The 57,671-nt window shown below is 61.3% G+C and carries 46 protein-coding genes (2 of these 46 only partly in view); 15 read left to right on the top strand and 31 right to left on the bottom strand.

Annotated features, from left to right (window positions below; all coding sequences use genetic code 11):
- The 6 genes from NF676_RS14350 to NF676_RS14325 all read right to left on the bottom strand — a co-directional run.
- On the bottom strand, positions 1-348 hold the start of the coding sequence (locus NF676_RS14350; protein WP_252886250.1) for an amidase. 1,356 nt of this gene lie to the left of the window's left edge; 348 of the gene's 1,704 nt are visible here — the first part of the coding sequence; its start codon is at positions 346-348; its stop codon lies off the left edge, out of view.
- A gap of 165 nt (positions 349-513) precedes the next feature.
- Positions 514-2,019, bottom strand: a complete 1,506-nt coding sequence (gene proP, locus NF676_RS14345) for a glycine betaine/L-proline transporter ProP (protein WP_252886249.1) — start codon at positions 2,017-2,019, stop codon at positions 514-516.
- 300 nt (positions 2,020-2,319) lie between these two features.
- Positions 2,320-3,618 carry a carbohydrate porin gene (locus tag NF676_RS14340; RefSeq protein WP_252886248.1) on the bottom strand — a complete coding sequence of 433 codons (1,299 nt, stop codon included), beginning with the start codon at positions 3,616-3,618 and terminating at the stop codon, positions 2,320-2,322.
- 97 nt (positions 3,619-3,715) lie between these two features.
- On the bottom strand, positions 3,716-6,121 hold the full coding sequence (locus NF676_RS14335) for a glucose/quinate/shikimate family membrane-bound PQQ-dependent dehydrogenase (protein ID WP_252886247.1): 2,406 nt from the start codon (positions 6,119-6,121) through the stop codon (positions 3,716-3,718).
- 659 nt (positions 6,122-6,780) lie between these two features.
- A complete protein-coding gene (locus NF676_RS14330) occupies positions 6,781-7,797 on the bottom strand; it encodes an NADP-dependent oxidoreductase (RefSeq protein WP_252886246.1) in 1,017 nt (338 codons plus the stop codon).
- A gap of 55 nt (positions 7,798-7,852) precedes the next feature.
- Positions 7,853-8,641, bottom strand: a complete 789-nt coding sequence (locus NF676_RS14325) for an SDR family NAD(P)-dependent oxidoreductase (protein ID WP_252886245.1) — start codon at positions 8,639-8,641, stop codon at positions 7,853-7,855.
- Between the two features lie 139 nt (positions 8,642-8,780).
- On the opposite strand from NF676_RS14325, the gene NF676_RS14320 reads away from it, so the two are divergent.
- Entirely contained in the window at positions 8,781-9,383 is a 603-nt protein-coding gene (locus NF676_RS14320) for a TetR/AcrR family transcriptional regulator (RefSeq protein WP_122706395.1), read from the top strand.
- Between the two features lie 5 nt (positions 9,384-9,388).
- Here NF676_RS14320 and NF676_RS14315 read toward each other — a convergent pair whose 3' ends face one another.
- Both NF676_RS14315 and NF676_RS14310 read right to left on the bottom strand, forming a co-directional pair.
- Positions 9,389-9,790 carry a response regulator transcription factor gene (locus NF676_RS14315; RefSeq protein WP_225914370.1) on the bottom strand — a complete coding sequence of 134 codons (402 nt, stop codon included), beginning with the start codon at positions 9,788-9,790 and terminating at the stop codon, positions 9,389-9,391.
- Positions 9,787-10,776: a response regulator gene (locus NF676_RS14310; RefSeq protein WP_039760593.1), complete on the bottom strand. Its 990-nt coding sequence runs from the start codon at positions 10,774-10,776 to the stop codon at positions 9,787-9,789. Before NF676_RS14310 ends, NF676_RS14315 begins: the two co-directional genes overlap by 4 nt.
- Before the next feature lie 352 nt (positions 10,777-11,128).
- On the opposite strand from NF676_RS14310, the gene NF676_RS14305 reads away from it, so the two are divergent.
- Positions 11,129-16,288 (top strand): trifunctional serine/threonine-protein kinase/ATP-binding protein/sensor histidine kinase, encoded by a 5,160-nt coding sequence (locus tag NF676_RS14305; protein WP_435406605.1) that lies wholly within the window; start codon positions 11,129-11,131, stop codon positions 16,286-16,288.
- 244 nt (positions 16,289-16,532) lie between these two features.
- Here NF676_RS14305 and NF676_RS14300 read toward each other — a convergent pair whose 3' ends face one another.
- From NF676_RS14300 to NF676_RS14280, 5 genes are all read right to left on the bottom strand, one after another.
- Positions 16,533-17,009 carry a helix-turn-helix domain-containing protein gene (locus tag NF676_RS14300; protein ID WP_016774798.1) on the bottom strand — a complete coding sequence of 159 codons (477 nt, stop codon included), beginning with the start codon at positions 17,007-17,009 and terminating at the stop codon, positions 16,533-16,535.
- 88 nt (positions 17,010-17,097) lie between these two features.
- Complete coding sequence (locus NF676_RS14295; protein WP_252886243.1) at positions 17,098-18,210, bottom strand: alkene reductase; 1,113 nt, start codon at positions 18,208-18,210, stop codon at positions 17,098-17,100.
- Between the two features lie 171 nt (positions 18,211-18,381).
- Complete coding sequence (locus NF676_RS14290; RefSeq protein ID WP_252886242.1) at positions 18,382-20,616, bottom strand: xanthine dehydrogenase family protein molybdopterin-binding subunit; 2,235 nt, start codon at positions 20,614-20,616, stop codon at positions 18,382-18,384.
- On the bottom strand, positions 20,613-21,086 hold the full coding sequence (locus tag NF676_RS14285; protein ID WP_252886241.1) for a (2Fe-2S)-binding protein: 474 nt from the start codon (positions 21,084-21,086) through the stop codon (positions 20,613-20,615). Before NF676_RS14285 ends, NF676_RS14290 begins: the two co-directional genes overlap by 4 nt.
- Positions 21,083-22,363, bottom strand: coding sequence for a c-type cytochrome (locus tag NF676_RS14280; protein WP_252886240.1), 1,281 nt, complete (start codon positions 22,361-22,363; stop codon positions 21,083-21,085). The genes NF676_RS14285 and NF676_RS14280 overlap by 4 nt, the downstream gene beginning before the upstream one ends.
- A 286-nt stretch (positions 22,364-22,649) precedes the next feature.
- Between NF676_RS14280 and NF676_RS14275 the strand changes: the two genes are divergently transcribed.
- From NF676_RS14275 to NF676_RS14265, 3 genes are all read left to right on the top strand, one after another.
- Positions 22,650-23,849 carry an MFS transporter gene (locus tag NF676_RS14275; protein WP_076562840.1) on the top strand — a complete coding sequence of 400 codons (1,200 nt, stop codon included), beginning with the start codon at positions 22,650-22,652 and terminating at the stop codon, positions 23,847-23,849.
- A 94-nt stretch (positions 23,850-23,943) separates the two neighbouring features.
- On the top strand, positions 23,944-24,858 hold the full coding sequence (locus NF676_RS14270; RefSeq protein WP_041480316.1) for a LysR family transcriptional regulator: 915 nt from the start codon (positions 23,944-23,946) through the stop codon (positions 24,856-24,858).
- Positions 24,859-24,988: 130 nt separating this feature from the next.
- Positions 24,989-26,491, top strand: a complete 1,503-nt coding sequence (locus NF676_RS14265; protein WP_252886239.1) for a sensor domain-containing diguanylate cyclase — start codon at positions 24,989-24,991, stop codon at positions 26,489-26,491.
- Between the two features lie 6 nt (positions 26,492-26,497).
- On the opposite strand, the gene NF676_RS14260 is transcribed toward NF676_RS14265, so the two are convergent.
- From NF676_RS14260 to NF676_RS14250, 3 genes are all read right to left on the bottom strand, one after another.
- Positions 26,498-28,036, bottom strand: coding sequence for a cryptochrome/photolyase family protein (locus tag NF676_RS14260; RefSeq protein WP_252886238.1), 1,539 nt, complete (start codon positions 28,034-28,036; stop codon positions 26,498-26,500).
- A 195-nt stretch (positions 28,037-28,231) separates the two neighbouring features.
- Complete coding sequence (locus NF676_RS14255) at positions 28,232-29,353, bottom strand: alkene reductase (RefSeq protein WP_252886237.1); 1,122 nt, start codon at positions 29,351-29,353, stop codon at positions 28,232-28,234.
- Between the two features lie 102 nt (positions 29,354-29,455).
- The gene (locus tag NF676_RS14250; RefSeq protein ID WP_252882057.1) at positions 29,456-30,133 is read right to left on the bottom strand and encodes a type 1 glutamine amidotransferase domain-containing protein; all 678 of its coding nucleotides are present in this window, start codon (positions 30,131-30,133) and stop codon (positions 29,456-29,458) included.
- Between the two features lie 212 nt (positions 30,134-30,345).
- Between NF676_RS14250 and curR the strand changes: the two genes are divergently transcribed.
- Positions 30,346-30,930 carry a TetR family transcriptional repressor CurR gene (gene curR, locus NF676_RS14245; protein WP_056786121.1) on the top strand — a complete coding sequence of 195 codons (585 nt, stop codon included), beginning with the start codon at positions 30,346-30,348 and terminating at the stop codon, positions 30,928-30,930.
- 291 nt (positions 30,931-31,221) lie between these two features.
- Here the strand turns inward: curR and NF676_RS14240 are convergent, their stop codons facing one another.
- Positions 31,222-31,554 carry a hypothetical protein gene (locus NF676_RS14240; protein ID WP_252886236.1) on the bottom strand — a complete coding sequence of 111 codons (333 nt, stop codon included), beginning with the start codon at positions 31,552-31,554 and terminating at the stop codon, positions 31,222-31,224.
- Positions 31,555-31,579: 25 nt separating this feature from the next.
- Positions 31,580-33,790 carry an aldehyde oxidoreductase molybdenum-binding subunit PaoC gene (paoC, locus tag NF676_RS14235; RefSeq protein ID WP_252886235.1) on the bottom strand — a complete coding sequence of 737 codons (2,211 nt, stop codon included), beginning with the start codon at positions 33,788-33,790 and terminating at the stop codon, positions 31,580-31,582.
- Between the two features lie 266 nt (positions 33,791-34,056).
- Here paoC and NF676_RS14230 point away from each other — a divergent pair, with 266 nt between their 5' ends.
- Positions 34,057-36,183 carry a TonB-dependent siderophore receptor gene (locus tag NF676_RS14230; protein WP_252886234.1) on the top strand — a complete coding sequence of 709 codons (2,127 nt, stop codon included), beginning with the start codon at positions 34,057-34,059 and terminating at the stop codon, positions 36,181-36,183.
- 235 nt (positions 36,184-36,418) lie between these two features.
- Positions 36,419-37,825, top strand: coding sequence for a GABA permease (gene gabP, locus NF676_RS14225; protein WP_252886233.1), 1,407 nt, complete (start codon positions 36,419-36,421; stop codon positions 37,823-37,825).
- Here gabP and NF676_RS14220 read toward each other — a convergent pair.
- Both NF676_RS14220 and NF676_RS14215 read right to left on the bottom strand, forming a co-directional pair.
- Positions 37,822-38,034: a hypothetical protein gene (locus NF676_RS14220; RefSeq protein ID WP_252886232.1), complete on the bottom strand. Its 213-nt coding sequence runs from the start codon at positions 38,032-38,034 to the stop codon at positions 37,822-37,824. The genes gabP and NF676_RS14220 overlap by 4 nt on opposite strands.
- Before the next feature lie 18 nt (positions 38,035-38,052).
- Positions 38,053-40,104 carry a 2Fe-2S iron-sulfur cluster-binding protein gene (locus NF676_RS14215; protein WP_252886231.1) on the bottom strand — a complete coding sequence of 684 codons (2,052 nt, stop codon included), beginning with the start codon at positions 40,102-40,104 and terminating at the stop codon, positions 38,053-38,055.
- A 284-nt stretch (positions 40,105-40,388) separates the two neighbouring features.
- On the opposite strand from NF676_RS14215, the gene NF676_RS14210 reads away from it, so the two are divergent.
- Positions 40,389-41,018 carry a glutathione S-transferase family protein gene (locus tag NF676_RS14210; RefSeq protein WP_252886230.1) on the top strand — a complete coding sequence of 210 codons (630 nt, stop codon included), beginning with the start codon at positions 40,389-40,391 and terminating at the stop codon, positions 41,016-41,018.
- A 370-nt stretch (positions 41,019-41,388) separates the two neighbouring features.
- Positions 41,389-42,309, top strand: a complete 921-nt coding sequence (locus NF676_RS14200) for a LysR family transcriptional regulator (protein WP_041480329.1) — start codon at positions 41,389-41,391, stop codon at positions 42,307-42,309.
- A gap of 27 nt (positions 42,310-42,336) precedes the next feature.
- Here the strand turns inward: NF676_RS14200 and NF676_RS14195 are convergent, their stop codons facing one another.
- Positions 42,337-43,113 (bottom strand): alpha/beta fold hydrolase, encoded by a 777-nt coding sequence (locus NF676_RS14195; RefSeq protein ID WP_252886229.1) that lies wholly within the window; start codon positions 43,111-43,113, stop codon positions 42,337-42,339.
- A gap of 155 nt (positions 43,114-43,268) precedes the next feature.
- The gene (locus NF676_RS14190; protein ID WP_056786101.1) at positions 43,269-44,174 is read right to left on the bottom strand and encodes an AraC family transcriptional regulator; all 906 of its coding nucleotides are present in this window, start codon (positions 44,172-44,174) and stop codon (positions 43,269-43,271) included.
- Positions 44,175-44,299: 125 nt separating this feature from the next.
- Here NF676_RS14190 and rclC point away from each other — a divergent pair, with 125 nt between their 5' ends.
- Positions 44,300-44,875: a reactive chlorine resistance membrane protein RclC gene (rclC, locus tag NF676_RS14185; RefSeq protein ID WP_252886228.1), complete on the top strand. Its 576-nt coding sequence runs from the start codon at positions 44,300-44,302 to the stop codon at positions 44,873-44,875.
- Between the two features lie 30 nt (positions 44,876-44,905).
- Complete coding sequence (locus tag NF676_RS14180) at positions 44,906-45,133, top strand: DUF2790 domain-containing protein (protein WP_056786095.1); 228 nt, start codon at positions 44,906-44,908, stop codon at positions 45,131-45,133.
- A gap of 1 nt (position 45,134) precedes the next feature.
- On the opposite strand, the gene NF676_RS14175 is transcribed toward NF676_RS14180, so the two are convergent.
- Together NF676_RS14175 and NF676_RS14170 are read right to left on the bottom strand one after the other, a co-directional pair.
- Positions 45,135-46,376 carry an MFS transporter gene (locus tag NF676_RS14175; RefSeq protein ID WP_252886227.1) on the bottom strand — a complete coding sequence of 414 codons (1,242 nt, stop codon included), beginning with the start codon at positions 46,374-46,376 and terminating at the stop codon, positions 45,135-45,137.
- A 118-nt stretch (positions 46,377-46,494) separates the two neighbouring features.
- Positions 46,495-47,625: a lactonase family protein gene (locus NF676_RS14170; RefSeq protein WP_252886226.1), complete on the bottom strand. Its 1,131-nt coding sequence runs from the start codon at positions 47,623-47,625 to the stop codon at positions 46,495-46,497.
- A gap of 276 nt (positions 47,626-47,901) precedes the next feature.
- Here NF676_RS14170 and NF676_RS14165 point away from each other — a divergent pair, with 276 nt between their 5' ends.
- Positions 47,902-49,194, top strand: coding sequence for an Nramp family divalent metal transporter (locus NF676_RS14165; protein WP_370695140.1), 1,293 nt, complete (start codon positions 47,902-47,904; stop codon positions 49,192-49,194).
- Between the two features lie 42 nt (positions 49,195-49,236).
- On the opposite strand, the gene NF676_RS14160 is transcribed toward NF676_RS14165, so the two are convergent.
- From NF676_RS14160 to folE, 5 genes are all read right to left on the bottom strand, one after another.
- Positions 49,237-50,040, bottom strand: a complete 804-nt coding sequence (locus tag NF676_RS14160) for a DUF1206 domain-containing protein (protein WP_252886225.1) — start codon at positions 50,038-50,040, stop codon at positions 49,237-49,239.
- 126 nt (positions 50,041-50,166) lie between these two features.
- A complete protein-coding gene (locus NF676_RS14155) occupies positions 50,167-50,472 on the bottom strand; it encodes a DUF6482 family protein (protein ID WP_252886224.1) in 306 nt (101 codons plus the stop codon).
- Positions 50,473-50,486: 14 nt separating this feature from the next.
- Positions 50,487-51,197 (bottom strand): SDR family oxidoreductase, encoded by a 711-nt coding sequence (locus NF676_RS14150; protein ID WP_252886223.1) that lies wholly within the window; start codon positions 51,195-51,197, stop codon positions 50,487-50,489.
- Positions 51,194-51,736 (bottom strand): DUF3833 domain-containing protein, encoded by a 543-nt coding sequence (locus tag NF676_RS14145; protein WP_076562880.1) that lies wholly within the window; start codon positions 51,734-51,736, stop codon positions 51,194-51,196. Before NF676_RS14145 ends, NF676_RS14150 begins: the two co-directional genes overlap by 4 nt.
- Before the next feature lie 45 nt (positions 51,737-51,781).
- Entirely contained in the window at positions 51,782-52,339 is a 558-nt protein-coding gene (folE, locus tag NF676_RS14140) for a GTP cyclohydrolase I FolE (RefSeq protein WP_041480339.1), read from the bottom strand.
- 321 nt (positions 52,340-52,660) lie between these two features.
- Between folE and NF676_RS14135 the strand changes: the two genes are divergently transcribed.
- A complete protein-coding gene (locus NF676_RS14135; RefSeq protein WP_252886222.1) occupies positions 52,661-54,115 on the top strand; it encodes a TrkH family potassium uptake protein in 1,455 nt (484 codons plus the stop codon).
- Between the two features lie 58 nt (positions 54,116-54,173).
- Here NF676_RS14135 and NF676_RS14130 read toward each other — a convergent pair whose 3' ends face one another.
- On the bottom strand, positions 54,174-54,659 hold the full coding sequence (locus tag NF676_RS14130; RefSeq protein WP_252886221.1) for a DUF6130 family protein: 486 nt from the start codon (positions 54,657-54,659) through the stop codon (positions 54,174-54,176).
- Positions 54,660-55,068: 409 nt separating this feature from the next.
- On the opposite strand from NF676_RS14130, the gene NF676_RS14125 reads away from it, so the two are divergent.
- Positions 55,069-55,449, top strand: a complete 381-nt coding sequence (locus NF676_RS14125; RefSeq protein WP_095180041.1) for a hypothetical protein — start codon at positions 55,069-55,071, stop codon at positions 55,447-55,449.
- Positions 55,450-55,521: 72 nt separating this feature from the next.
- On the opposite strand, the gene NF676_RS14120 is transcribed toward NF676_RS14125, so the two are convergent.
- A protein-coding gene (locus NF676_RS14120; protein ID WP_252886220.1) for a TonB-dependent siderophore receptor crosses the window boundary here: on the bottom strand, positions 55,522-57,671 show its 3' portion. It continues 241 nt past the right edge of the window; only the last 2,150 of its 2,391 coding nucleotides appear in the window; its start codon lies beyond the right edge, outside the window; it ends in the stop codon at positions 55,522-55,524.

The following is a 57,671-nucleotide window of genomic DNA, read 5'->3' as shown; positions in this document are numbered from 1 at the left end:
CAGGCGTTCGATGGTGAAGGCGTCGCGATGGGCGACCAGATCGGCAAATGCCGGGCTGCCGGAAGCGGCGGTCAGGCCCTTGACCAGATAACTGTCTTTGGCGGTGTAGGGGATGCCATCGAGCGGGCCGAGGGTTTCACCGTTGGCGCGGCGGGCGTCGGAGGCGCGGGCTTCGTTCAGCGCTTCAGGGTTGCGCACGACGACGGCGTTGAGTGCCGTCGAAGTGTCGGCGCCATCGTAGGCATCAATGCGTGCCAGATAGGCCTGCACCAGCTCCACGGCAGTGGTCTGGCCGGATTCAAGGGCGGCGCGCAGTTGGGCGATGGAGACTTCGGTGACTTCGATCATTGGGTCACCTGTTGAGCGTGGTTGTTTGGGGCAGGGGTATTCATAGCGGTTCTCGTTGCACGGCTTTAAGCGACAAGGTCAAGACTGGCGCCTATTTAACACCAAGCCGCGCTTCGAGTAATCGGCGGGGTGACGGCCCCGCCGATTTTTTCTGCGTCCAGCGGATCATCCATTGATGCGCGGATGCTGCTGGACCAGCACTTTGCGCTTGGCCTCCAACTCGGCGATCTCGGCATCGATGTCTTCGATTTTCTGCTCGATGTTGTCGTGGTGTTCCTGCAACAGTTCCTTGGCCTCTTCGAGGTCGGAAGCCGCCGGGGCCGCGCCGCGCAGGGGTTTGTTGGCGGTTTCCTTCATGGTCACGCCAGTGACCAGACCGACCACGGCGATGACCATCAGGTAATACGCAGGCATGTACAGATCGTTGGTGCTTTCCACCAGCCAGGCCACGGCAGTCGGGGTCAGACCAGCGATCAGCACCGAGACGTTGAAGGCACTGGCCAGCGCGCTGTAGCGGATGTGCGTGGGGAACATCGCCGGCAGGGTCGAGGCCATCACGCCGATGAAGAAGTTGAGCAGCACCGCGAGGATCAGCAGGCCGGAGAAGATCAGGGCGATGCTGCCGCTGTTGATCAGCATGAACGCCGGAATGGCGAAGATGAACAGGCCAATGCTGCCGACGACGATGAAGGGTTTGCGGCCGATCTTGTCGCTGATGAAACCGATCAGCGGCTGCACAAAGAGCATGCCGACCATGATCGCGATGATGATCAGCACGCCGTGGTTTTCGCTGTAGTGAAGGTTGTGCGTTAGATAACTCGGCATGTAGGTGAGCAGCATGTAATAGGTGACGTTGGTCGCCGCCACCACACCGATGCAGGTCATCAGGCTGCGCCAGTGTTTGGTCGCGACCTCCTTGAACGACACTTTCGGGCCACCGGCTAGGCCTTCGCGGTCGCCTTGTTCGAGTTTTTCAACGTGTTGCTGGAACGCCGGGGTTTCTTCCAGGGCGTGGCGCAGATACAGGCCGATCATGCCCAGCGGCAGGGCGAGGAAGAACGGAATCCGCCAGCCCCATTCTTCGAAGCGCTGTTCACCGAGGATGGTTGAAATCAGCACCACCACGCCGGCACCGAAGACGAAACCGGCGATCGAGCCGAAGTCCAGCCAACTGCCGAGGAAGCCGCGTTTGCGGTCGGGCGCGTATTCAGCGACGAAGATCGAGGCGCCGGTGTATTCGCCACCGACCGAGAAGCCTTGGGCCATTTTCGCCAGCAACAGCAGGATCGGCGCCCAGATGCCGATCGAGGCATAGGACGGAATCAGGCCGATGGCGAAGGTACTCAGGGACATGATGACGATGGTCGCGGCGAGGACTTTCTGCCGTCCGTATTTGTCGCCCAGCGCACCGAAGAACAAACCGCCAAGCGGACGGATGAGGAAGGGCACGGAGAAGGTCGCCAGCGCGGCGATCATTTGCACGCCGGGATCGGCGCCGGGGAAGAAGACCTTGCCGAGCACATAGGCGACAAAGCCGTAGACGCCAAAGTCGAACCACTCCATGGCGTTGCCCAGTGCGGCGGCGGTGATCGCCTTGCGCATCTTGGCATCGTCGACAATGGTGATGTCTTTCAAACCGATCGGTTTGACGGTGTTCTTGCGTGATTTCATTGCGCTGTTCCCGCTCGCTGATCCAGATTACCGCTGCGATGCCATCTCCATGATGGCGCCGGCTCTTCTGGCTCAGATACATGCGGACACGAAATAATTCACCGATGGGCTGGAATTAATTTCGACAGGTGGGGGAGGTGCAACTCCGAGCCTTGTTGGAGCTGTATTGCCTGACCCACCGCTATCGCTGGCAAGCCAGCTCCCACAAGGGTTTTGGGTGTTGCCGGGATTTTGTGTCCGCCGTCAAACCCTGTGGGAGCTGGCTTGCCAGCGATGACGCCATGACATCCATTACAAGGCTTAAAGCGCAGCCTTCACCTGCAGACCCACCACCAACGCATTGTCGATGTCCTGCCCGGAAAACGCGCCCGGTTCGATGATGTATTGCAGGTTCGGGCGCAGGGTCAGCCACGGGGTGGCCTGGTAGCCGTAGCCCAACTCGATCAATTGTTCGGCGCTATCGAGATTCGGGAACGCAGCACCGCTGGCCAACGCGGCATCCTGCTGCACATCGCGGCTGCGCGGGTTTGGCACGGCGCGGCCATAGCCCAGCGCCAGGGTGTCACGCGGGCGGCCTTCGAACGGTTTGTACAAAACCACGCCGGTGCCGTACCACTTGCTGAACGGTGATGCCGCTTCACTGGCCGCCGAATACTGACCGAACGCATGCAGGCTGCGGCCCTCGGAGGTCGGCGAACGCCATACGGCCTGATCGATCAACAAATAATGTCCGCCACGCCCGGACACTTCGTCGTCGCTGCCAATGCGTTTGACGTCGGAGCTGTCGTAGTAATAGCCGAGCTTGTACTCACCCGGCAGCTCGCCGGCGTGCTTGTACACCAGCTCGATCGGCACGACGGTGCCGGTGGTGTGCTTCGGCCCCAGATGCCAGGCGCGGCTGGAATTGCCGTTGCTTTCTGGATCGACGTTGAACGCTGCCACACGCAGCTGCCAGGACGGCGACAGGTCGTATTTGACCCGCACGCCCAGACGCGCGTTGGGGTAGTTGGTCCAGCCGCTGCCGCCGGACATGTTCAGCGGGTGACCGCAGAAACCGGCGTTCATGAAGTTGCACAGAATGCCGCTATCCAGACCGCCGAGGTCGTTGCCCATGGCCATGTAGCCGAGCTTCACGTTCAGCGCCGGGGTGAACAGGCTGCGCTCGTAACTCAGTTCCGTCAGGCGCGTGTACAGGCCGCCGTAGTTTTCCTGAATCGGCAGGCGGTTGCCGACCAGATCTTCCGAAGCGCTGTTACCGCGCCGGTCGTTGATGGTCAGTTGCACTTTGCCGGCGTTGTCGACGCCGTAGAGTTTGCTCAGATCAAACTGCACGCCGAGTTTGATGTTCTGCGAGTAGCGCGCCGAACGGTGCAGGCCGCCGTCGGCGTTGTAGGCGGTTTCGCCGCTGTAATCGCCAGTGAACTTGATGCCGTCTTCATCGAGTTGATGACGCAAGCCGCCCCAGTCACCGGTCAGGGTGCTGCGGGTCAGCAGATCAGAGTCGCTGGCGGCCAGCGCGGGTAGGGCAGTGGTGCAGCTCAGACCCAGCAACAGGCCAGTGGAAAGCTTGGTACGAGAAAAGCGAACAGCCGATGACATGTGAATCCTTCCTGCTGAAATCTTTAACGCAATAAAACGGCGACGCGGTGCTTTGGGGCACCGCGCGCTTGGAGGAGGTTGGTTGTGCGGCAGCGAGTTACGGCAGGGCGTAAGCCATCACGTAATCGCCACGATCGGTCGACTGGCGTGCGCCGCCAGCAGTGACGACGATGTACTGCTTGCCGGTTTTCGGCGAAACGTACGTCATCGGGCCGCCCTGGCTGCCGACCGGCAGACGGGCTTTCCAGACTTCCTCGCCATTGCCGCTGTTGAAGGCGCGCAGGTAGAAGTCCTGGGTGCCGGCAATGAAGATCAGGCCGCCCTGGGTCGACAGGGTGCCGCCGAGGGTGGGGAGACCGATCTTGATCGGCAAGTGCATGCGAATGCCCAGAGGGCCAGTGTCTTCAACGGTGCCGACCGGAACTTGCCACGCGACTTTCTGGGTCTTCATGTCGATCGCGGTCAAAGTGCCGAACGGCGGCGCCTGGCACGGAATGCCGGCCACCGACAGGAAGCGGTTCTTGTTCACCGCGTACGGCGTGCCTTTGAGCGGAACAGCGCCCATGCCGGTGTTCAGCGCTTCACCACCGCCAGCGGCCTGGCCTTTGTTCTGCGACGGGATCATCTGGATCCACAGACCCAGGCGCATGTCGTTGACGAAGATGAAACCGTGCACCGGGTCAGTGGAGATGCTGCCCCAGTTCATGCCACCCAGCGAACCCGGGAAGCTCAGCGATTTGTCGGTACCCGGCGCTGTGTACAGGCCGTCGTAGCGCATGCTCTTGAAGTCGATACGGCAGAGCAACTGGTCGTACGGCGTGGCGCCCCACATGTCCGATTCGGTCAGGTGCTGCGCGCCGATCTGCGGCATGCCCACGGATTTCGGCTGGGTCGGCGAGTACGGCTCGTTAGGGATGTTCGCGGCTTTCACCGGTACTTCCTTGACCTCGGTCAGCGGCTTGCCAGTGGCGCGGTCGAGCACATAGATCTGCCCGGCCTTGGTGCCGATGACCAGCGCCGGAACGCTTTGGCCGTCCTTGTCGAAGTCGATCAGGCTCGGCTGCATCGGCAGGTCGAAGTCCCACAGATCGTTGTGGACAGTCTGGAACACCCAGCGTTCTTCACCGGTGCTGGCGTCCAGCGCGAGGATCGAGGCGCCGTACTTGTGGTCCAGTTCGCTGCGCTCGACACCATAGATGTCGGTGGACGAGCTGCCCATCGGCAGGAATACGGTGTTGGTCGCCGCGTCGTAGGACATCGGTGCCCAGCTGTTCGGCGTGCTGCGCACATAGGTGCTGCCGTCGGCCGGTGCGTTGCGGTCCTGCGGGTTGCCCGGGTCGAACGCCCAGCGCATGGCGCCGGTGATCACGTCAAAACCGCGAATCACACCGCCCGGCATGTCGCTCTGCACGTTGTCGGCAACACGACCGCCAACCACTACGGTGGTGCCAGCCATCAATGGCGCGGACGACAACTGATAGTAGCTGTCCGGAACATCACCCAGACCGGCCTTCAGATCGACCTGGCCGTTGTTGCCGAAACCCTGGCAGAACTCGCCAGTGTCAGCGTCGACCGCGATCAGGCGGGCATCGATGGTATTGGTCAGCAGACGACGCTGGCAGTTGGCAGCCGGCGCCGGTTTGGCTTCGATGATCGAAGAGTTGCTCGGCTGAGCGATGGTCGCGGTGGCGTCGAAATAGGCCATGCCACGGCAGCGCTGCCAGACTTTCGATTGCGCGTTGATCGCGTTCTTCCACAGCTCTTTGCCGGTGTCGGCATCGAGGGCGATCAGGTTGTTGTGCGGGGTGCAGATGAACACCTTGTTGCCGACCTGCAGCGGGGTGAGCTGGTCTTCGGCGCCGTTGCCATCGCTCTCGGCGACGTCCCCGGTGTGGTAGGTCCACGCGACTTTCAACTGGTCGACGTTGTTGCGGTTGATCTGGTCGAGCGCGGCGAAGCGGCTGCCACCTTCGGTGTTGCCGTAGTGCGCCCAGTCTTTCTGCGCCTTGGCCGGCTCGACCGGAGTCAGGGCCGGGCCAGTGCCAGTGGCGGCAACCGTAGGGTGAGCGACAAACATGTTGCCCGCCGCAATGGCCACGCCGACCGCCAGCACAGCGGCCACGGCATATGCACCACGACCGGCAGCCCGGCCATTGGCGCGCGCCAGCAGCGGGTAGACCAGAGCGACGACCATACCGATGGCGCTGAACATGAACAGCCGCGAGAACACCGGCCAGAACACCAGCCCGGCGTCAGCCACGGCCCAGATCGCGGTGGCCACGAGAAACGCGGCGAACAACCAGGCGCCTGCGGTTTTCTTCAGTGCGATCAGCACGCCGGAAACGGTCATCGCCAGACCGCCGACCAGGAAGTACCAGGAACCGCCCAGGCTGACCAGCTTCACACCGCCGGCCGCGAGCGCCAGACCGAGCAGGGCGATGATCACGCCAAGGCCGACCAGGATGAACGTTGAAACGCCTGAGACGCGTTGACTGTGGTTCACATTGAAAGTCCCGTTTGAATGAAGCGCGGGATTATAGCGGTAACTAACCATTCAGTTAACCGCAGTTTTGCCATGAAAACGTGCACTTCTGTGAATCAAGCGTGGTGCAGGATTAGCAAAACGCAAGTTGAGAGGGGTTTCTCGAGGTTTCAGCAGGAGGGGCGGATTGAGCGTGGTATTGCAATGCACATGCTTGGACACCGCGCTGGATTCACCCCTCACCCCAGCCCTCTCCCCGAGGAGAGGGAGCCGATTTGTGGGCTTTTTGAGACCTGTGTTCGCCTCGGTATCTCAGGTCGGTGTAACTCGCGCATTCAACTCGGTCAGTCCTCTCTCCCTCTGGGAGAGGGAGCCGATTTGTGGGCTTTTTGAGACCCGTGTTCGCCTCGGTATCTCAGGTCGGTGTAACTCGCGCATTCAACTCGGTCAGTCCTCTCTCCCTCTGGGAGAGGGAGCCGATTTGTGGGCTTTTTGAGACCTGTGTTCGCCTCGGTTTCTCAGGTCGGTGTAACTCGCGCATTCAACTCGGTCAGTCCTCTCTCCCTCTGGGAGAGGGAGCTGATTTGTGGGCTTTTTGAGACCTGTGATCGCCTCGGTATCTCAGGTCGGCGTTACTCGCGCATTCAGCTCGGTCAGTTCCCTCTCCCTCTGGGAGAGGGTTAGGGTGAGGGCGTTTCAGGATCGATCACGATGGCAACCTTGCCCTTGGCCCGGCCTTGTTCAACGTAGTGCAAGGCGTCAGCTATCTGATCGAACGGAAAAGTACGATCGATCACCGGTTTGATCACCCCGGCCTCAATCAACGCAGTGATTTTCTGCAACTGGATGCCGTCGGCACGCATGAACAGAAACGAATAACCCACCCCACGCTTGCGCGCCTTGCGCCGAATACCACTGCTGAGCAGACGCATGACCAGCCCGAGCAGCCACGACAAACCCTGCTGCTGAGCGAACTGCGCAGTCGGCGGCCCTGACAGGGAAATCAGTTGCCCGCCCGGTTTCAACACCCTCAACGATTTTTCCAGCACATCGCCGCCGAGGCTGTTGAGCACCACGTCGTAGTCGCGCAGCTCATTGGCGAAATCCTGCTGTTTGTAATCAATCACCACATCAGCGCCCAGCGCCTTGACCCACGCGACATTCGCCGTGCTGGTCGTAGTCGCAACAAAAGCACCGAGGTGTTTGGCCAGTTGAATGGCGACCGTGCCAACGCCACCGGAGCCGGCGTGAATCAGTACCTTCTGGCCTTTTTGCACGTTGGCGACTTCGACCAGTGCCTGCCACGCCGTCAACGCCACCTGCGGCATGCAAGCCGCCTCGGTCATGGCGAGATTGGCGGGTTTCAACGCGACCGCTGTTTCGTCGACAACGATGCGTTCGGCAAACGTGCCAATCCTGTTTTCAGGCGCCCGCGCATAAACCTCATCGCCCGGCTTGAAACGCTTGACCGCCGCACCGGTGCTGAGCACCACACCGGCGACATCGTTGCCCAATATCAAAGGCATTTGATAGGGCAGGATCATCTTGAATTCGCCGCTGCGAATCTTCAGATCCAGCGGGTTGACGCTACTCGCGCGCACTTCGATCAGCACGTCGTGAGCGCCAACCAGCGGTTCGGGCAGGTCGCCAATCCGGCCGTTCTGCTTGCCGTAGCGCTCGATGAAAAATGCCTTCATTGCGGATGCTCTTGTCGGTAGAAACCCGCCGGCATAGCGGCGGGTTTGAATGAGGTCAGGCTTGCGTCAGATAACGTTGCGCAACAACCGACTGGCGGATCTGCCCCAACAGGCCCTGCCGCGCGGTTTGCAGGGCGTCCCAGCGCTCGCCTTCGTGCAGCGGCGGGATGGTCACGACTTCGCGACGGTCGAAGCCGACCAGCGCGGCGTCGACCATGTCGCCGACTTCCATGATGTCGGTGAGGGTGTTGATGTCGATACCGGCGCGGTCCCAGATTTCCGTGCGGGTGGCGGCGGGCAGGACCGCTTGCACATACACGCCTTGTGGCGACAGTTCCAGGCTCAGGCCATGAGAGAGGAACAGCACGAACGCCTTGGTCGCGCCATACACCGACATGCCGAACTCCGGCGCCAGGCCCACCACCGAGCCGATGTTGATGATCGCGCCGTCGCCGGCCTTGGCCAGGCGCGGGGCGATCGCACTGGCCAAACGCACCAGCGCCGTGGTGTTGAGCTCGACCAGTTGCGCCACGCTGTCGGTGCTCTGCTCGATGAAGGTACCGGACTGCGCGGCGCCGGCATTGTTGACGAGGATGCCGACGCGCGCGTCGTCACGCAGACGCGCCTCGACGGTTTGCAGGTCGCTCAGTCGCGTCAGGTCGGCCTGTAGCACTTCGACATTGACGTTGTGCTCAGCGCGCAAACCGGCAGCAAGGGTGTCCAGGCGCGACTGGTCACGGGCGACCAGCACCAGATCGTGCCCGCGTTGGGCGAAACGTGCGGCGTAGACGGCGCCGATGCCGGTGGAGGCGCCAGTAATCAGAACAGTAGGGCGAGTAGTCATGGTGTGGGCTCTTTGTCAGTTGAAGACTGATTGCGGGCCTTTAGGATGATGATCCAAATCTAAACTGTCAACGGTTTTGATTATGGCCAACATCTATGTATCATCGGCCGATGAATTTTCAGCGCTGGAGGTATTCAACATGCGCGTATCCAAGGCTCAGGCTCAGGCCAATCGCGAGCACATTGTCGAAACCGCTTCAGTGATGTTCCGCGAACGCGGTTATGACGGGGTCGGCGTGGCTGACCTGATGGCGGCCGCCGGTTTTACTCACGGCGGTTTCTACAAACACTTCGGCTCCAAGGCCGACCTGATGGCCGAAGCGTCGGCCAACAGCCTGGCGCAGTCCACGGCCGCCGCCGAAAGCATGAGCGTGCAGGATTTCATCGACGTGTACGTGTCGCGCGAGCATCGTGACGGCCGTTCCACCGGTTGCACCATGGCAGCGTTGTGCGGCGATGCGGCGCGGCAGTCCGGGGACGTGAAAGCGGCGTTCGCTGAAGGCATCGAGCGCACGTTGCAGACGCTCGGCGAGAGATACCCGACGGCAGCGGATGCACCGCAAGGTGAGGGCCGAACCCGGATGATCGACCTGCTGGCCCGCGCCGTCGGGGCGATCATGCTGTCGCGGGCCTGCCCGGATGACTCGGCGCTGGCCGATGAGATTCTGGCGGTGTGTCACGCTTCGATGACTGAGTCGCTGCCCGCGATCGAAACTGCGCAAGAAGCCACGCAGGACAGCTGAAGCGATCAGTGCTGGCGGTGCAGGGCCTTGTCGAGTGCCGCCAGCAAAACCTCTTCTTCGAAGGGTTTGCACAGGCATTCAAACGCCTGGTAATGCCCGGACTCAGCCAGCGCCGCTTCGTCCCAATGGGCGGACATGCAGATCACCGGAAACTGTCGCGGCAGCTGGCGCATCACGTCGATGCCGGACAGGCCGGGCATGCGCAGATCCAGCAGCAGGCAGGCGATTTCGGCGAAGTCGGCTTCGGCGAGAAACGCTTCGCCACTGGCATAAACCTGCGCGCGATACCCGACCGAACGCAGCAGATTCGACAGGCTTTTGCGCACCGACGCGTCGTCATCGACGATGCAGACAATCGTCGGTCGGGTGTTCTCGATCGCCGTCGGGCGACCCGCCGGGCCGCTCACGACAGGCTCGATGGGCCAGGCGAAGGCGCAGCGCTGATCAGTCCGTAGAGTTCGACGAGGTTGACCAGCGAGCGGGTCTGCATCTTCGCCATGATGTGTTTGCGATGAACCTTGGCGGTCACTTCACTGGTGCCCAATTGGTTGGCGATCTGCTTGTTCGACAGACCGCCGACAATCAGCGGCAGCACCTCGCGCTCACGCGGTGTCAGTTGCGCCGCCAGCTGCCGCACGTGCTGAACCCGTTGCCATTGATTGAACGCAGTCGCGGCGTGTTGACGGGTGCTGCGCAGAATGCCGAGCAGTTCATCGTCATTGAATGGCTTGGTCAGAAACTCCACCGCGCCGGCCTTCATCGCCTGCACCGACATCGGAATCGTGCCGTGGCCGGTCATGAAGATCACCGGCCACGGCAAGCCGCGCTCGTTCAGCGCCGCCTGCAATTGCAGGCCTGTGGTTTCGGGCAGGCTGACGTCGAGCAACAGGCACGCCGGGCCACTGGCGATGTCGGCCTCGAGCAGCTCTTCGGCGGACTGGAAAATCCGGTGCTCGATGCCTTCGGCGCGCAACAAGCGGCTCAATGCGCTGCGCACGCAGGCCTCATCGTCAACGATGAACACCGGCACCGATTGCGTATCGACCGACGGCGGCTGCGCTACCATCGGCGCCGAGGCCAGGGCGTTGAACACGGGCAGTTTGGGTTCGCGGTCTTTCAATAATCGGTAACCTCGACGGGCAACCGTCTGGATGATTTCTTTTTCCCCGAGCAGTTTGCGCAGCGAGGAAATCTGCACTTGCAGATTGTTCTCTTCGACGACGATGTCCGGCCACACCTGATTGATCAGCTCGTCCTTGCTGACGATGCGCCCATCGGCCTGCATCAGTACCGAAAGTATTTCGAACGCCCGCCCGCCCATGCGCAAGGGCCGGCCATCGAGAAAGGCTTCGCGCCGTTCCAAAGAAATCGTGGCTTGGCCGAGTCGGATCATGCGGGCCTCTGCGTTGCGGTGAGAAGGACAGGGCGCGGGCGCCGGGTTATCAGGTTCGTACGCTAGGGGACGGCCTGGCATAAAGCAATTATCCCGAGGGATAAGACGTGGGCTTCTATAGCGCAAGAAACAGCCGCGCAAGGCTCTGGACGGCCATCTTGAGGCTGCAGACGGACATCAGCGCAGCGGCTGGCCCTCTGGCAAAAAAACGCTGGGTATACTTCGCCACCAGCCTGAATCCCATTTCCAGCGGTGAATGCGTATGCCCGGCCAGCCATCTTCATCTGCAATTTCCCGCGCGGCCGATGCGCCGATGCTCGATGAAGCATGGCTGGAGAACTGTCGGTTCAGTCTGCTGCGCCGTGACCATGAACTGACCTGGTTCAGCCTTCAAGACAGCCACTCGGGCCAGAGCTGGTTCGCCGTGCGTGCGCCGATCCAGCGTCCGGCGCTGTGCCAGCGGCTGGAGCGCGATTTCCATTTGCAGTTGCCTTCGCAGTGGGCGCTCAACCCGCTCGCGCTGATACGTTCGGCGGACGGGCCGGTGTTGGTCTACCCGCAATGGGGCGCGCCGCTGGCTGGACTGATCGACGCCGCCGGCTTACCACTCGGACGGGTGTTGAATATCGCCGTCGCCGCCGCGAATGCGCTGGTCCACTCTCGCCATCCGGAATCACCGCAAAACCCTGTGGGAGCGAGCCTGCTCGCGAAAGCGTCATTCCGGCCGACATCACCCTTGACTGACCCACCGCTTTCGCGAGCAGGCTCGCTCCCAAAGTGTTCTTTATTGCCTTGGCATCTGCTGGTCGATGCTGACGACAGCGTCAGGCTGATGGGCTTTCACACCCACGCGCAGGAAACGCCGGCGACCGAACTGCCGAGCCTGGAACACTGGCCTTATCTGGCGCCGGAACAGCTGCAGCGCGACGGCGTCGATTCCGATGAGCGCAGCGACGTCTATGCGCTGTCGGCAATCATCTACGAGGCGCTGACCGGGCGCCCGCCGCTGATCGCTCGCGACGCCTCGCAATGGTTGCATGTGCACGCCGCCGTCCAGCCATTGTCGCCAGCGCAATACCAACCCGACCTGCCGCAAGGCATTTGTCATGTGCTGCTCAAGGGCCTGGCCAAGGAGCCGGACGCGCGCTATCAAAGCATCGAATCGCTGGCCGCCGATCTGACCTGGTGCCTGCGCCAATGGCAGAAAAAAGGCCAGATCGAAGCGTTCCGCCTCGGTGCATTCGATGCTCGCGCAACGGCCACGCGCGGCGATGTGCTGTTTGGTCGTGATGACGAACGTCAGCAACTGCTTGAACAGATCCAGCGCGTGCGCAGCGACGGCATCGCTCGCGTGCTGCTGGTTGCCGGCGCACCGGGAGCGGGGAAGTCGACGCTGATCCAGCAAGTCCTGCGTAGCCAGGCACCCGGTTATTGGGCCACCGGCAAGATCGAACTGCTGAACAATGACCGGCCTTTCGCGCCGCTGGCGCAGATTTTTCAGTCTCTGATCAGCCAAGTGTTGACCAAGCCCACACTGGCCTTGCAGGCCTTGGCCGAGCAACTGCGCGAAACCCTCAAGGGCCGTGGCCGCTTGCTGCTGGACCTGGCACCGGAAGCCGAACTGCTGATCGGCGCCACCGCCGAACTGCCGAACATGCCGGCGCGCCACGCCCTGGATCGGGTCAATCGGGCGCTTCTCGATGTGCTCGAAGTCTTTGCACAACCGGGGCATCCGCTGCTGCTGTTTATCGACGACTTGCAGTGGGCTGACGACTCGACGCAGGCGTTTCTCAAAGCCTTTATCGGCCGACCGACGCGGCATCTGCTGCTGGTTCTGGCGTATCGCGAGGGCGAGTTGACGGAGCATCCGGGCGGCTGGCTCGATGAGATGCGCAGAGCACCCGCGCTGCCAGTCAGTGACCTTCGACTAGGGCCGCTGTCGGTGCAGGCCGTTGCGCAACTGATGGCGGTCGAACTCGATGCTGACGTCGACAACCTCGAGGCGCTGGCCCGCGTCGTGCACTTCAAAACCGCCGGCAATCCGTTGTTCGTCAGCCAGGTGGCGCGCGCGTTGGTGGACGAGCGTCTGCTGCGTTTCGACGCGACGACGCGGCGCTGGGTGTGGAATCAGGCCGAAGTGAACGGCTATCGCTACGCCGACAACGTGGCCGAATTGATGGTGCAACGCTTGCTGCGTCTGCCGGCCAGTGCCCGTGAAGTGTTGCGCACCGCGGGTTACGTCGGTGGCCGCTGTGACGAAACGCTGTTGGGCGATTTGCTGGGGGACGATCCTGCGCAATTGCTGCGTGACGTGGATTATCTGGTCAGCGCCGGATTTCTCCTGCGCGAGCCGGGCCAACTGCTGTTTCCCCACGATCGCGTGTTGGAAGCCGCCGCTGCGCTGACCGCACCGGCCGGGCGCTCGGCTGAGCATGCGCGCATCGCTGCCGCCATGCTCGATCAATGCGGCGAGCAGCGGCAGGCGCGGGTCTTCGACATCGCCAGTCAGATTCAGCGCAGCGCCGGCAATGCGCTGCAAGCGCCTCGACGCGCTGAGTTCATCCAGTTATTGCTCGAAGCTGCCGAGCGCGCCCGCGATAGCGCCGCTGTCGAGCAGGCCGTGGATTATCTGCGCAGCGCCGAGGTATTACTCGGCGACAACGGCTGGACGCGGTTCTACCCGCAAGCCTTCGCGGCGCGCTGGCTGGCAGCCGACTGCGCGATGTTGCTGGCGGATCTGCCCGGCGCGCAACAGCGTCTCGACGATTGCCTGGAACACGCTGCCACCGTGCTGGACCGCGCGAAAACCTACCGCCTGCGCGCCAGCCTGCGCACCTTGCATTCCGATTACCACGGCGCGATCGGCGAAGCGCTGGCCGGTCTTGCGTTGCTCGACATCGACCTGCTGCGACAACCCTCGAAGGCGCAACTGGGCGAAGCGTTCGAACGGGTTCGGCAATTGGTCGGTGCGCGACGGATCGCTGAGTTGACGGCGTTGCCCAAAGCCAACGAGCCGCGAATCGAAGTCGCCATGGAACTGCTGAGCACGCTGATCGCCTCGTTCTTCGTGCAGGACGACATTGCTTTTCTGCACCTGGCGAAGATGGTCGAACTGACTTTGCTCCATGGCACCACGCCGAGCAGCGGCTACGGTTTTGCCTGGTACGGCGTGATGATCGCCGACCGTTATGGCGAATATCTGGACGGTGTTGCTTTCGCCGAACTGGCGCTCGATCTGACTGATCTGCACGGCTATGAGGCGGGGCGCACCGGCACGCTGGTGGCGCTGGATCAGGTCAGCGCGTGGACCCGGCCGATGGCCTACGCGCGGCAGAAGGCTTTCGCCGCGTTTGAGTGCGGTCAGGCCGGCGGCGATCTGGGCATGTCGTGTTACGCCTGCAACCACATCGGCTCCGATCTGCTGTTCATGGGCGAGCCGCTGCCAAACGTGTTGAACGAGCTGGACGTCGGCCTGAGTTGGGTGCGGCAGTTTCACTACATCGACATCGAGCGCATTCTGCTGGCGCAACAGGCGTTCGCCAGCGATTTGCGCAATGGGCCTGAGCCTCGTTCGCTCGCAATGCTGGATGCTTTGGAACATGACCGTTTTGGCCCGCTGCATCGCGACCGCGTTTCACAGCCGACGCTGTTGTGGATGTGGTTGTATTCGGGCATGTCGGCGTTCTATTTCGGTGAAGTGCGTTACGCGTTGCGCCGTTTCGAAGACGCCGAGGCGTTGACCTGGTCGCTGCCGGCGCACATTGATCTGGCGCATTACTACCTGTTCTACAGCCTGGCACTGGCCAGTCCCGAGGCGCCGGGCTCTGTTGCCGAAAAACTGCAGAAGCTGGAGCAGCAACGGCAGCGTTTTCTGCCATGGGTCGAGCTCAATCCTTCAACCTTCAGCAACAAACTGCTGCTGATCGAAGGCGCGATGGCCCGCGTGCGCGGCGAAGGGCTGGCCGCCATTCGCTGCTTCGACCAAGCGCAAATCGCGGCGGCCGCTGCCGGATTTATCCATGAGCAAGCACTGGCACATGAACAACTGGCCGAGGTCTGCCTGGCCAACGGCCTGGTCTCCGGCACGCATCATCACCTGCGTGTTGCGCGCGACTGCTATGTGCTGTGGGGCGCTGAAGCCAAGGCGCGCCAGCTCGAAGCGCAGCATCCGTTTCTCGCCCACGAGCATTCCCTTCAAGCGGGAACGCCGGTGACGCGGGTGCGCCTTGATCTGGAAGTCGGCATTGAAGCGGCACGCGCGGTCTCGCAAGAGGTGTTGCTCGATCGGCTGGTGGAGACCTTGATGAATCACTTGATGATTCAGGCCGGTGCCGACCGCGGCGCGCTGCTGTTGGTCGCCGAGGGTGAGTTGCAATTGGCCGCTGCCGCGCATGTCGAGGCGGGCAACGTGCGGGTCAGTCAGGACAACGATCGCTCGCTGGAGCAGATCGCGCCGGTTTCAGTACTCAATTCGACCATGCGCACGCGCACGCCGCTGGTGCTCGACGATGCCCGCGCCGACTGCCCGCAAGCTTACAGCGCCGACTTGCGCGAGCGGCAGACGCGCTCGCTGATGTGCCTGCCGTTGCTCAAGCAGGGCGCGCTGATCGGTCTGATGTATCTGGAAAACAGCCTGGTACCGAAGCTGTTCAGCGCCGAACGCCTGACCATGCTGGAAATCCTCGCCTCGCAGGCAGCGGTGTCGCTGCAGACCGCACGGCTCTACGCGCAACTGGTCGAAGACAACCGCTTGCGCGCGCAGATGGAAGCCGACTTGCGCAGCTCGCGGGCGGAACTGGCGCGCAACTCGCACCTGAAAATGATGGGCGAACTGTCGGCCTCGATCGCCCACGAAATCAGCCAGCCGCTGCTGGGCATTTCATCGAACGCCTCGGCCAGTCTGCGCTGGCTCAAGCGCGACACGCCTGATCTCGACGAGGCTATTCAGGGACTGGAAGACATCCGCTCCGACAGCGCCCGTGCCACCGAGATCGTCCAGGCCTTGCGCGCATTGGCCAGGCAGGCGCCGTTGCAACGATTACCGGTGTCGATTGACGCGTTGATCGGTGAGGTCGTGCAACTGACGGCCAGCGATGTGCACAATCGCGGGGTGAGCTTGCACACGCAACTTAACGCTGCTGACCCGGTGCTGGGGGATCGGGTGCAGATCCAGCAGGTGATCTACAACCTGATCGTCAACGCGCTGGAAGCAATGGGTGGGCAGGGCGTGACTGACGGGCGCCTGGTGATTGAGTCGACGCTGTCCGATGGGCAGGTCTGCGTGGCTTTTCAAGACAACGGGCCGGGGATCGCCGAGCATCAGCGTGAAGAAATTTTCGATGCGTTCTTCACCACCAAGGGCAGCGGCATGGGCATGGGCCTGGCGATTTGCCGAACGGTGATAGGCGCCCATGGCGGGACGTTGCGCGTGGAAGACAGCGAAGAGGGCGCGCGGATCTGCTTCAGGCTGCCGCTTGCGCCGGACGCCAGGATCAAAAGCCCCTCTCCCTAACCCTCTCCCGGAGGGAGAGGGGACTGACCGAGGTGTTTGGTCGAGCTATGCCGACCTGGGATATGTAGCCGAACTCCGGTTTTGGAAAGCCCACAAATCGGCTCCCTCTCCCTAGGGAGAGGGCTGGGGTGAGGGGGGAGTTCACCGCCGTACCAACGCCGACCACCAGCGCTCTACCGCAAAAAAAAGCCGCGAAAAATCGCGGCCAAAAGGGAGGAGTGAACAAAACCCTTTGAAATTCCACTCAGGGCCGCAGTTCCGTCAAGCGCTGGCCCATCGTCGAATTCAGCAACCCATCGCTGAGCCGCCAGACATCCGCATCCACCAGCGCCACCCGCGCTCCGCACATCAGTTGGCGCCAGACCTTCGGCGGCATGCCCACCATGCGCCCGAACGTGCGGGTGAAGTGCGAGTGATCGGAAAATCCGCATTCATAAACAATCTCGGTAATCGCCATCGAGGTCAGCAACAGCCCTTTGGCCTTGTCGATCTTCATCTTCAGCATCCATTCCTGAGGCGAGCAGCCGGTGACGATCTTGAACGCCCGGGAAAAGTGGCTGCGTGACAGATTGCAATGTTCGGCAATCTCGCTGACGCGCAGGCTGCGGCTCAGATCGTGCAGCATGTAGGCCTTGGCGCGGCGTTCCTGCCAGCCGGACAGTGCGCCCAGTGGGCGAGCCAGGTGGCAGGAAGGGTCTGACTTCACCGATTGCGGGTTCATGGCGGCTCTCCTGATCGATGGGCAAAGTCTGGCCGCAGGCTTTATTTAAAGTCCTTAAACAAACCTTAAAAGTTATGAAGCCCAAGCCTCAGGCGTGAAACGGATAATCGACGTAACCACGCTGATCGCCGCCGAAGAAACTGCTCGGATCCGGCGCGTTCAGTTCAAGCCCGTCGTGCAGCCGACGCGGCAGATCCGGGTTGGCCAAAAATGGCCGGCCAAAGGCAATGATGTCGGCGCGATCGGCGTTCAGCGCCTGTTCGGCGGACTCGGCGTCGTAACCGCCAGCGAGGATCAGCACGCCGTTCCAGGTCTGGCGCAACTGGGCGATGATCGCGTCCCAGCGCGGGTCGAAGTTTTCGTCCTTGACCGTGCCGACCATGGCCGGCTCGACCAGGTGCAGGTAGGCCAGGTTCCACTGGTTGAGCGCTTCGACCAGATAACCGAAGGTCGCTTCAGGCGTGTCATCGCCCATGCCCATGAAGCGGCCCATTGGCGTCAGCCGCACGCCGACGCGCTCGGCGCCGACTTCATCAGCGACGGCGGCGACCACTTCGAGCAGAAACCGCGCACGGTTTTCCACACTGCCGCCATAGGCGTCATCACGCCGGTTGCTATTGCTATTGAGGAATTGATCGAGCAGATAACCGTTGCCGGCATGGATCTCCACGCCGTCCATGCCAGCGTTCAACGCGTTACGCGCAGCGCGGCGATAGTCTTCGACGATGTCGGCAATTTCCGCTGTTTCGAGGGCGCGCGGTACCGGCACATCACCCCACACGCCGTTGCCTTGTTCATCGACGATAAAGGTCTTGCCCGGCACTGGCAGGGCGCTTGGCGCCACCGGCAAGCCGGCGTCCGGCTGAAAGCTGGGGTGCGAGACCCGGCCGACGTGCCACAGCTGCATGAAGATCAGACCGTTCGCTGCGTGCATCGCCGTGCTGACTTCGCGCCACGCCTGGACTTGCGCATCGGTGTAGATCCCCGGCGTCCACGCATAACCTTGGCCTTGCTGAGAAATCTGCGTGGCCTCGGTAATGATCAGCGCAGCACTGGCGCGTTGGCGGTAGTACTCGGCGTTCATCGTGGTCGGAACGTCGCCCGGCTGGCCAGCGCGCGAGCGGGTCAGGGGCGCCATCGCCACACGATGGGCAAGGGTGTAAGGGCCGAGGGCAATGGGTTGGAACAGGCGACGGGTCATGGGTAGCTCCGGATGTCGATGATTAGGGTACAAGCGCGGCAGCCAGGTGCCGCGTGCTGTGCAGGTAACTTAACCGGGGGTGGCGGGGCTGATAATCCGTGGCCGGCGCTACGCAGTTTTGCGCGCAACGCAACGGCACCCGCGCTCATCGCTGATGAACGCGGGCGTGGTTCAGGCGGGTTGGGTCGAGCGAGTCAGCGGCAGATTCAGCCAGCGCCGGCCGGTGGCATTGCTGACCGCGTTGCCGAGGGCAGCAGCCATTGGCCCTTGGACGATTTCGGCAGCACCGAGGAAGGGTTCGCCCGGTTGATCAAGCAAATGCACGTCGACTTTTTTCGGCAATTGGGTGAAACGCAGAATCGGATAACCGCTCCAGTCGTAGCTGCGAATGCCGCCCGCGTCGTAGGCGACTTGTTCGTAGAGCGTCCAGCTTGTCGACTGGACAATGCCGCCCTCGACCTGATTGCGCAGGCCATCGGGGCTGACGATCTGGCCGACGTCGACCGCCGTCACCACATGATCGACGCGAATTTCGCCGGTCTGCGGATGCACCCGCAGTTTCACCGCGAGGGCGCAGTAACCCATGATGTTCTTGTAGCGGGCGAAGGCGAAACCGATCCCCGCGCCGGGCTCGTTGCTCTTGTGGGGCCAGCCGATTTCGTCACGCACGCGCTCGATCACGGCGCGGGCACGCGGATCGCTCAGATGGGCCAGGCGCAACGCCACGGGATCGAGTCCGGCCTTGATCGCCAACTCATCAATACCCGCCTCGATCGCAAAGATATTGATGTGCGCACCGAGCGAGCGCATGGCCGAAGTGCGGAACGGCATGGTGGTGACGAAATTCATGTTGATCCGCGTCGCGCCCAGTTCATACAGCGGCACCGCGTTGCGATCACCGTCACCTTCGGGCTGAGCGATTGGCACCGACGGCGCCGAGGCGAAGGGTTTCGCCAATAGACGTGCCGGCAGCAGGCGACCGGCATTGACGATGCGTTCGTTGTGCGGCGTGGTCCACAGCTCGTAGTTCCAGTCCTGCAAACGGCCCTGACTGAGGCCAGCATCGATTTCGGTGACCATCGCCGAACTGTACGGCTCCCAGAGGTTTTCCTGCTCGCGCATCCATTGCACGCGCACCGGCGTGCCCGGCAGGCGCATGGCGATCAGCGCGGCATCGGCGGCGGCATCATCGGCGCCGTTGTGGCCGTAGCAACCCGAGCCTTCGGTATGAATGCAGCGCACACGCTCCGGCGGCAGACGCAGCATTTCGGCGATACCGGCGCGCAGTGGATAGACGCCCTGGGTGTGGGTCCACACCGTGAGCACGCCATCGTTGAACCAGGCCACGGCACAGGACGGGCCGATCGAACCGTGCATCAAATACTGCTTGGTGACCCGCGCTTTGAAGCGCGTTTCGGTCGTGCCGCCGGCATTGCCGGTGTTGCTGATCGGATAGCGCTTGGAGGGCAGCTGCTTGAGCAAATCGTGAATCCCGGCGGCTTCGGGAATCGCCTCGCCGCCGCTCCACTTGGCACTCTCGATGCCGCTGCGCATGGCCTTGATCGCTTGCCACTCATCACCGGCGACCACGGCCAGATAGTTGCCGTCGCGAATCACTTTGACCACGCCGTTCAACGCCTCGATGGACGCGGCATCGAACGCCTGAAGCGTGCAGCCGGGACGCGGCGGGCGGATGACACGCGCGTGCAGCATGCCCGGCAGGCGCATGTCCTGCACGAATGCCGCGCCGCCGCTGACCTTGGCCGGAATGTCCAGGCGCGGCAGGTTGTGGCCGATCAGTTTGAAGTCGGCCGCCGCCATCGTCGGTGATTGCGCCTTGGCGTATTGGTGCACATCGACATGCTTGACCGCGTCGGCATAAGCCATGCGCTGACCAGTCGGCCCTTCGATGATTCCGTCGCGAGTGCTCAGTTGCGCAGCGTCGACTTGCCAGCTGCGCGCGGCGGCCTCGACGAGCATTTCGCGCACTTGCGCGGCGGCGTTGTACAGCGCGGTGCCGCTGTCGAAAATGCTGTGGCTGCCGGCGGTGTAGCCTTCGTTGGGCGTCAGCGCGGTGTCGGCGGTGAGCAAGTTGACGGCGCTGGCCGGCACCTGCAAACGCTCGGCAGCGATTTGCAGCAAAGCGGTTTTCACTCCAGTGCCCAGTTCGACTTTGCCGGTGTACACGGTGATGCCGTCGGCGCCGATGCGGATCCACGCGTCCAGGTAAGGGTTGGTGCGCAGGCTGCCGGGCAGTTCGGGGGCCAGCACTACGGTGCCGAGGGTGTCGACTTCGGTGTCGGCCAAGGCCCGCCGCGCCATTGGCATCAGGGTAAAAGCCATGAGCAACGCGCCGCCGCGCAGGAAGGCCCGGCGGCTGGGGTTCAAGCCGTTTGTTTCGCTCATGTCCGGCTCCCGTTGTGCCCGGCCACCTGCTTGATCGCCTCGATGATGCGCAAGTGCGTGCCGCAACGGCACAGATTGCCGGCCATGTGTTCGCGGATGGTTTGTTCGTCCGGGTGCGGATCACGTTCGAGCAACGCCTGCGCGCGCATCAGCATGCCGGCGATGCAGTAACCGCATTGCGCCGCCTGCTTGTCGATGAATGCCGTTTGCAACGGGCCGGGTTTTTCTGCGCTGCCGAGGCTTTCGACGGTGCGGATCTTTTTTCCTTCAAGGCCTGCGCACGGTGTCAGGCAGGCGAACACCGGCTGGTCGTCGACGATCACCGTGCACGCGCCGCACTGGCCCAGGCCGCAGCCGTACTTGGCACCGTTGAGGTTCAGGTGATTGCGCAGCGCATACAGCAGCGGCATGTCCGGCTCCAGCTCCAGCGCTTGGGTGGCTCCATTGACGGTGAGAGTGATCTGGCTCATTTCGTCTCCTGACGTAACGCTTCAATAGTGGAAGAAAGGTCGGCCCATGGCTGATCGGGTCTGGCTTGCTCGCGCAGATACGCGGCGAGGGCGCCGAGCTGGGCGTTGTCGAGGCTGGCGGCGAATGGCGGCATCACCGGGCCGGGCGAGCCGGGAATGGCGGGCACGCCTTCAAGCACGGTCTTGAGAAAGTTGCGCGGGCTGGCCGCTTGCAGCGCCGAAGTGCTTTGCAGGCCTGGGCGGCCGTCGATTTCACGCATCGGCGCGGCGGGTGCGTGACATCCGGCACAGGCGCTGCTGAAGAGCAGGGCGCCGCTGCTGTGATCCGCTGGACTGCTCGGCGGCTTTTGCGCAGTGATTTCGGTCACCGCGTGCGGGCTTTGCAGGCTCAGCAGGTAGTCGGCAATCGCCTCGACTTCACTGGCCGGCAAGCGCGCCAGACTCAGGCTGACCGGACGCATCGGGCCGGCGGGTGTGCCGTGACCATCGACCACGTCAGCGCGCAGGTAGCCGACCAATTGCTCGCGATTCCATGGATTGGCGCGTTGCTGGAGGCCGACCAGTGCCGGCGCTTCCCAGCCATCAACGCTGCCGCCCTGCAGATACTCCGAGGATTTCTCCGCGCCGATCAGGTTCAGCGGCGAATGGCAGCCGGCGCAGTGGCCCGGGCCGTCGACCAGATAGCGTCCGCGATTCCATGCCGCGCTGTGTTCGGCCAGCGGCGTCAGTGGCTCGCCATGCAGAAACAGCAGGTTCCAGAACGACACCAGCGGGCGGATGTTCATCGGGAAATTCATCTGGTTCTGCTTGGCGGGCGCATGTACGGCGGGGCCGCTCATCAAGTAGGCATAGGCGTCGGCGATGTCTTCGGAGCTCATGCGCCGGTAGTGCACGTAAGGAAACGCCGGGTAGAGAAAGTGGCCGTCGCGGGCAATGCCTTCGCGCATCGCCCGCTCGAAGGCCGGCAATGACCACTCGCCGATCCCGGTCTGCGCATCTGGAGTGATGTTGGTGCTGTACAGCGTGCCGAACGGCGTCACCAGCGTCAGCCCGCCGGCCAGGTATTCGCCGCCGGGGCGGGTATGGCACACCGCGCAGTCACCGGCCTCGACCACCCGTGCGCCGCGTTGCAACTGCGCAGTATCGAATGACGTCGGCCGTTTGATTGGCGCGATCGCCGGGCGCCACATCAGCGCGACGGTGACGATCAGGCCGATCACCGCGAGCACGGCCACGCTGATCCACAGAGGTCTGGATTTGAGCAGATGGCTGTTCATGGTCGGCAGATAAACGCGGCGGGCAGTGGCAGGACGAGTGCAGTGCGGGTCATGGAAACGCTCCTTGTAGCAGCCGGGGGAAGGGCGCCGATGGGGACGTCTGCGCCAGGGCCAAAGCGTAGAGAAGACCCTTGCAGCGGAGAATCACCGGCCCGCGCAACAGCGCGTTGCGCCACAAGCAACGTTGCGCGCCACGCATCAGTGCGTTGCCAGTGGCACGGATTCTCGCCCCCGCCGGCTGACCGTAGCCTTGGCACAACTTTCCCGAACTCAACGAGGTGTCACCATGCTTACGGGCAACCCTGCCGTTGCGGCCCCGGCCGAACAGCCTGCTTCACTCTCCGGCCTGATGGTCGCGTTTCTGGCATTTTGCTGCGGCGCGGTCGTCGCCAACCTGTATTACGCACAACCCATCGTCGAACTGATCGCGCCGCAGATCGGCCTGTCCAGCGCCAATGCCAGCCTGATCGTGTCGCTGACGCAGTTCGGTTACGCGCTGGGCTTATTGCTGCTGGTGCCGCTGGCCGACTTGATGGAAAACCGCCGCCTGGTGGTCGGCTTCACCCTCGCCGCCAGCGTGACGTTGCTGTGCGCTGGCCTGACCCATTCGCCGTCGCTGTTCCTGCTGCTCTCTTTGCTGATCGGCCTGACTTCGGTGGCAGTGCAGATCCTTGTGCCGCTGGCCGCGCATCTGGCACCGGAAGCCAGCCGTGGCCGCGTGGTCGGCAACATCATGAGCGGCCTGTTGTTGGGGATTCTGCTGTCGCGGCCGCTGTCGAGCCTGTTGGTTGAAGTGTTCGGCTGGCGCGGGGTGTTTTACAGCGCAGCGGCACTGATGGCGGTGATCGCGCTGATTACCGCTGTGGCACTGCCGCGCCGGGTGCCGACGCACAAAGCCACCTATGTCGCGTTGATCGGTTCGGTGTTTGCCTTGGCCCGACGCTTTCCTGTGTTGCGCCAGCGTTCGCTGTATCAGGGTTTGCTGTTCGCCAGTTTCAGCCTGTTCTGGACTCTCGCGCCGATTGAGCTGATGCGTCACCACGGTTTCAGCCAGGCGCAGGTGGCGATCTTCGCTCTGGTCGGCGCGGTGGGTGCGATTGCTGCGCCGATTGCCGGGCGTCTGGCCGATGCCGGGCACGGTCGTCGCGGTACCTTGGTGGCGTTGCTGCTGGCGCCGCTGTCACTGTTGATCGCCGCGTTGCCGGGCAGTGGTTACGTGTGGCTGGTGGTGTGTGCGGTGCTGCTGGATTTTGCCGTGCAGTTGAACATGGTCCTCGGCCAGCGCGAGGTCTACGCCCTCGACCCGCACAGCCGCGCACGCCTGAATGCGGTGTACATGACCAGCATCTTCGTCGGCGGCGCCCTCGGTTCACTGGTCGCCAGCCCGCTGTACGAACACTTCGGCTGGAACCTCTCGGCCGTCGCCGTAGCGGTGTTGCCGGCGCTGGCGCTGGCGTTGTTCCTGAGCCGCAAGGCTGATGGCTGAGGGCGCGATGAGGCCCGGCAAGCACGACGATACAAGACGTGTCGCGAGCACTGATGCACAATCAGCGGCGTTCCCTCACCACCGGATCCCGCTTATGGACAAGTTGCTGGCATTGAAGATGTTTGTTGAAACCGTGCGCTGCGGGGGCTATTCCTCGGCGGCGCGCAAGCTTGGGATTTCGACGTCTTCGGTGACACGGCAAGTGGCGGGGCTGGAGAACGAGTTGGGCGCCAGCCTGCTCAATCGCACCACGCGCAACACCAGCGTGACCGTCGCCGGTCAAACCTATTTCGAGAAGGCCGTGGCGATTCTCGATGCCATCGACGAAGCCGATGCGGTGGTCGCTGATCGTGGCAGTGATGCCCAAGGCCGCTTGCGCATCAGTGTGCCGGTGGAGTTTGGCCGCCGGCTGATCGCGCCGCACCTGAGCCGCTTGCTCGAACGTCATCCGGGGCTGGAGATCAGCCTGTCGCTGAGCGATCAGGTCAGCGATCTGCTCAGCGAGCAGATCGACGTTTCAGTGCGGCTCGGTTCCACGGTGGTCAGTGAAGACATCGTCAGCAAACGCGTCGGGCAGTTTCAGCGTTGGATTGTCGCCAGCCCGGATTATCTGGCGCGCAGCGGCGTGCTCGAACATCCGCGGGATCTGCTTGAGCACCAATGCCTGCGTTTCGATTACGGCGGCAGCCATCATCACTGGACCTTTCAGGGCGACGAAGAGCCGATTCAGCTCAACGTTGCGGGCCGCCTGCAAAGCAACAACGCCGACATCTTGCGCGAAGCGGCAATTGGCGGTGGCGGGGTGGCGCTGCTGGCCGACTGGCTGGTGCGCGACGACGTCGCCGCCGGGCGCCTGACGCGCTTGCTTGAGCACTACGAGGTCAATCCCGGCAGTGCCAGCAGTTGCATCAACGCGCTGTACTTGCCCAACCACCGTGGTTCGAGCCGGATCAACGTGTTCATCGATTTTCTTGTGGAAATCCTCAAACCCGCCGCACCTGCCGCTTAGCACTGCACACTCTGTTGCTGCAGCCGCTGCACACTGCTTGTATGCTTGCGCCCCGGAACACGTGGCCGCCGTGAGTGCCGACGTTCGAATGATGGCTGGAATGGATACCGGACTTCCTTAAGGTACTGACGTGAAGCGTGATACTCGCCTTGTAATGCTCCTGCTGCTGGTGATTGGCTGTTCCCTGACTTCGCTGACGATCTGGAAAGTCTGGTCTTCGCGCGAGCGTGCGCTGGCCGAGGTCGACGTGCATGGCCTGAACCTGACCCAGGCGCTCAACACCTACACCGAAGGCATTGTCCGGCAAAGCTCGCTGCTTTTGCTCGGGTTGGTCGAGCGCCTGGAAACCGAGGGCAACGGCCCGGCGCAGATTCAGCGCATCCAGAGCCTGATCGACCGCCAGCAGCCGCTGATGCCACAGCTCAGCGGCATCATCATCTATGACCGGAACGGGCATTGGCTGATGTCCTCCAATCGGCCGATTCCGGAGGGCGCCAACAGCAGCGACCGCGCCTATTTCATACATCACCGTGACAGCCCGAGCCGCGAGCCGTTCATTGGCCCGCCGATCCAGAGCCGTGCCAATCATGAATGGGTGGTGACCATCAGTCGGCGCTTCAATGACGCCGGTGGCCAGTTCGCTGGCGTTGTAGCAGTGACGCTGGGGGTGGAAAACTTTCTGCGAGTGTTCGGCAAACTCGACGTTGGCCAGGACGGCGCGATAGGCCTGTCGTACACCGATGGCACGCTGCTGGTCCGCTATCCGTTCCGCGAGCAGGACATGGGCCGCAACTTCTCCAAATCGCCGATCTACGCCAAATACCTCGTTGACCGCTCGGTCGGCACTGCCTCCTACACCTCCAGCCTCGACGGTGTCGAGCGGCTGTACGCGTTCCGCAAAAGCGAAACGCTGCCGCTGATCACCACCGTGGCCCTGGGCAAGGACGAAGCGCTGGCGGCGTGGCGCATCGAAGCGGCGTTGTCGGCGGTGGTGGTGATCGGGCTGCTGGGGCTGACCGGGTTGATCGGCTGGTTCCTGATCCTTGATATCCGCCGCCGCACCGAGGCCGAAGAAGCCTTGCGCGATGCCCAGCAGCAATTGCTCGCGTCCAATCGCCAGCTGGAATTACTGGCGCTGAAGGACGCGCTGACCGGCCTGGCCAACCGCCGCTGTTTCGATGAAACCCTGACGGTGGAAGCGCGGCGCGCGCAGCGTGACGGGACTTCGCTGGCCTTGCTGATGATTGATATTGATCACTTCAAATTGTTCAACGATGCCTTGGGCCACGTCGCCGGCGATGCCTGCCTGCAAGCGGTCAGCAAGATTCTTGAAGGCTGCGTGCGACGCCCCTCGGATCTGGTCGCGCGCTACGGTGGCGAGGAAATGGCGGTGATCATGCCGGCCACCGACAGCGCCGGTGCGACGGTGGTGGCGCAACTGATGCTTGAGCGTTTGCAGCAGGCGAACATCGCCCACCCGGGCAGTCCGTTTGCTCGGATCACGGTGAGTATCGGCATGGCGGTAGGGACGGGCGCGCAGCTGGATTCGCTGCCGGCGTTGATCCAGAACGCCGATCAGGCGCTGTACCGCGCCAAAGCGGCGGGGCGCAACGGGATGGCCGGGCAGGCCTGAGGCGCACTAGAAAGCTTCGCCGCTATCCAGTTTCGCCAACAGCATCTGCCCGCGCTGCCACAGCGCGTCCTGCTTGGCCAGCGGCATGCGGTCGAGGTTCTTGTACATCATGCCCATGCGCTGATTGCCACGCAGGATATCGCCGTGGCGCATGAGGAAATGCCAGTACAGTGCGTTAAACGGGCAGGCATTGTCCGCGCTGCTTTCCTTGACCTTGTAGGCGCAGTCGCCGCAGTAGTCCGACATCCGATTGATGTACTGGCCGCTGGCACAGTAAGGCTTGGAGCCGAGATAACCGCCGTCGGCATGCATGACCATGCCGAGGGTGTTGGGCAGTTCGACCCAGTCGAAGGCGTCCATGTAGATCGCCAGATACCATTCACAGATTTCCTTCGGCGCAATCCCGGCGAGCAAGGCAAAGTTGCCGGTGACCATCAGCCGCTGGATGTGGTGCGCATAGGCATGTTGCAGGCTTTGGCCGATGGCCTGGCGCATGCAGTTCATCTGTGTCTGCCCGGTCCAGTAGAACTCCGGCAGCGCACGCGTGTTACCAAACACATTGCCCTCGGCGTAATCCGGCATCTTCAGCCAGTACACACCGCGCACGTATTCGCGCCAGCCGATCAGCTGCCGAATGAAGCCTTCGGCCGCGTTGAGGCCGATGCTCCCCGACCAGTAGGCCGCCTCGACATCGCTGCACAGCTGGCGCAAATCGAGTAGGCCGATGTTCAGCGCGGCACTGATCCGCGCGTGAAACAGGAACGGTTCGTCGCTGGCCATGGCGTCCTGGTAATCACCGAAGCCGGCCAGCGCATAGTCGAGAAAGTATTGCCACAAGGCCAGGGCATCGGCGTGGGTCACCGGGTAGTTGAAGTCATCCAGCGTGCCGTAATGCGTGGCAAAGCGCTCGCCGACCAACGCCAGCACCTCTTGGGTGATTGCGTCATTGGCGAAACGTGCCGGGTAGGGCGGTTTAGCGTGTTTGGGCAGCGCCTTGCGATTCTCCGCATCGAAATTCCACGCACCGCCGACCGGCGTACCGTCCCCGTTCAGCAGCAGCCGACTCTTGCGCCGCATCTCGCGGTAGAAAAACTCCATGCGCAGCTGCTTCTTGCCGCTGGCCCAGTTGGAGAACTCTTCGCGAGAACAGAGGAAGCGGCTGTCTGAATGCCAGTGCACGGGCAAGCCCGAATCTTTGATTGACTGCTCAAGGCGCCAGTCGCCGCATTCGGTGATGTGGATTTCGTCGGCACCAGTGAGGGTTTGCCAGCGCTGCAATTCGCCGGGGATGGAGCCGCTGTTGTCCGGGTCGTCGAGGCTGACGTACTGGACGCGGTAGCCTTTATCGCGCAACGCCTCGGCAAAGTGGCGCATGGCGCTGAAGATCAGAGCGATCTTTTGCGGATGATGGGCGACGTGGGTCGCTTCCTCCATGACCTCGACCATCAGCAGCAGGTCTTGCTGGGGATCGAGTGGCTGCAGGGAGGCCAGGTCGAAAGACAGCTGGTCGCCGAGGATCAGGAGCAAGCGGTGGGCAGGGGGCATGGAGCTAAGTCCGGTGAACGATTCGAACTCCAATAGTTATACAGATTGTTTGTTATGTATAGGTTTTAGCGGCCACTGACATCCTATTGTGGGAGCGAGCCTGCTCGCGAAAGCGTCCTGTCAGTCAATACAAGTGCTGACTGACCCACCGCCTTCGCGAGCAGGCTCGCTCCCACAGGAACTTGTTTTGGGTTCTTAGGCGGGGTAGGTCGGGTAATCGATATAACCCTCGGCACCACCGCCATACACCGTCGCCGGATTCAATTGGTTCAACGGCCAGTCATTGGCAATCCGCGCCGGCAGGTCCGGGTTGGCCATGAACGGTCGGCCAAACGCAACGAGATCGGCCAGCCCCGACTCAAGCAATTGCGCGCCGGTTTTGGCGGTGTAGCGACCGGCATAAATGATCGCGCCGCTGAACGTGTCGCGCACGGCCCGGCGAAAGGTCTGCGGCATCGCTGGCGCGTTGTCCCAGTCGGCTTCGGCGATCGACAGGTAGGCGATGCCGACGTCTTCAAGAATCTTGATCGCGGCAATGTAAGTGCTGTGCGGATCTTCCTCGACCAGGCCCAGATACGTCCGCGCTTCATCGGTTGTAGTGAACAACGGCGCGAAACGCACACCGACCTTGTCCTTGCCGATGCATTCGGCAACACCGGCCACCACTTCGCGCAAGAAGCGCAAGCGATTGTCCAGCGAGCCACCGTACTGATCGGTGCGCAGGTTGCTGTGGGCGGAGATGAACTGGTTGACCAGATAACCGTTGGCGCAGTGCAGTTCGATGCCATCGAAACCCGCATCCATCGCGTTGCGCGCGGCCTGGATATACAGCTGAATCAGTTCCTGCACTTCATCGGTGCTCAGCGCGCGCGGAGCAGACGGTGGCACCAGTTCACCGACACCAGGCGCGGTTTCGATGAACACGCTGACGCGGTCCGTGGCGACCGCAGAGGCCGACACCGGGGCATCACCATTAGGCTGCAACGCCGTGTGCGAGACCCGACCGACGTGCCAAAGCTGGGCGAAGATCACCCCATCCACCGCGTGCACCGCCTCTGTGACTTTGCGCCAACCGGCGATCTGCTCCGGCGTGTGAATGCCCGGCGTCCACGCATAACCCTGGCCACGCGGTTCGATCTGCGTGCCTTCGGTGACCAGCAAACCGGCACCGGCGCGCTGCTGGTAATACTCGGCCATCAACTCGTTGGCGACATTGCCCGGTTGCGTGCTGCGCTGGCGGGTGAGAGGTGGCAGGACGATGCGGTTTTTCAGGGTGTGTGCGCCCAATTTGGCAGGCGTGAAGAAAGCGTTATTCATGGGGTAAGCCTTGAATCTGATTAGACCAGTCGACTAGTGACTGGGCAAAAAAACAACGCCGGGCTGTACGCACGCGGCGTTGATCGGGTTGGAGCGAGGGATTCAGCCGAGCATCTTCAACAGCTTTTCGGCAACGGCGGCGGAGCTGGCCGGGTTCTGGCCGGTGACCAGTTGACCGTCAGCGACCACATGCACCTGCCAGTCGGCAACTTTCGAATAGCGCCCGCCAAGACGCTGGAACTCGTCTTCGATGAGGAACGGCACCACGTCAGTCAGGCCGACCGCCGCTTCTTCGGCATTGGTGAAGCCGGTGACATCACGGCCCTTGACGATTGGCTGGCCGTCAGCGCGCACCACATGACGCAACACGCCGGGTGCGTGGCAGACAAAACCGTGAGGTTTGTTGGCGCGGTCGAAGGCTTCGATCAGCGCGATCGAGGCCTTGTCTTCGGCCAGATCCCACAGCGGGCCGTGGCCGCCTGGGTAGAACACGGCATCGAAATCCTCAGCCTTCACATCAGCCAGGCGACCCGTGTTGGCCAACGCCTGTTGCGCGGCCGAATCAGCGCGGAAGCGATCGGTTTCGGCAGTCTGCGCGCTTGGCTCATCGCTTTTCGGATCGAGCGGCGGCTGGCCGCCGGCAGGCGATACCAGCGTGACGTCGGCGCCGGCGTCCTTGAAGGCGTAGTAGGGCGCGGCGAACTCTTCCAGCCAGAAGCCGGTTTTCTTGCCGGTGTTGCCGAGTTGATCGTGGGAAGTCAGAACCATCAAGATTTTCATAGAGCACCCTTGGTTTGGTCAGGCATCGGCACAGGGCGAGGAATTCGCTCAGCGTCGGCACCGCATGAATTTGTGTCTCGGGGCGCAGCATAGGTTCCAATTAGACCAGTCGTCTAGTAATTTTTTCAGAAAATGTTTTTGCTCGTCGGTTATGGCAAACTCCCGGTCCTGAAAAGTATACGACTGGTCTATTGTCTGGAATTTTGCGCACCATGAAGCCGACCTTTGACGACACCCGCCAACACTTGCTCGACACCGGCCACCGGATGATGGCCGAGAAGGGCTTCACCAGCGTCGGCCTCAACGAGATCCTGCAGACCGCCGGCGTGCCCAAGGGCTCGTTCTATCACTACTTCAAATCCAAGGAGTTGTATGGCCAGGCGCTGCTGGAGGATTACTTCGTCGACTACCTCGCCGACATGGAGCGCCGCCTGACATTGCCTGGGCTGACTGCGTTCGAGCGTTTGATGGATTACTGGCAGGGCTGGCAGAACCGCTGCACCCTCGAAGGCCACGGGGATGAATGCCTGGTGGTGAAACTCAGCGCCGAAGTCGCCGACCTGTCCGAATCGATGCGCCTGACCTTGCGCGACGGCGCCGAACGCATCGTCGCGCGCATCACCGAATGCATCGAACAAGGCCAAAATGACAAAAGCCTGCCCGAGGGCGATGCGCGGAAGTTGGCGGAGACGCTGTATCAGCTCTGGCTCGGCGCGAGTCTGCTGAACAAACTGCAGCGCACCGGACAGTCGCTGGAAACCTCGATGGCGATGACCCGGCAGCTTTTGCGAGTCTGAGCCTCGCCGCAGATCCCTTGTAGGAGTGAGCCTGCTCGCGAAGACGGCGGCACATTCAACATCTTCATTGCCTGATCCAACGCAATCGCGAGCAGGCTCACACCTACACTGCTTCGTGCTGAACCATCGATCTTCATTCAATCCACAATCCTGTGGGAGCGAGCCTGCTCGCGAAGACGGCGGCACATTCAACATCTTCATTGCCTGACCCAATGCATTCGCGAGCAGGCTCGCTCCCACAGGAGATCTGTGTTGATTGGTGGGATTGGAGATCAGCAGGCCATTCAAAACTCAGGCAGAACTGCTGTCCTCTTCAGGCAGTTGGGCGAACCACTGCGCGTACGGCGTATTGCTCACTTTGAATCGGTTGTAATCCGGGCTGCCGTCATCCCACCACACCGGCCCGCGTTCACCCAGCGCGACTTTGGCCTCGTTGACGCGAGCTCTCGCTGACTTCAACGCCTGTGCATCCTCCGCACGCTTTGCCTCTTTGACCGAACGCCGCGCTGACATGAGTTCGGTTACAAACGCCTCACGCTCGGCGGCTGGCAGTGATGGATTGCTGCAACGCCACAGCTGTTGCTTGACCACAAAATAGCGGCCATCGGGGGTGGTGGGGTACATGGGCGATATCCTGCGCGATCGAGTCTCAGACCGGGTAGGACAACTCGCCGATGAGTTTATCCAGCGTAATCGGATAATCGCGCACCCGTACGCCACACGCGTTATAGATCGCGTTGGCGATGGCCGCCGCCGCGCCGCTGATACCCAGCTCGCCAACGCCTTTGGCTTTCAACGGGGTTGCATACGGATCGACTTCATCGAGAAAGATTACTTCCTGATGGGGAATGTCGGCGTGCACCGGCACCTCGTATCCGGCCAGATCGTGATTGACGAAAAAGCCGATTCGATGGTCCACCGCCATCTCTTCCATCAATGCCGCACCAGCGCCCATGGTCATGCCGCCGATGATCTGGCTGCGCGCGGTTTTCGGGTTGAGGATGCGCCCGGCGGCGCACACGGCCAGTTGCCGGCGCAGGCGAATTTCGCCGGTCGCCGCATTGACCGCGACTTCGGCGAAATGCGCGCCGAAAGTCTGCTGGGCAAAACGCTCGGCCAGATCGCCGTATTCCATGCGGTCCTCGCCCGTCAGCTCGCCACTGGCTGCGGCCTGAGCCAAGGCAACCTGCTGCGAGCCTGCGCGAATCTGTGCATCGACAAACTCGGCTTGCTGCGGGTCAAAACCGACGGCGCGAGCAGCGGCTTCACGCAGTTTCATGCACGCGGCATACACGCCGGCAGTGGAGGAGGCGGCTCCCCACTGGCCGCCGGAGCCCGACGATTCCGGAAACCGCGAATCGCCCAAGTGCACCACGACACGGTCCAGCGGCACGCCCATCATTTCGGCGGCGGTCTGGGCGATGATGGTGTAACTGCCGGTGCCGATGTCGGTCATGTCGGTTTCCACGGTGATGACGCCTTGACGATCGAGACGCACGCGTGCCGCCGAAGCGGTGGTCGGTGCGCCGCGAATCGCCGAGGCCAGCCCGATGCCGATCAGCCAACCGCCCTCACGGCGCTGAGCGGGTTGAGGGTTGCGCTGACGCCAGCCAAAGCGTTCGGCGCCAGTGTTCAGGCATTCCACCAACTGCCGTTTGGAGAACGGCCGCGCCGGTTGCTCCGGATCGACCTGCGAGTCGTTGAGGATGCGCAGTTGCAGCGGATCCATCTGCAGCTTTTCGGCCAGTTCATCCATGGCGATTTCCAGCGCCATCATCCCCGGTGCCTCGCCCGGCGCGCGCATCGCCGAACCCTCGGCGAGATCGAGCACGGCGAGATTCAGACGGGTCATGCGATTGGCCCCGGCGTAAAGCAATCGGGTTGACGCGGTGGCCGCTTCGGCGCGTCCGCCGCGCAGATTGCCCGACCAGCTCTCGTGGCCGATCGCGGTGATCACGCCGTCACGGTTGGCACCGATGCGCAGGCGCTGAATCGTCGCCGGACGATGGGTCAGGTTGTTGAACATCAGCGGCCGCGGCAGCGCGACTTTCACCGGTCGCCCGGCATGTCGAGCCGCCAGGGATGCCAACACTGCGTCGCAAAGAATCGTGCCCTTACCGCCGAAACCGCCGCCGATATACGGCGAGATCAGGCGCACATCTTCCTTGGCGATGCCGAGGGTTTTCGCCAGATCGCGCGCGCCCCAGTTGATCTGTTGGATCGATGTCCACAAGGTCAATTGCGTGCCACTCCAGCGGGCAATGGTTGCGTGCGGTTCCATCATCGCGTGGGCCTGGTCAGGCGTGCTGTAGTGCTGATCGATTTGCACTGGCGCAGCGTTGAAGGCGCCTTCGAAGTCACCGACGCTGGTCTGCGGCGGCGGGCCAAAACCGGCCGGTGGCGGTGGGGTTGCGGAGTCTTTCGCAGCCGCCAGATTGAATGAACCTGGTTCGGCCACGTAGCGGATGTCGAGCAAGCCGGCGGCCGCGCGGGCCTGTTCAAAAGTGTCTGCGACGACAATCGCCACGGCCTGGTGATAGTGATCGACCTGCGGCCCGGCCAAGGCCCTGGCTACGTAAAACTCGCCTTTGGCCAAGGCCCCGGCGTTTTCGTAAGTGACGATGGTAATCACCCCGGACGCTTCCCGCGCTTGCGTCGAATCGATCGAGGCAATGCGCCCCTTGCCGATCCCGGCGCCGACGATATAGCCATAGGCGGCGTCCGGCACCGCTGCGTTTTGCTCGTAGGCGTAGGGGGCGGTGCCGGTGGTTTTCAGCTTGCCGTCGATGCGGTCGGCAGGTTGGCCGATCACCTTCAGCTGGTCGATCGGATTGGAGCCGGCCGGGGTGTCGAATTTCATCTGCAAATTCCTTCCAGACAGGCTGGCGACGCACACGTAGCGCGGCGCAGCCATCGGTTGACGTCGGATCTCTACGAGCCTAGGCCATCGACGCGCCACTGATAATGCGCGGTTTCAGGATGGAGTGATGAATCTCGCTCACCAATCCAGATCAATGTGACAAATAGGAATACGTTTCAATTACTAATGCGACCGTATACCATGCGCGACGTTTTCACTGGCGGTTTTGCCCTTCGTTCTGGCCTATTCGTAAAGGTTTTCACCTCATGCGTCGAACTCTGCTTTCCATTTGTGTGCTGCAGGCGTTGTCTTCTTCCTCGTGGGCTGAGTCAGCCGAACCGACTTCTTCAACGCTTGAGCTGGAAGCTACCGACGTAGTCGGCACAGCGGATTACGAACGGGCAGACGGCCCGGTGCAAGGCTACCGCGCGACCCGTTCGGCCAGCGCCACGCGCACCGACACCTCGATTCATGAAACCGCGCAATCGATCAGCGTGGTGACGAAGGATGCCGTCGAAGACCTCGGCGCCACGCGTTTGCAGGATGCGCTGGATTACGCCGGTGGCGTCGGTCGGGCGAACAATTTCGGCGGGCAGGGCCTGACCACCTTCACCGTGCGCGGTTTCACCACCGGTGAGTTCTACCGCAACGGTTTCCCGATTAACCGTGGCTACCCGAACATGCCCGACGCCAACACCATCGAGCGTCTGGAAGTGCTGCGCGGCCCGGCGACCATGCTCTATGGCCGTGGCGACCCAGGCGGTACCTTCAACGTGGTGTCGAAACAGCCGTTGCCCGAGCGCACCGTTACGTTAGGCAGCCAGTTGAACGACCAAGGCATGAAGCGCGGCACCCTCGACGCTTCCGGGCCACTCGACGAAGAAGGGCGTCTGGCCTATCGCTTGAATGTGGTGGGCGAGGGCGGTGACACCTTCCGCGATCATGTCGAGAACGAGCGCTACGGCATCACGCCGGTGCTGACCTGGCAGGCCACCGATGCGACCAAGCTGATTTTCGAAGGCGACTTCATGCGCAACAACGCGCCGCTCGATCGCGGCGTCACGCGCTACCCGGCGCAGATCGGCACTGCCTCGCGCGATACCTTCTTTGGCGAGAAGGACGTCGGCAAGCTGCACAACGACAACAACATGGCGCAGTTGCGTTTCGAGCACATGCTCAACGACGACTGGACCTTGGGCGGAGGTTTCCAGTGGCTCGACGGCTCGCTCAAGGGTAATGCGATCGAGGCCAACGGCATCGCCGCTGACGGCCGCACGCTGGGGCGCAACTTCAACTACCGCAAGCTGGAATGGACCGACAAGGACACCCAGCTCAACCTCACCGGGCATTTCGACACTGGCGGTCTGCAGCACACCTTGCTCACCGGCATCGAGTATGAAGATTACGATTACAAGTCGATCATCCAGCGCTCCAGCGGCGCGGTCAGTGCCTACCCGATCGACATCTTCAATCCGGTCTACGGCCAGCCACGCCCGGCGCTGACCCGCACACCGACTCACGACAAAGAGAACCTCAAGACCTACGCGGCATTCGTGCAGGATCAGGTAGCCCTCACCGACAAACTGAAAGTGCTGGCCGGCGCACGTTTCGAGCGCTTCGAGCACGATTACGAAACCTACGTGCCCGGCGGCAAGAGCTGGCAGGCCAGCGACAACGCCGTCACCCCGCGTATCGGCGTCACCTACGATTTGACCGATACCCTGGCGGTCTACGCCAACACCGCGCGCTCGTTCAAGCCCAACACCGGCGCCAGTCGCGAAGGCGGCGGCTTCGCTCCGGAGAAGGGTAAGTCGTACGAGATGGGCGTGAAGTGGGAAGCGCTGGATCAGCAGTTGAGCGTCGACGCGGCGATCTACCAGATCGAAAAACGCAACGTGCTGACCACCGACCCGGTGGATTCGACTTTCAGCGTCGCCGCCGGTGAAGTGCGCAGCCGTGGTTTCGACGTCAACGTCACCGGCAACCTCACCCCTGAGTGGCGAGTGGTCGGCGGTTACGCTTACGTCGACGCCGAGGTGACCAAGGACAACACGCTGCGCTCCGGCACGCGCCTGCTGAACATCCCAAAGAACAGCTTCAGCCTGCTCAACATGTACGAGTTCCAGGACGGCACGCTCAAAGGTCTTGGCCTTGGCACCGGCCTGAAATACGTCGACGAGCGCGCCGGGCAGACGTCCAACACCGCGTTTTCCATGGGCAGTTACACCGTGGTCGACCTGCTGAGCTTCTACAAGATCAACGACAAGGTGCGCCTCAATCTCGATGTGAAAAACATCTTCGATCGCGACTACGAAGAAGGCGCCTTCGGCAACGTTTACGCCTACCCGGGCGCGCCGCGAACCGTGCAGGTGGGGATTTCCTACACGCTGTAAATCGCCGCAGCGTTTGCCGCCGCCCCATGCTGGCCTGAGAGTGGCATGTCGAAATCAGACATCGGCATGCCGCACTCAGGCTAGTTGCGCGGCGGCCGGGCCACGTAAGGTGAAGCATCATTTCGTCGGCAAAGCGTCTGCGTCGCAGCTTTCGCCTGATGCCGACACCGGAAATGATGATCGCCTGACGCTCAGTCAGTGGCCCAAACGTCGATCATGAGAACAATAAGAACCCATGACTAGCCTGAACCCCAAGGACTCCAACGGTCAGTTGGCGCAAGGTTTCAAACCGCGTCACGTCACCATGCTTTCCATTGCCGGCATCATCGGCGCAGGACTTTTCGTTGGCTCAGGCCACGCCATCGCCGCCGCAGGACCTGCGGTGCTGCTCGCTTATCTGTTCTCCGGTCTACTGGTCGTGCTGGTGATGCGCATGCTCGGTGAAATGGCCGTGGCGCATCCCGACACCGGCTCGTTTTCCACCTACGCCGATCAAGCCATTGGCCGCTGGGCCGGGTTCACCATTGGCTGGCTCTACTGGTGGTTCTGGGTGCTGGTGATTCCCATCGAAGCCTTGGCCGCCGGGCACGTGCTCAATCAGTGGTTTCCCCAGGTCGATGCGTGGTTGTTCGCCTTGCTGTCGATCGTGCTGCTGGTGATCACCAACCTGTTCAGCGTGTCGAAATACGGCGAGTTCGAATTCTGGTTCGCCATGGCCAAGGTCATCGCGATTATCGGTTTCATCGGCCTGGGTTTTGCGGTGCTGATGGGCTGGATTCCCGAGCGCGAAGCCAGTGGCTTGAGCACGCTGATGGCCGAGCACGGCGGCTTTGCGCCCAACGGCATGTCGGCGGTGGTTGGCGCGTTCATCACCATCATGTTCAGTTTCATCGGCACCGAAGCGGTGACCATCGCCGCTGCGGAATCGAACAACCCGGCGCAGAACATCGCCAACGCCACCCGTTCGGTGATCTGGCGCATCGGCATTTTCTATCTGCTGTCGATCTTCGTGGTGATTTCCGTGGTGCCATGGAATGACCCGCAACTCGCCTCGGTCGGTTCCTACCAGCGCGCACTGGAACTGATGAACATCCCCAACGCCAAATTCCTCGTCGACGTGGTCGTGTTGATCGCGGTGGCCAGTTGCATGAACTCGTCGATCTACATTTCCTCGCGCATGCTCTATTCGCTGGGCCGACGCGGCGATGCGCCGCCGGCATTGAAGGTGACTTCGGCGGCCGGCGTGCCACGCGCGGCGGTGATCGCCAGCACGGTGATCGGCGCAGGCGTGACGTTACTCAGCTATTTCATGCCGGCCGGGCTGTTCCAGTTCCTGCTCGCCAGCTCCGGTGCGATTGCCTTGCTGGTGTATCTGGTGATCGCCATTTCGCAGTTGCGCATGCGCCGCCGGCTGGAACGGGAAAAGGTCGAAATGACCTTGCGCATGTGGCTGTTTCCCTGGCTCACCTGGCTGGTCATCGCCTTCATCTGCGCGGCTTTGGCAGTGATGATGATCACCCCTGAACATCGCCTGGAAGTGACTTCGACCATTGGCCTGGCGTTGCTGATCTCGTTCATTGGCCTGGTCACCAGCCGCCAGCACCGGCCGGCGGGCAGAGTGGTTGCGGTGAGCAAAGCCTAAGCAAACAACGCCTTGAGCCCACGGGAAAACCAGCCGTTCGGGCTCGAAGGCAGATGCTCGCGTTGATTGAATGAGCCCGTCAACGCGCAGGTTTCACCGGCGAGTGAACCCATCAATTGCGGCAGCAAAAAGCTGCGTTCGCATTCACTGGCGGACAGTCCGGTGTTCTCTTGCGGCCAAACGACGCTGGTTTCGGCAAACGGCTTCATGGCACACCTCCTCAAAATTCAAACGTCCAACACCAGGGTTTCGCTGCCCTGCGCCGGGGCGGCGCAGCAGATCAGCACTTCGTCGTCCGCCAGGCGCATGGCCGGCGGAGTGAGGTAATGCACCTGGCCGCTGGTAAGGCGGGTTTTGCAGGTGCCGCACGAACCGCCGCGACAGCTGAACTCCGGGTTCAAGCCACGCGCCTCGGCCAGCTCCAGCAAGGTGCCGCTGCCCGGTTCCCAGCGTGCTTCCTTGCCGGACGTGGCAAACAGCACCTTGACCGGCTCTTCCGCGACCGGTACTTGCGGCGGCGCCGGGGTACTGATTTCGACATCGCGGATCAGCGTCGACGGGCCGAAGGTTTCGGCGTGGATGCGATCGTCCGGAATGCGCATTTTGCGCAGGCCGTCGTACAGCGCCTGGGTAAAACTGCCCGGGCCGCACAGGTAGAAATCGTAGTCATCCAGCGGCAGCAGGCTCTTCAGCAGGGCGATGTCGATGCGCCCGGCATGATCGTAACCCTGCGCTGTTGCTTCCAGCGGCGGCTGGCTGACCACGCGCAGCACCTTGACCTTGTCACCGGCGCGTGCAGCCAAGGCGTCGATTTCTTCGCGAAAGGCCAGATCCTCGACGGTGCGACTGCTTTGCACGACCCAGGTCGGGCGCATGCGGCTGATGCGTTTGCCCTGATAGACCACCTCGCGCAGCATCGACAGCAACGGCGTCACCCCAACCCCGGCGGCCAATAGCACCAGTGGCCGGCGTTCGGTGGCGTCGACGGTGAAATCGCCTTGCGGCGCGCGGGCTTCGATCAAGTCCAATGCCTGAACGCGATCATGCAGATGCGAGGATACCGAGCCATCGCGTTTGACGCTGATGCGCAGGAACTCGTCCGACGGCGCGCTGGACACGCTGTAGGTGCGGATCGACGCGGCATCCTGGCCGTCGAGCAAGACCTTGATCGGCAAGTGCTGGCCCGGTTCGAAGCGCGGCAGGCCGAAGCCGTCGTTGGCTTGCAGGTAAAACGAACGGATCTGCGGACTCTCATCGACCACCCGCGTGACGTGCAGCGCGCGCCATTGATTGCGCAGCGCCTCGGCCTGCAAACGCTCGCGGGTCTGCTCCCAGCTGCCGGTCATTTGCGAATTGGGCGAATCGCCTTGCGGCTGCTCGGCCCAGCGTAGTGGCAATGCGGCCTGACGGTAAACGATGCGCTGCGGCTTGAAGCGCCACAGACGCTCGGCGCCCTGGAACGCGGCGATTTGCGGATCGTCGAGCAGCACTTCTGCGCTGCCGGTCATCTGCAACAGATCGCCGCTTTCAAAATCGATGAAGGTCAGCCCGGCGCGCGGGTTGAGCAGGATGTTGCCCAAGGTGTTGAAGAACAGATTGCCGGAGAAATCCGGGATGGTCAGGGTGCCGTCCTCGTCCATATGGACGAAACCGGATTTGCCGCCGCGATGGGACACATCGACTTGCCGCTCACCGTCGCGCACCACATAAGTGGCCACGTAGAAAGAGTCGGCGGCGGTGATCATGTCGCGCACCAAGGGTTCGCTGACAGGCAGGTCGAGCGCGGTGTCGGTGGTTTCGTCGACGAACGCGTAGTGGCGCAAGTTGATGTAGCGCGGGCAGTTGCCGTAAGCCTGGGTCACGCCGATCTCGAGGCTGTTGTCAGCGCGGCGGCTGATGTTGCCGTTCATGCGATTGCGCCGACGGGTGTGCAGCTCGATGCCGAGCATGCCGATCGCGTCGCCGGGCTGCAGGCCTTGATTCGCCGGATCGTTAGGCTGGGCGTCGAGTTTGATCTTCAGCACCTGTGGCGACGGCGAATCCATGAAGCCCGGTTGACCGGTGCGCAGCGTCGCCCACGGGTCGCCCTGGCCATCAACGGCGCCGAGCACGACGAAGGGCAGTTGCGCATAGAACTCGCGGTGCTGATCCGGCATCCAGTCGCGGGCCAGTTGCCGCTGGCCGACACCGACCATCATCTCCACCGCGCCGACGGCACGTTGCAGGGTCAGCTCACCTTCATGCCAGGGCGAGGGCTGCGGTTTCGACGCTGTGTCCATTTCGATTCTCCTCGGGTGCAAACGGGCCGGTGAGCCGCCAGGGGCTGAAGCTCAAGTGGGCTCATGTTCGCCCTCGGCCGGTTGCGAGGGAATGGCCAGAAACTGCAATCCACTGTTTCACGCGGTGAAATGATCCCTACGCGCGCCTAAGGACGAGGATGATTATTTCACTGGCTGAAATGCTCGATTGTATTTGCTGAGGATTCCGCGATTTGCGGCAGGGGAGCAGGATGAGCCCATCGACACGATCAGCGGGTCGACCTCAAATAATCCAGGAGCACGTCATGTCTCAGTCAGCCGTCAAACTGTATCGCCATCCGTTATCCGGCCACTCGCATCGCGTCGAGTTGATGCTGTCCCTGCTGGATGTTCCGACCGAACTGGTGTTCGTCGACCTGATGAAGGGCGCACACAAAACCCCTGAATTCCTCGCCCTCAACCGTTTCGGCCAAGTGCCGGTGATTGACGACAACGGTACGGTGCTCGCTGATTCCAACGGCATTCTGGTTTATCTGGCGAGCAAATACGGCAACGGCCAGTGGCTGCCGAGCGATCCGGTCGAACAAGCCAAGGTGCAACGCTGGTTATCGGTAGCTGCCGGGCAGATCAGCTCCGGCCCGGCCACGGCGCGCTTGATCACGGTATTCGGCGCCGGTTACGACGCGGCTGATGCGATCAAGCGTTCCCATGCGTTGTTGCAGGTGATGGAAGACGAGTTGGCCAACAGCGCATTCCTTGCCGGCGACAAGGCAACCGTTGCCGATGTGGCCGCCTACACTTACGTCGCCCACGCACCGGAAGGCAATGTCTCGCTCGAGGATTACCCGAATGTGCGGGCGTGGCTCGGGCGGGTCGAGGCGCTGCCGAAATTCGTCGGCATGCAGCGCACAGCGGTGGGCCTGCAAAGCGCTTGATATCAGCACACGCCAAAAAACCTTGTGGGAGCAGGCTTGCCCGCGATAGCGGTGGGTCATTCAACGGTGATGTTGACTGACAGAATGCCTTCGCGAGCAGGCTCGCTCCCACGGGTTTGGCGTCAGCTGTCCCATCCATGCATTGGAAGACACTGTCTCGCTGGAGGAATATCCGAATGTGCGGGCGTACTGGCGGGAGTTGAAGCATTGCCCAAATTTAACTGTGTACACCAAACCCTGTGGGAGCGAGCCTGCTCGCGAAAGCGGTGTGTCATGCAACGGTGATGTTGACTGACGGAAAGCTTTCGCGAGCAGGCTCGCTCCCACATGATTTCACTGTGTTTTCGAGGTTTTTTACAGGTCCCCAGCTATGGATCGTTTTCAGGAAATGCGCATGTTCCTGGCCGTGGCCGAGGAGGGTGGCTTTGCGGCGGCGGCCCGGCGTTTGAACACCTCGCCCCCCAGCGTCACCCGCGCCATTGCTGCGCTGGAACAACGCATCGGCACGCGTCTGTTGTCGCGCACCACGCGCAGCCTGCACCTGACCGAAGCCGGGCATCGTTATCTGGACGATTGCCGAAGAATTCTGTGCGACGTCGACGAAGCCGAAGAGGCCGCTGCCGGCAGCTATCGGGTGCCGTGCGGGCACTTGAGCGTGACCGCGTCGGTGTTGTTTGGCGAGTTGTTCATCGCGCCGTTGCTGGCGCAATACGTCGATGCGTTTCCTTCGGTGCATCTGAAGGCTTTGCTGGTTGATCGCGTGGTGAACATGGCGGAAGAGGGTATCGATGTCGCCGTGCGCATCGGCCATCTGCACGAGAACAATCAGCATGCAATCAAGGTCGGCGAGGTCCGTCAGGTGATCTGCGGCACCCCCGATTACTTCGCCCGCTATGGCCGACCGCAACATCCGAACGAGCTGAGCCGCGCCAATATCGTCATGTCGTCCGCCAGTCATTTGCTCAGCGATTGGCAATTCGCCCATGCCGATGGCCCGTTGAGTTTTCGCTTCGAGCCGCGTCTGGTGGTCACCGCGAATCAGGCGGCGATCAACATCGCCAGCTCCGGTTGGGGCATTACCCGGGTGCTGTCCTATCAAGTCGCCAGCCAGGTCGCGGCCGGTGAACTGGAATTGGTGCTGGAGGCCTTTGAGCCGCCGGCGTTACCGGTGCAACTGGTCTATCTGAAACATCCGCGCGTACCGGCGAAGGTGCGTACGTTTGTCGATTTCCTCAGCGAGCGGCTGCAACACCACCCAGCGCTGAAAGCCGTGAACAGGGTTCACGGCTAAGGCTTCAAGGTTCAACTCAACGCTGGATCACTTCCCGGCCGCAGCCGTTTCGATCAGGCTGGCAACGGCTTTCGGGTTGGACACCATCACCACGTGCGAAGCGCCTTTGACCACGACGGTCTGCTTGGAGTGCGCGCGCTCGGCCATGAACGCCAAGGCTTGCGCCGGGATGTTCTTGTCCTGGTCACCGTAGACGAAGTACGACGGCACGGTTTTCCATGCAGGCTCGGTGGCGGCTTCGTTGAGCGCGGCGACGGTCACCGGGCGTTGCGTGGCCGCCATCAACTTTGCATCTGCCTGAGACACATCGGCAGCGAACTGAGCGTGGAATTTGTCCTGCTGGATGTACAAATCCTTGCCACCATCGGCCAGCTCAACCGGGGCCGACAGGGTCGGGCCAAGGGTGCTGCCGGGGAAACGCCCGGACAATTCGGCTGCGGTTTCACCCTTTTCCGGGGCAAAAGCGGCGACGTACACCAGCGCTTTGACATTGGCATTGCCGTAAGCGGCTTCGCTGATCACCGGGCCACCGTAGGAGTGGCCGACCAACACCACCGGAGTTTTCACGCTGGCCAGCACATCCGCCACTGATTGCGCATCACTCTTGACCGAGCGCAGCGGGTTGGCAGCGGCGATCACCGGGTAGCCATCCTTCTCGAGAATCTTGACCACGCCGTTCCAGCTGCTCGAATCGGCAAAGGCGCCGTGCACCAGTACCACGGTGGGTTTGACCGGCGCGGCGAACACAGCGGTGGCGCCGAACATGGCGGCGGTAAGGGCGAGGGTTGCGAAGACTTTGTTCATGGTGATGTCCTGTCGATTGGTTAAGGTAGGAATGGAAGCGACAGTGGTATTTAGCGCGCTAAATGTGTCAGTTGTGTGTGCGCACGGCCGAACTTCGCATGCGTGTGTATCTGGGGCGGCGAAAGCTACACGCTGATACAAAGCGATCCATTCAATCAGATCGCGCGGCGGACTTTGCCCGGGGCCTCGCCGTAGATTTCCTTGAATTTCTTGCTGAAGGCAGCCTGCGACTGATAGCCGACCTGCACGGCAATGTCATTCAGGCCCAGATGCGAATGGCTGAGCAGACTGAATGCCAGCTCCATGCGCAACTGGGTCAGCAGCACCCACGGCGATACGCCAGCGACCCGGGCAAAGGTGCGCATGAACGTTGCACGGGACATGTTCGCGGTGTCGGCCATGGCCTCGATGGTCCATTCGTGCGCCGGGTCGGCCAATATCGCCTGACAGGTGCGGCCGAGGCGCTGGTCGCCGAGCAGCGCCAGGGTGCTTTTGTCGTGATCGGCACGCGCCAGGTGCGCACGCAGGATCAAGGTGAACAACGCTTGGGACAGTGAGTCGAGGAGGAACCGTGCACCCGGCTGTTCGCTGTCGGCTTCGCTGCGCAACAGCGCAATCAGGGCGGTCAGCGGCGCATCAATCGGTAAGCCATCGTTGGCAATCAACAGGTAATCGGGGAGGGCGGCGAACAGCATCGATGCGCGGTTGTAATGAAAGCCACCGCAAAGCATGTCCAGATCGGCGCTCGCGCCACCCAGCCGATAGATCGGCAACACCCCGCCGGGAATCAGCGTTGGCAGCATTGGCGCTACATCTTTACCGCCGCTGTGCAGCACATGCGGCGTGCCCCGTGGCAACAACAGAATATCGCCGGCGCGCATCGCCAGGCGTTGCCCGCTGGCCAGTTCTACCCGGCACTCACCTTTGAGCACGACGTGATAGGGCGCCTTGCCCAAGGCTTCCTGTTGATGATCGCGCGCCCAGTCGCCCTGGAACTGGCAGCGCAGATCAAGACTGCCGCGCACGTTGGCCAGGCTGATGAGCTTATCGAGCGAGTTCATTGGCACCCATCACGAAGGAATCCGCAAAGTTGAGACGATTGAGCAAGACGTTGAGCATGACCGACAAAAGCGCGATTCGATAGCACCGCAGACTGACTCCACTTTCATTGATCTGGAGACGTCGCATGTTCACCTCAATCAACGCCGGACTACAACAGCTCGGCAAACTCGATCGCCTCGGCATCCCGCTGATGCGCGTGGCCATCGCCATCGTGTTCCTGTGGATCGGCGCGTTGAAATTCGTCCCGTACGAAGCCGACAGCATTACGCCTTTCGTCGCCAACAGCCCGGTGATGTCGTTCTTCTACGAACACCCGCAGGACTACAAGGCGCACCTGACCCATGAGGGCGAGCTGAACGCCGACAAGCGCGCCTGGCAGACCGCGAACAACACCTACGGCTTTTCCACCGGGCTTGGCGTGGTGGAAATTCTCATCGGTCTGCTGGTCCTGTCCAATCCGCTTTCTCGCCGTACCGGCCTGCTCGGTGGCGCGCTGGCGTTCGCTACGCCGCTGGTGACCCTGAGCTTTCTGGTTACCACGCCTGAAGCCTGGGTCGCTGCGCTGGGTGATGGTCAGCACGGTTTTCCCTATCTGTCCGGTGCCGGACGCCTGGTGCTCAAGGACGTCCTGATGCTCGCCGGAGCGCTGCCAATGATGGCCGATTCCGCGCGCCAATTGCTGACTGAACGTCAGGCCTGAATTCCTTCCCCTTTATAGAGAGATCACACGATGAAAACGTTTATTGCTTTGACCCTGGCCATCCTCGCCGGCAACGTGTTCGCTGCCACCGAAACTGTGCAGACCGGCGTGCCACTGGATATCGCCAAAACCATCAGCATCACCGACACCAGCGCCGCCTGCGGAATTGTTCCGGTGGAGGTCGTTTATGAAGACAGCCACGGTCAGCGGCATGTCGCCACTTACAGCGTTTTAGGCGATGGCTGCGGTGGCGATTAGCTCAGGTTTGGCCCATAACTGCAGCGGACTCGATTTTCTCAGTCCGCTGCAGCGTTTCCGGGACACCGATCAACAGCAGCAGGAACGCTGCCGCTGCGACTCCGGCGAGGGTCAGGAATGCCGCGCTGTAACCGGCGGCCTCGACGACAAATCCGGCCAGCCCATTGCTCAGCGCCGCGCCCAGGCCAAATGCTGTGGTCAGCGCGCCGAGGCTGACATTGAAATGCCCGGAGCCGAGGGTCAGATCCTTGACCATCACCGGGAACAGCGCACCGAACAAACCAGCGCCGACGCCGTCGAGCAACTGCACGGCGACCAGCCAATACGGATCATCCGAGAAGGTGTAGAGCAACCCGCGCAGCGGCAGGATCAGAAAACCCGCCAGCAATAACGGTTTGCGCCCCCAGACATCCGCTTTCGCGCCGGCCAGCAGCGCCATTGGCACCATCACCAGTTGCGCGGCTACGATGCACGCCGACGTCAGCGGTGTGGCCATGTGCAAATTGGCTTGGGCGAGTTTCTGGCTCACCAGCGGCAGCATCGCCGCGTTGGCCAAGTGGAACAGCGCACAGCACAGGGCAAACATCAGAAGCGGGCGATTGCTCAGCAGTACCTTGAACCCGGACGGCTGATGGCTTTGATCGCCAGGCTGCAAACCGCGCGCGACGTCGTGATCTATCGCTTCGGCCGAGACGAACAGCACGGCAATCACGCTGGCCAGCGCCATGACCGCCATCAGATAAAACACCGCCACCGGACCGAACAGATACGCAAACAAACCGGCCAATAACGCCGCGCACGCGTTGCCGGCGTGGTTGAACGTCTCGTTGCGACCGGTGCGCCGGGTGAATGCTCGTGGGCCGGTGATGCCCAGGGTGATCGCGGAAATGGCCGGGGCAAAAATAGATGCTGCCGCAGCGCTCAAAGCCTGAGTCAACGCCACCAGACTGAATGACGAAATGAACGGCAGCACCAGACAACTCACCGTGACCAACAGCGCGGCGATGATGACCAGCGCCCGTTTAGCCCGGCTGCTGTCAACCAGCGCACCGGCCGGTGTCTGCGTGACCAGCGCGGCGATACCGGCGAGGGTCATGACTACACCGATGCTGGCCGGGTCCCAGTGGTGCACGGCGAGCAAGTAGATGGCGAGGTACGGCCCGAGGCCGTCGCGGACATCGGCGAGAAAGAAATTCAGACTGTCCAGCGAGCGGTTGTTGCGGCGATCGAGATGGCTGATCACGTTGGGCAGTCTCTTGAAAGTGAGGTCTGCGTAAATGTATCAACCTCGGCAAACCTAATGACCGAAGCGGCGGGGGATTAGTTGCAGGACGGCGGAGCAGTTGCTGCTCCGCAGATATTCATGCGTCAGGCGTTTGCAGTATCTCGATCCACAATGCGCCTTTGCCGGATGCCGCTTCACCGACACGCTTCAGCGCGCCATCCTTGCTCACCGCGTACGTACCGACCTTGGCGCTTTTCTCGCCCGTCACCAGCAGCCAGTGGCCATCGGGGGAGAAGGCGATGTTGCGTGGTTGTTGTTCCTGCACTGAGTAGTTATCGAGGAACTTCAGTCCTCCGGTTGCCGGATCCACGGCAAATGCCGAAACGCTGCTGCTGGTGCGCTCACTCATCAGCAGCAGTTTTCCATCCGGCGACATGCGCAGGTCGGCAGCCCAGATGCGCGGGGTCGGGTCGTCTTTGAGGTCGTTGTTGCGCGCATCACGGACTTCGCCGTGGGCCAGTTGCAAACGTTCGGGAATGCCGTTGGCCACAGCGATTTGCGTTAACGCGCCGCTGGCGTCGTCGATTGAAAACGCGGTCACGGTGCCGCTCATTTCACCGACAACGTAAAGGAATTTGCCGTTCGGCGAGAACGCCAGGTGCCGAGGGCCGGTGTTGTCCGGGACGCTGACCGAGCCGTTGCCGATCGGGCTGAGCTCGCCAGTCTTGGCATCCAGGCGATATTGCAGCACCTTGTCGGTGCCCAGGTTGCCGGCGTAGGCAAAGCGATTGCTCGGCTCGGTGCGAATCGAATGGGCATGCAGGCCGGTCTTGTAGCGAACGATATCGGCGGAAGGTTGCTGATCCTCGCCGATCTTCTGAACGCTGAGCGTGTCGGCGCCGTAGGACGCGGCGAGCAGGTAGCGACCTTTTCGATCGGTCGACAGGTAGGCCATGCTCTCTGCCAAGGGCGCTTGGGTGAATTTTGTCAGGTGACCGCTTTGGCGATCGATCCGGTAACCCAGCACCTGAAAGGGTTTGACGCGCAAGGCTGCAAACAGCACCTTGCCATCCGGGGAGAGAGCCATGGGATTGACCTGATCACCGGCCTGAATCTGCTCAACGAGGGTGAGCGCGCCATTGCTCTGATCAAGGCGATACTGCGAGATCAGACCGTCACCGGGGCTTGAGATGTAGGCATAGGTGGCGGCATTGACCGTCACGCTCAACGTGGAGGCGAGCGCAGCAATCAGGAGCGTTCTGTTCATCATTTTCAGCCTTATTGTTTTTGTGATCAGTCATCCTATGAGTGATTGGCAGGGGCATCAATGGCTATTTCGTGAGCCTTATAAGGTCGCTACGCTTATTCATAGGCGCGTATTAGAAGTTTTTATCAGCACAAATGATCGGAGAGGATAGTCGCCATTGAGGTTTGACACATTTCTACATACTCTCCTGTTAGCGTTGTTGTACGACATCCTACCTAATGTGCGCACTGCATCAATTCTCACAAAAACAATAACGGAGATACCCCTATGACGAGCATGGCTCCACTCGATCATCAGGCCGCTGCGAAACCGCAAAACCTGTTCCTGCGAACGCTGAAACTGCTCGGCCCCGGCATTATCGCCGTGCTGTCGTGGCTCGGTGCGGGTGACCTGATCACATCCTCCGTGGCTGGTGCGAACTACGGCTACGCCATGATGTGGGTGCTGGCGGTCTCGCTGTTGCTCAGGTACCTGATCGTCAACATCATTGCCCGGTTCCAGCTGTGCAATAACCAAGGCATGACCATTCTGCAGGGCTACGCCCAGCTCAACCCGGTGTTTGCCTGGTTCATGCTGGTTTATGCCCTGTTGATGGGGCACTTGATGAACGCCTACATGATCAAGGGGGCAGGGGAGTCGCTGGCGATGCTGTTCAAGATCGATCAGCCATTGCTGTGCTCGGTGGCGGTGGTGCTGGCGGTGTGGATGCTGGTCGGGCGCAACATCTACACGATGATCGAAGGCGTGATGAAGCTGCTGCTGGCGATCATGACCCTGGCGTTCATCGCCCTGGCGGTGATGTCCGGCCCGGATGTCAGCGGCATCATCAAAGGCACCATCGGCTTCAGCATTCCGCCGGACGAAGGCGTGCATGGCGCGTTGCTGGTGGCGGTCTCGGTAATCGGCGCGGTCGCCGGCTCGATCGCCAACTTCGTGCACCCCTATGTCATGCGCCAGAAAGGCTGGACCGGGCCGCAGCACAAGCGCATTCAGCGTAACGATCTGCTGTTTGCGGTGTTCGTCGGGATCATCATCAACCTGGCGATCTGGATTGTTGGCGCGGAAATCCTGCGGCCCAACGGCATCGAGGTGAAAACCTTGGGCGATCTGGGCAAGGCGCTGGAAATCTTCTTCGGCCCGATCGGCTGGTATGTGTTCTTCATCGGCGTGTTCGCGACCTTGTTTGCCAGTATTTCAGGCAAGACCACAGCGTTTCCGATGCTGATCACCGATGCCTTCCAGCATGTTCGTCCTGAGCGCCGCGAGAAGTACGGCAAAGAGTTCCATCACGACCCGATGCACAAGTGGTTCATGCTGTTCATCCTGGTCACGCCGCTGATCTGGTCGATGCCGGGCATGCCGGATTTCGTCACCCTGACCATCGGTGTCAGCGCATTGAACATCATTGGTTTGCCGGTGATTTCCCTGGGCTTGCTGATCATGTCCAACCAGAAATCGTTGCTGGACAAGCAATACCGCAACAACCTGTTTGAAAACATCGCGCTGTTGTTTGCCACCGGTCTGGCGCTTTGGGTGGCCTTTCAGCTGGGCGTTGATCTGTTTACTTGATGAGGAGCAGTCGAGGGGGCACACGCCCCCTCGAATCTCCGCTTACAACGGCACATCCATTTCGATTCTGCGCCATGCTGCTTCGGAAAAGCTGTACACCGAGAAGGCGATCAGCCCCAACGCCATCAGCATCAACAGCACGCCGCCTGCCGGCAGATTCTGCAAAGCATCCAGTGCTTCCTTCATGCCGGGTGGATTGGTCGCCTGGTAAACCGAGCCGCTGACCACCATCAACACTGCAATCTCGATAAACACCACGCCTCGGGCGATCAAGCCAAAGCGCGACACCGGGCGCACGTAACGCATCACTTCGTCATCCGCCTCGAAGTACTTCTCGAACGTGGCTTTCCAGCCTTTGATGATGTGGGCGATACCGACGCCGAGCGGGATCAGCGCGATCAGGTAGATCAACAGGTTCGAATGCTCGAACGACAGCAGCTGCGCAAGCAGATCCTTGGTCTTGCCATCCCCGGAACCGCCCGAACTCCTGAGACCACTCACCAACAGACCCAAGGCGAAGAAGGCCAGCGCCGCGTTGACCAGACCGCCGGCGAGCAGACCTGCGCGAATGACCAGACCTTTGAACTCGCTCCCGTGATGGTCGACATCGCGGATCGCTTGCAACGCACGCCACGCGGCGAAGGCCAGCAGGCCGGCGACCACAACACCGATCAGCACATAGCCAAAGGGCTGACTGAGCAATGCTTCGAGGCTCTTGTGGCTGTCTTTCGGTTTGGTGGAATCGTGCGCTGCCAACAGCGCGAAGATACCGATGATCAGATACAGAACGCCGCGCGCGGCGTATCCGCCTCGGGCAAGCAGGACAAGTGTGTGTTGAGTGGACATGGGATTTACTTCCAGGGAATCGATGTGAAGCAGACCCGTGGACGGGGCAGGGGTTCGATAAATGCGTCGCCCTTGGGCGACGCGCGCCTTATCAGCCTGCCATTCAGTGCTCGCCGCGCTTGAGCCTCATAAAGGCGTGGTCAGCGAAAACGGAATGCGCAGCTCTTCAACCGGCCCTGAATCCCGACCGCACATTTCGTCGTGCACGCATTGTTGCACCAGTACGCAGGGAAACGCCGGCACGGTCTGCAGCAAGTCGCGCAGGTGGGTGATCGAACGCAGGTGCATTGGCTTGGCCGCGTCATCGAGCAAGGTGAACTGGCCTTGATCCATGCGAATCCTCGCCAGATAAAAACCACCTTCGAGTGACAGCAGCTCCAGTTCGCGAACTTCACTGTTGGCCGCACGTTCGGTGAGGGTTTGCAGATTCATGCTTCACTCCTTGCCTACCAGGGCAGGCGTTCTCCATCGTAGGCGAAGAAATGGCCGCTATCGGCCGGCGTCAGCGTGTCAATCAGACTCAGTAATTGCGCAGCGGCAATGTCTGCCGGGCGGGCGCTCGAGGCCCCGCGAAAAGGTTGCGACAACGGCGAAACCACCGTGCCCGGGTGCAGACTGAGCAAGCGGCTCTGCGGGCGCGTGCGCGAAAGCTCGATGGCGGCGGTCTTGATCAGCATGTTCAGCGCAGCCTTGGAGGCGCGATAGGCGTACCAGCCGCCCAAACGGTTGTCGCCGATGCTGCCGACTTTTGCCGACAGCATCGCCATCGCGCCTTGAGGCGCAAGCAATGGCAGAAAGTCGCGCAGCAGCAATGCAGGCCCCAGCGTGTTGACCTGGAACACGGCCTGCAGCGACTCGGCGTCGATCGCGCTGTAGCTTTTTTCCGGCTTGATCCGGTCACGATGGAGGAGGCCGGCTGCGTGAATGATCAGGTGATAAGGCGCTTCGGCTGCCAGTTCGGCGGCGGCGCTGGCGATCGTTTCGGGCTGCTCGAGGTCGAGCTTCGGCACAGTTTTGCGTCCCAGCTCACGGACGCTGGCGCAGCGTGGATCCTGGTTCAAATGTTGGCAGAACGCCGTGCCGAGGGCGCCACTGGCACCGATCACCAAGGCGCGATAACCGTCGCCGAACGAGGCCAGGGTCAACCCGCTGCTCATGGGTTCGCCCCAGCATTCTGGCGCCGGAAGAACACCGTCACCTGACCGACTTCAAAACCCCACTTGGACATACGGGTGCGGTTGATCAGCGTGTCTTCGTCGACCAGGTACATCCAGTCGTCCATGCTCATCTCGTAGGTCGAGTCGTCGACTGGCAGGTTCAGGCGATAACGCCAGTGGAAGGTGTTACCAGCAATCTGGCCCTGCGCAACACCGACAACATCATGCGCGCGACCGCTCCACTGACCATTGCCCCCGGGAGTGAGGGTCCAGACCCGACGCTCACGGGTGCCGTCGCTGTAACGGAAGCGCTCGTCGAGGATCAGGTTTTCACCTTCACGACGGCTGGCGATATCGACCTCGAAACGCTTGACCACTTCGCCGTTGCGCTTCTGGAACATCCCCCAGGCTTTGACGGGCTGGCTGAAAAACTGCTCCAGATTCAATGCCGGTTGCTGATCCGCATAACGAGCAACATCGACACTGCCGCAGCTTGCGATGCTGAGCGCCAGTCCTAACAGCAGCAGAAATCGGGTCATGTGCCTACTCCTTGAGCTTGTACAGGTAACAGATTGTGTATAGGCCTAGCGCCGTCCGATGAGCTGGAGAAATTCCTGCCGCGTCGTCGAGCTATCGCGAAAGGCACCGAGCATGACCGAGGAGGTCATGATCGAGTTCTGCTTCTCGACGCCGCGCATCATCATGCACATGTGCCTGGCTTCAATGACCACCGCGACGCCGGCGGCATCGGTGATCTGCTGGATCGCCTGAGCAATCTGCCGAGTGAGGTTTTCCTGGATCTGCAGGCGCCGCGCGAACATGTCGACCACCCGCGCCACCTTCGACAGCCCCAACACCCGGCCAGTGGGGATATACGCCACATGCGCCTTGCCAATAAACGGCAGCATGTGATGCTCACACAGCGAATAAAGCTCGATGTCGCTGACGATCACCATTTCATCGCTCTGCGACTCGAAGAGCGCGCCATTGGTGACGTCTTCCAGGCTCATCCCGTAACCGTTGCACAGGTATTGCATCGCCTTGGCGGCGCGCTGGGGCGTATCCAAAAGCCCCTCACGCTCGGGGTTTTCGCCGACGCCAACGAGGATTTCACGGTAATGGCTGGCTAATAGTGGGCTCATTCGGGTCACTCGTGGCGGTGCTGCGTGAGGGCCAATGTCTGGCGAAAAGGTTGTACGCATACAGGTTGCCTGTATAGGTTTTATTGAAGATAGGCTGAAAAGGATCAACTGACAACGCATCGGTGGTTTTTTTGTGCGGGTTTGGGAGTTCGCTCGGGACAAACCGAATGCCCGGTGCAGTGAAGGGCTTGATTGGCGCGGGCATTTGGCCTTCGACTCCCGCAGCCTGACTGATCGCAGGTCAAAATTTTACGGAGAATTTACGCAGTCTTTATTGAGGGCATCCGATACTGCGCGGCGCTAATTTGGAACGCTATCGTGATGTCCCTCGCAGCAATTCGGCTTATCGGCTTCATCTTGGGTATTTTTCTGATCACCCTGGCGGTAAGCATGGCTATACCCATGTTCACGCTGGTGGTCCATGAGCGTAGCGACGATCTGTCGGCCTTTCTCTGGTCGAGTCTGATTACCTTCATCTGTGGTCTGCTGTTGATCGTGCGAGGGCGTCCGGAGACCGGCAATCTTCGGCCCAGGGACATGTACCTGCTGACTACCGCGAGCTGGGTTGTTGTGTGCGCCTTCGCAGCGTTACCCATGGTTTTCATCAGCGATATCAGCTACACCGATGCATTCTTTGAAACGATGTCGGGCATCACAACCACTGGCTCGACGGTACTCACCGGTCTGGATAGCGCCTCTCCCGGCTTGTTGATCTGGCGTTCCATGCTGCATTTGTTAGGCGGCATCGGTTTTATCGGCATGGCTGTCGCGATTCTTCCGCTCTTGCGAGTCGGCGGCATGCGTCTTTTCCAGACAGAGTCCTCGGACTGGTCGGAGAAAGTGACACCACGTTCTCATGTCGCAGCCAAGTACATCCTTTTGCTCTATCTAAGCCTGACGGGTATCGGCACCTTGGCGCTCTGGCTCGCAGGAATGACGCCATTCGAAGCGATCAACCACGCAATGTCGTTGATCTCTACTGGTGGGTTCTCGACGTCGGATTCCTCCCTCGGGCATTGGGAGCAGCCAGCAATTCACTGGGTGGCGGTGGTCATCATGATCCTGGGCAGCCTGCCATTCACCTTGTACGTCGCTACATGTCGAGGCAATCGGCGTGCGCTGATCAGGGATCACCAGGTACGCGGGTTTATTGGATTCTTGCTCGTCACATCGTTGGCTGTAGGTACCTGGCTGTATTTGCACAGCGACTACGGATGGTGGGACGCGTTTCGTATCGTGGCGGTCAATGTGACCTCGGTCGTCACGACCACCGGAATTGCGGTTGGCGACTACACCTTGTGGGGCAGCTTCGCTGTTTTGCTGTTTTTCTATCTGACCTTCGTCGGTGGCTGTTCCGGCTCAACGGCCGGCGGGCTGAAAATCTTCCGTTTTCAGGTGGCCGCCGCGCTTCTGGTCAGCAGCTTGAAGCAGTTGATTCACCCTCGAGCCGTGATTCAGAAAAAATACAACGGCCATCCCATCGATGAGGAAATCGTCCGCTCGCTGCTGACCTTCTCGTTTTTTTTCACCATCACGATTGCCGCCATCGCTTTGGGCCTGGCGCTGATCGGGCTTGATTGGATTACCGCCCTGAGCGGTGCCGCTACGGCGGTGTGTAACGTCGGCCCCGGCCTGGGCACCATTATTGGACCGGCAGGTAATTTCTCGTCACTGCCAGATGCGGCCAAATGGCTTCTCACCGTTGGCATGCTGCTAGGCAGGTTGGAAATCCTGACGGTGTTGGTGCTCGTGACCCCGGTTTTCTGGAGATATTGAGCCAGTCATTCGCTGGCAGGGACGCCGATCGTTGCCTGTTACGGTGATAGCACGGCGGTCATGGTTTTACCGCGTGATGATCGTCAGTACGGGGAGCGTCCATCGGTGTCTTCTCCGGTACTGTAAAACTCACTGTCGTACTGGTGATGATCTGGTGCGTCGGGTCGGCCACTTCCAAGAGAACCTTGTGAGGACCGGGCGTTAGCCCGACCAGGATAATCGGGTCTTCACTGGTGTGCGCCCACGTACCTTTCCAGTCATCGACGGTCACGTGAAGGTGACCTAAGCGTGGTGATACCTGCGCAGCCACCTTGCCAAAAACCGGCATGATCCTGGCGTGCTCTGTTCGAAACTGGATGATGACCACTCCACGGGCGAGCGGCTCGGCAAGCGGCGGGTAGGCAATGAGTTTCGGCGCACTCTCTGATGCCAATGGCAGTATCGCCGGTGGAGAATCGCTGTCTGCTGCCCCTTGTCCGAGCACGGATGTGCAAAAGCAGACACCCATAGCCAGGGCCAATAGACTTCCGGGAGCGAGGGACATGATCTGGTTCTCCGCGTGATTTCATTCAAGCGTAGATCAACCTGGGTGTTGCCCGCTGCTCATTTGAAAATGGAATCATCCAACGTATCTCATCGATACTGACTGGCCGCTTCTGGCCGATCTCCGTGTCACGGATCGCCAAATACCCAAAAGCGGCCACCCTTGTGTTTGTGTACTATCTCAATTCGCTAGCGCCAGTGAACGAGGGTCTCGATACCCGCTTTGTCACCTTTATCTGATGACAGTCCAAGTCGACCTCTGCCGAATAAGCCCTGGGGAAAACGGGACCACCCAATCAGAAGCTGCTTTCGAACCATAGCTGTCGCTTAACAGCAAATCTGCCAAAATGTTTTCTAACAGGCTTGTCCTGAATCCATCGCAAAACCGAACTCACGAGTACTTTGATCATATGGCCACAGGTCTTAGTGATGCCGAGCTTGATTACGTACTGGGGATGATTGAGAAAGCCCCAAACACCGAATTAAATGTTATGTGTGAGCACCTGCAGATCGACAGCCGCGATCTTCTCAATCAGTTGGCGATCTCAGTGGCAAGACTGTTTATCACCGGCTGCCGCGATTTTCACTACTGTGATGAGGTGATGAATATTGTCATCAGCGATATCGTCGATCTGTCCTTGTACGCAGAGATGCCCGAGCCGGCATTTTCGATCTATCAGGCATTTGATGCGGGCGAGTATTGGCACAGCGGCGATGACCGGGAGGTATTCCCTTGGGAGAGGTGGACCCGTCCTGAGCTTGAGAGAATTTTGCGTGAGGTCGGCGGCTAACAACCAAGTCGAAGGTGCTCGCGGTAACGCGGGCACCGTTTTCTGTGTGGGGAAAAACGCTGACCCGCTTGCTTACCAGTTGTAGCTCAGTTTGGCGGTAATCTCGCGGCCCGGGTTGTAGAAGTTCGCCGTGCCGGAGCCGACCACGTGCTGCTCATCCAGCAGGTTGCTGACGTTCACCGCCAGGTCGGTGCCCTTGGCGATCTTGTAGTTGAAGGCGGCGTCGAACAGGGTAGTGCCATCGCTTTTGCCGGAGTTGGCTGCATCGAAGTAATAAGCGCCGACGTAGCGCGCACCCAGGCCCACGCTGACATCAGTGGCGGGTACGTCGTAGTAACTCCAGAGCGAAGCGGAATGCTTGGGTGCCGTGGCGAACTCGTTGCCCTTCAGAGAACTGCCGTCATACAAAGAACCGCGCAGTACCTCGGACTCCATGTAGGAATAGCCACCGATCAGGCTGAGGTTCTGCGTCACCTGCGCCTTGGCCTCCAGGTCGAGGCCGCGTGCACGTGATTCACCCACCGTCTGCTGCTCGATGATGCCGCTCGGCAGCATCACGGCGATGGTGACGTTTTCCTGGGTCAGGTCATACACCGCGGCGGAGAACAGTGCGTCCATCCCCATCGGCGCATACTTCACGCCCACTTCGTACTGCCTGCCTGTCTGCGGTGTTACGCCAACCTGCGGCGGCGAGACGGATTCGACCATGCTCACGTAGGTTGATACTTCATCGTTGACGATATAGGTCAACGCACCTCGGTAGGAGGTTTCGGAGAAGTTGTCTTTCTCAGTGGATTGCAAGCCTTTGCTGGTCAGGTCCATCGAGTCGTTGCGCACACCTCCGGTGACGATGAAACGCTCGTAGAACGACAGGTTCTGCTGAAGAAACACAGCCTTGGTGGTCGCGTCTCGCTTGTTGACGGCATACGGCGCGATTGAGCGTGGAACGCCAGTAAACACCGGGTTGGCAATGTCGATCGGGGTTGTCAGGGCGTAGACCGAGCTTTCCTTGGTGGTCGAATCGAGGTACTCCACGCCCACCAGACTGCTGCTGTCGATGTTCTCGAAGCGGGCATCGTATTGCAGCATCAGATTGCCGTTGAACTGGTCGGCTTCAGTGTCGGTTCCGAACAGGTAGCGATCGACGGTGGTACCGACACGTGCGGCGCTGTCGCTGAGGTACACGTAGCCGAAATCATCGGTCAACTTGCTGTAACGCAGATTGCTGCGCAGCACGAAGCCGTTGTCGAAATCATGGGTGACGTTACCGCTGAGGCTGGTGCGCTCGACATCGTGGAAGTTGTAGCTGGGCTCGCCATAAAACTTGCTGCGGTCGTATTCCCGATCCAGTGGATAGCCGCCGCTGTTGGGCGAACTTTCGGTTTTCAGGTAATCCAGAATCATCGTAGCCGATGTGTAATCCGTCGGTGCCCAGGTGAGGCCACCCATAAACAACTGGTTATCGTCCTGCGAGTGATCGTACTCGCGGTCGCTGTTCTGGCCTTTGGCAGTAAAACGGCCGGCCAGGGTTTTCTCGTCGTTCAGCGCATCGCCGACATCGATGCCGGTCTCGACATGGTCAAACGAACCGTAGGTCACATAGCCTTGGCCAAACTTCTCGAAGCGCGGCTGTTTGGTCACGAAATTTACCGAACCGCCCGGGTCCGCAGGGCCAAACAGCGTGGAGTTGGCGCCACGCAGAATCTCGATGCGCTCATAGGCGAATGGGTCTTCGCGTACGCCGCGCATCGAGCTGAGGGTCAAGCCGTCACGGTAGGTGGTGGCCTGGAAGCCGCGGATCTGGAAATAGTCGTTACGATCATCCGTACCATAAAAGTCACTGACCACGCCCGGCGTATATTGCAGCGCTTCTTCCGTGGTGCTGACGCTGCGTTGTTGCATTTCCTTGTTGGTCACCACCGACACCGATGCCGGTGTATTGAGAATGCTGGTGGCCACCTTGCCGCCCACCCAGAGCTCCTTGGCAACCACCGAGTTGGCGTCGTCGTCGGCACTGACCCGGACCTTGGCATTGATGATGAGCGGGGCGAGGCGGTAATCCTCAACAGCCGTTGCGTCGAGTTCCAGCGGGCCGGCGGTTTTTGCTTGAGGGGTCAGCAGGTAAGCATTCGGGCCTTGCTGTTCGACCTGCAATTCGCTGCCCTGGAGCAACGATGACAGCGCTGCCGATGTATCGAGCGAGCCATTCACGCCAGCCGTGG

The organism is Pseudomonas siliginis (assembly GCF_024072275.1).
In the GTDB taxonomy this organism is placed as follows: domain Bacteria; phylum Pseudomonadota; class Gammaproteobacteria; order Pseudomonadales; family Pseudomonadaceae; genus Aquipseudomonas; species Aquipseudomonas siliginis.
The sequence above is the reverse complement of the archived record's forward strand: the minus strand, read 5'-3'. Positions and strand labels throughout refer to the sequence as shown.

Excerpts from the sequence above, each read along its gene's own strand:
- proP (WP_252886249.1), bottom strand. The coding sequence starts at position 2,019 with ATGAAATCACGCAAGAACACCGTCAAACCGATCGGTTTGAAAGACATC.
- NF676_RS14340 (WP_252886248.1), bottom strand. The coding sequence starts at position 3,618 with ATGTCATCGGCTGTTCGCTTTTCTCGTACCAAGCTTTCCACTGGCCTG.
- NF676_RS14330 (WP_252886246.1), bottom strand. The coding sequence starts at position 7,797 with ATGAAGGCATTTTTCATCGAGCGCTACGGCAAGCAGAACGGCCGGATT.
- NF676_RS14325 (WP_252886245.1), bottom strand. The coding sequence starts at position 8,641 with ATGACTACTCGCCCTACTGTTCTGATTACTGGCGCCTCCACCGGCATC.
- NF676_RS14320 (WP_122706395.1), top strand. The coding sequence starts at position 8,781 with ATGCGCGTATCCAAGGCTCAGGCTCAGGCCAATCGCGAGCACATTGTC.
- NF676_RS14310 (WP_039760593.1), bottom strand. The coding sequence starts at position 10,776 with ATGATCCGACTCGGCCAAGCCACGATTTCTTTGGAACGGCGCGAAGCC.
- NF676_RS14300 (WP_016774798.1), bottom strand. The coding sequence starts at position 17,009 with ATGAACCCGCAATCGGTGAAGTCAGACCCTTCCTGCCACCTGGCTCGC.
- NF676_RS14295 (WP_252886243.1), bottom strand. The coding sequence starts at position 18,210 with ATGACCCGTCGCCTGTTCCAACCCATTGCCCTCGGCCCTTACACCCTT.
- NF676_RS14290 (WP_252886242.1), bottom strand. The coding sequence starts at position 20,616 with ATGAGCGAAACAAACGGCTTGAACCCCAGCCGCCGGGCCTTCCTGCGC.
- NF676_RS14285 (WP_252886241.1), bottom strand. The coding sequence starts at position 21,086 with ATGAGCCAGATCACTCTCACCGTCAATGGAGCCACCCAAGCGCTGGAG.
- NF676_RS14280 (WP_252886240.1), bottom strand. The coding sequence starts at position 22,363 with ATGAACAGCCATCTGCTCAAATCCAGACCTCTGTGGATCAGCGTGGCC.
- NF676_RS14275 (WP_076562840.1), top strand. The coding sequence starts at position 22,650 with ATGCTTACGGGCAACCCTGCCGTTGCGGCCCCGGCCGAACAGCCTGCT.
- NF676_RS14270 (WP_041480316.1), top strand. The coding sequence starts at position 23,944 with ATGGACAAGTTGCTGGCATTGAAGATGTTTGTTGAAACCGTGCGCTGC.
- NF676_RS14260 (WP_252886238.1), bottom strand. The coding sequence starts at position 28,036 with ATGCCCCCTGCCCACCGCTTGCTCCTGATCCTCGGCGACCAGCTGTCT.
- NF676_RS14255 (WP_252886237.1), bottom strand. The coding sequence starts at position 29,353 with ATGAATAACGCTTTCTTCACGCCTGCCAAATTGGGCGCACACACCCTG.
- NF676_RS14250 (WP_252882057.1), bottom strand. The coding sequence starts at position 30,133 with ATGAAAATCTTGATGGTTCTGACTTCCCACGATCAACTCGGCAACACC.
- curR (WP_056786121.1), top strand. The coding sequence starts at position 30,346 with ATGAAGCCGACCTTTGACGACACCCGCCAACACTTGCTCGACACCGGC.
- NF676_RS14240 (WP_252886236.1), bottom strand. The coding sequence starts at position 31,554 with ATGTACCCCACCACCCCCGATGGCCGCTATTTTGTGGTCAAGCAACAG.
- paoC (WP_252886235.1), bottom strand. The coding sequence starts at position 33,790 with ATGAAATTCGACACCCCGGCCGGCTCCAATCCGATCGACCAGCTGAAG.
- NF676_RS14230 (WP_252886234.1), top strand. The coding sequence starts at position 34,057 with ATGCGTCGAACTCTGCTTTCCATTTGTGTGCTGCAGGCGTTGTCTTCT.
- gabP (WP_252886233.1), top strand. The coding sequence starts at position 36,419 with ATGACTAGCCTGAACCCCAAGGACTCCAACGGTCAGTTGGCGCAAGGT.
- NF676_RS14220 (WP_252886232.1), bottom strand. The coding sequence starts at position 38,034 with ATGAAGCCGTTTGCCGAAACCAGCGTCGTTTGGCCGCAAGAGAACACC.
- NF676_RS14215 (WP_252886231.1), bottom strand. The coding sequence starts at position 40,104 with ATGGACACAGCGTCGAAACCGCAGCCCTCGCCCTGGCATGAAGGTGAG.
- NF676_RS14210 (WP_252886230.1), top strand. The coding sequence starts at position 40,389 with ATGTCTCAGTCAGCCGTCAAACTGTATCGCCATCCGTTATCCGGCCAC.
- NF676_RS14200 (WP_041480329.1), top strand. The coding sequence starts at position 41,389 with ATGGATCGTTTTCAGGAAATGCGCATGTTCCTGGCCGTGGCCGAGGAG.
- NF676_RS14195 (WP_252886229.1), bottom strand. The coding sequence starts at position 43,113 with ATGAACAAAGTCTTCGCAACCCTCGCCCTTACCGCCGCCATGTTCGGC.
- NF676_RS14190 (WP_056786101.1), bottom strand. The coding sequence starts at position 44,174 with ATGAACTCGCTCGATAAGCTCATCAGCCTGGCCAACGTGCGCGGCAGT.
- rclC (WP_252886228.1), top strand. The coding sequence starts at position 44,300 with ATGTTCACCTCAATCAACGCCGGACTACAACAGCTCGGCAAACTCGAT.
- NF676_RS14180 (WP_056786095.1), top strand. The coding sequence starts at position 44,906 with ATGAAAACGTTTATTGCTTTGACCCTGGCCATCCTCGCCGGCAACGTG.
- NF676_RS14170 (WP_252886226.1), bottom strand. The coding sequence starts at position 47,625 with ATGAACAGAACGCTCCTGATTGCTGCGCTCGCCTCCACGTTGAGCGTG.
- NF676_RS14165 (WP_370695140.1), top strand. The coding sequence starts at position 47,902 with ATGGCTCCACTCGATCATCAGGCCGCTGCGAAACCGCAAAACCTGTTC.
- NF676_RS14160 (WP_252886225.1), bottom strand. The coding sequence starts at position 50,040 with ATGTCCACTCAACACACACTTGTCCTGCTTGCCCGAGGCGGATACGCC.
- NF676_RS14155 (WP_252886224.1), bottom strand. The coding sequence starts at position 50,472 with ATGAATCTGCAAACCCTCACCGAACGTGCGGCCAACAGTGAAGTTCGC.
- NF676_RS14150 (WP_252886223.1), bottom strand. The coding sequence starts at position 51,197 with ATGAGCAGCGGGTTGACCCTGGCCTCGTTCGGCGACGGTTATCGCGCC.
- NF676_RS14145 (WP_076562880.1), bottom strand. The coding sequence starts at position 51,736 with ATGACCCGATTTCTGCTGCTGTTAGGACTGGCGCTCAGCATCGCAAGC.
- folE (WP_041480339.1), bottom strand. The coding sequence starts at position 52,339 with ATGAGCCCACTATTAGCCAGCCATTACCGTGAAATCCTCGTTGGCGTC.
- NF676_RS14135 (WP_252886222.1), top strand. The coding sequence starts at position 52,661 with ATGTCCCTCGCAGCAATTCGGCTTATCGGCTTCATCTTGGGTATTTTT.
- NF676_RS14130 (WP_252886221.1), bottom strand. The coding sequence starts at position 54,659 with ATGTCCCTCGCTCCCGGAAGTCTATTGGCCCTGGCTATGGGTGTCTGC.
- NF676_RS14125 (WP_095180041.1), top strand. The coding sequence starts at position 55,069 with ATGGCCACAGGTCTTAGTGATGCCGAGCTTGATTACGTACTGGGGATG.